Here is a 55343-nt window from a genome sequence, read left to right as displayed (position 1 = left end):
CGCTTGATGATCGTCGTGCCCGTCGCGCTCGTGCTGATCTTCTCGTTGCTCTACATGACTTATGGCAATATCGTCGACACGGTTCGCGTCTTCACCGGCATCCCGTTCGCGTGGATCGGCGGCATCATCGCGCTGTGGCTGCGAGACATGCCGTTTTCGATCTCGGCGGCCATCGGGTTCGTCGCGTTGTCGGGCGTCGCGGTGCTGGATGACATGTTGTTGGTGTCGACGATACGTGCCCTGCGACAGCGTGGACTCGGTTTGGAAAAAGCGGTCGAGGAAGCGGCACTCACTCGATTGCGGCCTGTGTTGATGACGACGCTGGTCGCCGCTCTGGGATTCGTCCCGATGGCGTTCAGCACCGGCATGGGCGCGGAAGTGCAACGTCCGCTGGCCACAGTGGTGATCGGCGGCGTGATCAGCGCGATGGTGATGTCCTTGCTTGTCCTGCGAGTGCTTTACATGGTTTTTCAATCGCCGATCTCCAATGACAAAACGTCTGTTGACGGCACCAAGACACATCAAAGCAATGGGCGTGTTTACGAACCACGCGGCGCTGATGGCGTCGCAACCGACCCCGAACGTTTCGGGGCCGGAGCGAAATGAGAAGTCTCTTCACAAAGGAAATGAAATGCGTTTGATCTATGGAATGTCGTTTGCGGTTGCTGCCTTGTTGTTCGTCGGCGTAACGGGCTGCGGCGGCAACGAAGCCCCGGCGACGGAAGAGCCGGTTGCCGAAGTGTCGATGGGCGATCACAGCGGTTGGTGGTGCGTCGAGCACGGCGTCCCCGAAGAGGAGTGTCCTTTGTGCGACACGAGCTTGGTCGGCGACTTTAAAGAGAAAGGCGATTGGTGTGACGAACACAATCGCCCCGACTCGCAATGCTTCACCTGTAATCCCGACAACTTCACCCAGTTCGCCGCTCGCTACGAAGCTAAGTTCGGTGAGCAGCCACCTCAACCGACGGAATAGACATGGCCGATTGCGGATGCGAATTGGAAGCCGAGAACGACGCACAGCGAAGTACGCTGCGCGTCGTTCTGGTCATCAACGCGGCGATGTTCTTAACGGAGATCGTGGTCGGGATCGTTGCCGGTTCGACGGGCCTGATTGCGGACTCGCTAGACATGTTGGCGGACGCCAGCGTGTACGCGATCAGTCTTTACGCCGTTGGACGAGCGGCCCGCATCCGACGTGGTGCGGCAACCGCCAGCGGAGTGTTGCAACTAATTTTGGGCATCGGTGTTCTTGCCGAGGCTGGCCGACGATTCGTTAGCGGCGGCGAACCTGTTGGTCTCTTGATGATGGGAATGGGTGTGGTCGCCCTGACCGCCAATTCGTATTGCCTACGTCTGATCGCCAAGCACAAAGGCGGCGACGTCAACTTCCGCGCCTCCTACATCTTCTCCGCCAACGATGTGATCGCCAACATCGGCGTCATCATCTCCGGCCTGATCGTCAAGCTTAGCGGCTCACAAATCCCCGACCTGATCATCGGCATCCTAATTGCGGCCGTCGTGGTTCGCGGGGGAGTGAAAATTTTGACAGACGTCCGGCAGGAAACGTAATGCCGTTACCACAGTTTGATGGCGACTGGCCTGACACCGTAATCCCTACAGCCGGAACTTCGACTCGCGTTTCACGTTTGGTCGTGAGGTTTGTGCCTGATGTTTCGGTGTTGATGAACCGATGGAACAAGTGGGCTGGTCTGTATTTTCATGGAGGGAGACGCGGTGATCGCGAACGATAGGACCAGTACGCGCCGACGGCGGGCGAAACGCTTGTTGTTGTTGGCAGCTTTGGGTTTCACGAGTGGCTGTCAGTCGGTTGGGCAGAATGTTGCTCAGTCGACGCCGAATGAACGCTTCTCGACAACGAATCAAACGCGGGCTGATGATCGGACCGTTGCGGTTCAGACAGTCGCGTTCACCGAAGACGGTGATGCTGACGACTTGCGGGCTGAAGATCTCGACGAATTGGACGAACTTGACGTTGAGCTTGAAGATGTCGATTCGGAAGATGCTGAGTCCGCCAATGATCCCGCGTCTCTACGCGACGCGATGGCTTTGGACGCGGCGAACGAGACGGCCGAAACCGATCCGGTCATTCAGGACCAGTATTCCTATGGTTTTGAGCAACCTATAGGGCTGACGCTTGAGTCCATTGAGTCGATGGCGTTGGGTTCGCATCCGGCCATCGCGGAAGCTCGTGCTCGTGTCGAATCAACGCGCGGGCAGTATGTCCAAGCCGGTTTGCCGTTCAATCCGGTGCTGCAATATCAGTCGGATGAGATCGGCAACGAAGACTCCACCGGTCTGCATTCGGTGCAGATGTCTCAGCAGTTCGTCACCGCCAACAAGCTGGGGATTGCTCAACAGGTTCAGGCCCGCGAGATCCAAAAACAACAAGCCGCTCTACGAATTGCGGAGCTTCGCGTTTTGACTCGCATTCGTGCTGCGTTTGCGACAGCCATCGTATCGCAGCGAAGGGCCGAGATTGCTAACCAGATTGTCGAGCTGGCTGAGAAGTCGATCGAGTCAGTGAATGCCCTATTGGAAGCCGAAGAGGTCTCCAAAATCGCTTTGTTGCAGGCTCGTGTCGAAGCCGAGCAAGCGCGGATTACGGCGGAGAACGCTCGAACGCAGTTGCAAGCCAACCTGCGGACACTTGCAGCGGCTGCCGGGATGCAAACACTGCCGCCCGGACCGCTCGGCGGCAACGTGGGTGACGATCTGACCGCCGCGCCGTGGGAATCATTGCTCGCCGATATCTCGACCAACAGTCCCGAACTATCGCGGGCCGGATCGGAGCTTGAGCGAGCCAAGTGGTCGTTGCAACTCGCCTGTGCGCAAGTGACTCCGAACGTGACGGGAACTGTCGGCGTTGGTGTCGATGCCGCTACGGACGATACGTTCGCGGTCATTGGCGTCAGCGTTCCGCTTCCCATTCGCAACCGCAATCAGGGCAACATACGCAGTGCCCGAGCCGACATCGCCGCGGCGTCAGCGGCGATCCAGAACACGCAACTCAGCCTAGAAGCCCGGCTTGCCGAAGCCGTCGGCCGCTACCAAGTTGCGTTGGAACGCTATACACGATTGCAGGAATCTGTCGTGCCGACCTCGGAGGAAACGTACAAGCTATCGCTGGAAGCGTTTGATGCTGGCGAAACCGATTTCCTACAACTGTTAACAGCACAACGAACGCTCTTCACGACGCAATTGAACGTCTTGGATGCCGCCGGACAAGCCAAACAAGCTGCTGCCGAGATCGAGGGTCTGCTGGTGACTTTGAGCCTGTGAAGACACCGCAACTCGGATAGCTAAGGTGGGGAGTCTGACGAAACATTGATAATTCGGTTGAACTGGTCTGGTCGTTTCCACCGTATCAACCGATAATACCGGTGTACCGTACCCGAAGGATGTTTTTGTGTCTGTCGTTTGTCGTCTCACCACCGTCGCCGCATTGCTGCTGCACCTGATTTTCGGGTGTTCGCTGCATCATGCTGACGCGTGTGGGCACCACGACCATGACGGATGCCAGCACACCTGTTTAGCGGCTGATTCACCAAGTGTCCCAGACGATCACGTGTGTGGCCACGACCACGAGCATGATTGCTCGGGTGAAGACGAGACGGTCGAGTCGATCGACAATGCGGGCGACTTAACGGCTCCGTGTTGTGCCTGCGAATCGCAACCCTGTGATGGGAACCATCCGGGGTGCCATGGCGTCGTCGAATGCAGTTTTGTGCCTTCAAGTGATGTCGTGTTCATCATTGATGCTCCGTTGGTCGCGTTCGTGACTTATGAGCACGATCCGATGATGAGCTTCATTGGTTCGCTATCGACTCGTCATTTGAATCAGCGGTCGCCGCAGGTTGCGACGGACTCTCTTTCTCACTGTGCTTCTCTCTGCACGTGGATCATTTGATTGAAGATTGTTGATTGAAGATTGACGATTTGGAGGGGCGTTCGCGCGTCGCCAGATTGTTGAATCCTTCAATCCTCTTTTGAAATCTACATTCTTCAATCTCAAATCATCAATGGTTCTGCATGTCCACGCTAAAAGCTTGGCTGGTGCGCCTGCGCGGCCCCGTTTTGACCGTCCTGGCGATGGCCATCGCTATCGTCATCGGCGCGTTCGCCTTCACCGACTATCCACAACAACTTGGTCTTGTCACCGCGTCGGTCGATAAGTCCGATCCGCACGCGGGTCACGATCACGGTCCCGGCGAACACGATGACCATGATGAAGATGGCCATGACGAAGACGACCACGCCGGACATGATCACGAGGGTCACGATGCGGCCCAGTCGATCGAATTGAGCCAACAGGCTCGTGCGAACTTGCGGCTGAAGACGGAGGCCGTCACGGTCGGTCCGTACACGAGCTACATCGAAGTCCCCGGCATGGTGACGCGATGGCCCGGTGAGACGCATGTTTCGATCACGTCGCCACTGACGGGCGTCATTAACGCGATCAATATCTCTCGTGGCGAGATGATTAAGAGCGGCGAGCCGTTGTTCACGCTTCGACTGACGCATCAAGACCTCGTCAATACTCAAGAAGACTTCCTTTCGCAGCTTGGGCAATTGGATGTCGAGGAGCGGGAGATTCAGCGGCTGACTTCCGCATCCCGTTCGGGCGCGATCGCTGGGAAAACGCGAATCACTCGCGAGTACGAACGCGACAAATTGCAGGCGAAGGTCCGTGCGGCGAAGCAGTCGATGTTGCTGCACGGTTTGAGTGAAGACCAAATCGCAAGCATCGAACGCACTCGCACATTGGTTCGCGAAGTGGTGGTTACCGCACCGCTGATTCACGAAGACGACTCGCTCCATCACGACGCTTTGGAAGAAGCCGCTAACCGAGTCGCGGGCAACCCGACGGCTCGATTGGCCGCAATGCAACCGCCGCCGATGTCGCTGCCTTCGCACAATCACATTGACGCGGAGTTCTTGGTCACAGAACTGAATGTGCGACGTGGCGAATCCGTTGACGCCGGTCAGCAGATGGCTCAGTTGTCGAACTACAGCCGCTTGCTGATCGAAGGCCAAGCGTACCAGCGTGATGCAAGTCTGTTGCGAAAGGCCGCCGATTCGGGTGCCGAATTGCAAGCCACGATGACCGGTGCGGGCGACGAAGTCGAAACGATCACGGGATTGAACGTGGTCTACATCGGCAACGAAGTCGGCACCGAATCTCGATCGCTGCCGTTCTATGTCGGACTGACCAATGAGATCGAACGCAGCGAACAGCGTGGTGACAAACGCTACGTCAGTTGGCGATACAAGCCCGGCCAACGACTGACCGTTCGGCTTCCGCAGTCGCAAGTCGATGACGCCATCGTTGTTCCCAAGGACGCAGTTGCCGAAGAAGGCCCCGAGCGATTCCTATTCGTTGAGAACGGCGACCATTTTGACCGTGTGCCGGTGGAAGTCATTGCGTCGGACAGCGTCAACGTCGCGATCAAGAACGACGGGCAAGTTTGGCCCGGCCAGATGATCGCCGTTAGCGGTGCTCATCAATTGCAGATGGCGATGAAGAACCAAGCGGGCGGAGCCATTGATCCCCACGCAGGGCACAACCACTGAGTTGTTCGCTTTGCCAAACCAAATCATTGAGGGATCAAGATGCTAGATAAAATCATTCACTTCTCGTTGAACAACCGGCTAATCGTCTTGGCGGTTGCCGCGATCATGCTGGGCGTCGGTGCGTGGCAATCATTGCAATTGCCGATCGACGTGTTTCCAAACTTAAACCGGCCGCGCGTGGTGGTCATCACCGAAGCGCCAGGGATGGCACCTGAAGAAGTTGAGACGCTGATCACGTTTCCGTTGGAGACTACGTTCAATGGTGCCAGCGGCGTCGAGGCAGTCCGCAGCAGCAGCGGCATTGGTCTGTCAGTGATCTACGTCGAATTCGAGTGGGACACGGACATCTACAACGACCGGCAAGTCGTCAATGAACGTTTGCAACTCGCCGCTGAGCAATTGCCCGACGGCGTGAAACCAACGCTCGCACCGATCTCGTCGATCATGGGACAGATTCTCATGTACGGCATGTGGAGCGAAGGCGGCGAAACCGAACCGATGGAGGTTCGCACGCTGGCCGATTGGGTCGTCCGTCAACGATTACTGACCATCCCCGGCGTGTCGCAAGTCTTCTCAATGGGCGGCGGCCGGATGCAGTACCAAGTGCTGGTCAATCCAGACGCGCTGCGGGAATTCGGCCTGACCATGGACGATGTCCACACCGCAGTCAGTGAATCGAACCTGAACGCGACCGGTGGTTACCTGGATCAGCGTGGCGCGAACGAATTGCTGGTTCGTGGACTCGGGCGGATCACCAGCCTTGCCGACCTGAAAGAGATTGCGATCACACTGCGGGACGGTCGCCCGATCACTTTGGGCGATGTTGCCAAAGTCGTCGAAGGCCCGCAAGTCATGCGTGGCGATTCGTCCGCATATCTACGCACTGATGATGGAACGGTCGAAGGCGGCCCCGCAGTGGTTTTGACGATCAACAAACAGCCGGGCAGCGACACTCGCGCCGTCGATCAGGCGATTGCTGAAGCGTTAGAAGAATTGAAGGTGTCCCTGCCCGATGACATCCGAATCGCAAACGTCTACTCGCAGCGTTCGTTCATCGACCGAGCCATCGACAACGTCGTCGAAGCTCTTGCCGATGGCGGTGTGCTGGTCCTGGTGATCCTGTTCCTCTTCTTGCTGAACTTTCGCACGACGTTTATCACGCTCACCGCGATTCCGCTTTCCATCATCGCGACCGCGTGCGTGTTCGCTGCTTTCGGCCTGTCGATTAACACGATGACGCTCGGTGGGCTTGCCGTCGCGATCGGCGAGCTTGTTGACGATGCGATCGTTGACGTGGAAAACATCTTTCGGCGTCTGAAAGAGAACCGCCTATCGGAAGCACCACGACCGACACTCGCCGTGGTTTACGACGCCAGCATCGAGGTGCGGAGCAGCGTGGTTTACGGGACGGCGATTGTCGTTTTGGTATTCATCCCGCTGTTTGCTCTCGAAGGCATGGAAGGCAAGCTCTTTGTGCCGTTGGCGATGGGGTACGTTGTCTCGCTGATCGCGTCGCTGGGCGTCTCGCTGACCGTCACGCCGGTACTGGCATCGTTACTGTTGGTCGGCAAACGAGTCTGGCAAGTCGTGGTGCCGATTCTAGCTTTCGGCATCGCTGCCCTAACGATGTACTGGGTCGTTCCGCGTGCAATTCACATTCTGCATTTGCCGTTTGAATTGCCCGGCAATCCGCTGTGGTGGTCGCTCGTCCTGACGCCCGTGGTTTGGGTTCTGATTCAAGTGACCGAACGACTGCTCGGTGGTCCCGAAGCCGAGGAAGGCCGGTTGCTGGAGGGACTCAAAGGCATTGCCGGTTTGGCGATCAACTTCAGCACCAAATTCGCCGGTCCCGTGTTGGGCGTTGCGGCCGTCATGGTGGCGTTCGCATTGTTCGCGGTTTCGCAACTCGAACGTGACTTCTTGCCGCCGTTCAACGAGGGAGCCGTTCAGGTCAACGCGTTGCTGGCACCGGGCACGTCGCTGGCGACCAGCAACCAGATCGGGCAAAGCGTGCAAGAGGAGTTGTTGAAGATCGAATCGGTCAAGTCGGTCGCACGTCGAACGGGCCGAGCGGAGCTGGACGAACATGCCGAAGGCGTCAACGTCACGGAGTTGTTCTTGGAAATCGCTGACGACGCGGATCGTGAAGGCACGATCCAGCAAATTCGCGAAACGATGGAGGACATTCCGGGCGTGGTGTCGAGCACCGAGCAACCGCTGGCCCACCTGATCAGTCACATGATCTCGGGCGTCAAGGCGCAGATCGGCATCAAGCTTTTTGGTGACGATCTAGACGTGTTGCGAAACAAGGCGGAAGAGATGAAACGACGCATCGCGGACGTGCCAGGCTTGGCCGACGTGATGATCGAACAGCAGACCAACATTCCGCAGCTTCGCATCGAGCTGAATCGCAAAGCGCTGACGCAAAACGGACTGCGACCGGCCAACGTCATGGAGCTGGTCGAGACGGCGATGAACGGGCAAGTCATCAGCCAAGTTCTGCTCGGCCAACGCACGTTTGACCTGATGCTACGAATGGATGAATCGTACCGCGAGGACGTCACCAAACTCAAACGGCTTGCCGTTCCACTTCCCGGCGGCGGCACTCTGCCGCTGGAAGCGGTGGCGAACATCTACGAAAGCGGCGGGCCGAACATGATCAAGCGTGAACAAGTACGTCGTCGAATCGTGTTGCAAGCCAACGTATCCGAGCGGGGCGTTGTGGATGTTGTCAGCGACATCAAAACGCGATTGGCCGATTTGGAATTGGAGCCGGGCTACTTCATCGAATACGGCGGCCAATTTGAAAGCCAGCAATCGGCAACGCGTCGATTGATGATTCTTTCGGGCGTCGCGCTGTTGGGCATGTTCCTGGTGCTCTACACGCTTTTCGGCAACGTGAACTTCTCGATGCAGGTGTTGGTTGCTTTGCCAACCGCGTTCATCGGAGCCGTCGCGGCACTCGTCATCACGGATCAAAACCTGACGGTCGCAGCGATGGTCGGTTTCATCTCGTTGTGCGGCATCGCCAGTCGCAACGGCATCCTGCTACTGAATCACTACATCCACTTAGTCGAACACGAAGGCGAATCTTGGACTCGCGAAATGGTGCGTCGCGCAGGCCAAGAACGGATGGCTCCGGTGCTGATGACGGCACTGACGTCCGGCATCGGTTTGCTGCCGCTCGCACTCGCCGCGGGTGAACCCGGTAAAGAGATTTTGTACCCGATCGCCACCGTGATCGTCGGCGGTTTGCTGACCAGCACGCTGGCGGAGTTCTTCGTTCGTCCGGCGTTGTTTTGGACGATCGGTGTCGGCGCGGGCAAGCAGATTGTTCGCGATCAGGCGGGAGGCATGGGAAATGAGGATTTAGGAACGGGAAAAAATACTCTCAGTCCTGAACCTGAATTGGTCACAAGTTAGTTGTTCGTTCCGGTGCGTTGCCGGAGCGATGTTTTTTGGTTTGAAAAGGTTTCCACGGAGGATTTGAAATGTTGAATTTACGGATGATTGCAGTCGCAGCTTTGGTCGCATCGGTTTCGTTGGGAGGCATGTTGGCAAAGGCCGCTGAGCCAAACACGGCTGCCAAAGAACTGGTGTCGTATCGCTTGGAAAAGTGGAAAACCACGCACAGCGAAGGCGAGAAGGCGGACAAGTTGGTCGGCACGCTGAAGAAACTTCGCTGCGAAGTCAAAGTCGGCTCACACGGCGGACACATGGACGTCAACTACCGCTGTCCAAAGTGGCAGCAGATGGCTTTGAAGAGCCACGAAGAAGCTCACCAGTGGGAAGCATGGTTGAAGAAGCTCGGCTTCGAGACCCAGCACGCCCACTGACCGTTGAAGATTTGAGATTGGCGATTGCCGATTTGCAGTCGCCGGTCTCGCCTTCTCTTTCAATCTCCAATCTTCAATCGAAAATCTGAAATGAAATATCTATTCGCCCTGACCCTCTCTTGCTTCACTCTCCTCGGATGTTCCGAGAACGACGTGCAGGTCTCCGAAGCACCGCAAGCATCCGGCCCGGTCGAGATAGACGAAATGCCGCCGATGATTGAGATGGATGGGCATCCCGAGCACGGACCCCACGGCGGCGAGCTGGTCGAACTTGGCAAAGAAGCGTTCCACATCGAAGTGATGCACGGCACCGGAGCGGTCGCCATGTATGTGCTCGACGGTTCGGCAACGCAGCCGGTCCCGATCGAAGCCGACAAGCTAACCGTCAGCCTAAAGCACGATGGCAAAGTGAAGTCATTCGAGCTTCCCGCCGACCCGCAAGCCGAAGACGCATCGGGCAAGTCATCACGATTCACTTCAACCAATGCCGAGATGGACCAGTGGCTCGAAGCCGAGGCCGAGGGTGCGGTCATCGTGCAAATCGAAGGCAAATCCTACACCGGCAAGCTTTCGCATGCTCACGATCATGACCACTAAGAACGAGAAAGCCACGATTGATGATTGCCCCATCAAGCGGGAATACGATTTGCTCCAGTCGTTTGCGGTGTGTCACCGTAGACGGCAAGGCTCCCGACCCATCATACGACTAGCCCTCGTTGGGTCGGGAGCCGCTTTTATTGATAGACAAAAGACGACGAAACCATGATAGACAACAAGAGCCGTTTTCAGGTCAATGCAATCCTGCCTGGCGTTCACGACCAAGATGATCGGTGCATGGGCCGCTTCATCGACTTGATATCGGCGAAGCGTGGCGTCGACAAGGTTCACGTCATCGAAAACGAAGCCGAGTCGTCTGGCAACACCAAACCAGCCAGCTTTTGCATTCACTTTAATCCCGATGCCATATCGGTTTCCGAAGTTCGCCAGTTCGCTCATCAAGTCGGTGCAGAACTTGATCAACGGTACGGGCATTGGCATCAGCGAATCGAGCCGATGCACGCACGCCGAGCGTCCGCCATCGAGTCGCGGATAGCTCGCATCGAAGGTGTCATCGAGTCGGTTGTCTCCCCGGACGGTGCCGTTCGGGTTGAATTCGACCGTCAAACAACCGACGCCTCGTCGATCAAAAGGGCGCTGGATGAATGGTCATCGTCTGACCTGAAAGAACACGATGAGCATGAGGGCCATCGGCACGATGAAGAAGGTCACAAAGACGACCACAATCATTCTGGACACAACCATGCCCACGGCGGCATCTTCGGGCCGAAGTCGGAGTTGATCTTCGCGGTCCTTTGCGGTGTGTTTTTACTGGTCGGCTGGCTAATCGGAACCTTCGCGGAACTGAACCAGTGGATTCCGCTGGGTTGCTACATCGCCGCCTACTTCTTCGGGGGCTACTACACCGTCAGCGAAGCAATCGAAAAGATTCGGGCAGGGAAGTTCGAGATCGACTTCTTGATGATCGTGGCCGCCGCCGGTGCGGCTTCGCTGGGAGCATGGGCCGAAGGTGCGTTGCTGTTGTTCCTGTTCAGCATCGGACATGCCTTGGAAGGCTACGCGATGGGGCGAGCCAAACGTGCTATTGAAGCCTTGTCCGATCTAGCCCCCAAAACCGCACGAGTTCGACGCGACGGCAACGAATCAGAAGTTCCGGTCGAGGAATTAATCGTTGGCGACATCGTCATCATCAAACCCGACGAGCGAGTCCCGGCAGATGGTTTCGTGATCGCGGGCGAGTCCAGCGTCAACCAAGCACCGATCACGGGCGAAAGCGTGCCGGTCGACAAACGCCCCGTCGAGGACGTTGCCACTGCCGCATCCGATCCCGAGTCGCTTCCGCCAGAACATCGCGCCTTCGCTGGAACGATCAACCAATCGGGGTCGCTCGAAATTCAAGTCACCAAGCTCGCATCCGAAAACACGCTGGCTCGCGTCGTCACGATGGTCAGCGAAGCGGAAACGCGAGTATCGCCGACACAGAAGTTCACCAAGAAGTTCGAGCGATACTTTGTGCCGTCCGTCATAGCCGGTGTCATATTGTTGCTGTTCGCACCGCTGGTCATCGACGAAACCTTCAGCGAATCGTTCTACCGAGCTATGGCGGTTCTGGTCGCCGCAAGCCCCTGTGCGTTGGCGATCGCAACACCCAGTGCGGTGCTCAGCGGCGTCGCCCGAGCGGCACGCGGCGGCATCCTCGTCAAAGGTGGCGGGCCACTGGAAAGCCTCGGCAGTCTGGACGCGATCGCGTTCGATAAAACTGGAACGCTCACAGAAGGCGAACCTAAAGTCACCGATGTTCGCACCGCTGAAGGTGTCGATGAAACCGAATTGTTGCGCACCGCGATCGCGGTGGAAGACCTCAGCAAACATCCACTTGCCAAGGCAGTTGTCCGCGATGGAAAGAAGCGATTGAGCGAAGGGCAGTCAGTTCCGGTTGCCACGGAATTAAAAAGCATCACGGGACGCGGCATCCAAGCGACGGTCGAAGGCGACATCGTTCACATCGGCAATGACGATCTGTTCGCCGAAGTCGCCGGGCCGCCGCTGCCAGAAAGCATTCGCGAGGTTGTCGAGTCGCTCGAAGAAAACGGACGCACAACGATGATCGTCCGGCGCGGTGATCGTTACCTCGGCGTCATCGGTTTGATGGATACACCCCGCGAAGCCTCAAAGCGAACCATCTCGCGGCTTCGCGAACTCGGCATCAAGCGAATGATCATGATCTCAGGCGACAACCAGAAGGTCGCTGACGCGGTCGCCAAGGAAGTCGGCCTCGATGAAGCAAGAGGCGACCTGATGCCCGACGATAAGGTCAACGAAATCAAGAAGCTGCAAAGCGAAGGCGGCGTCGCCATGGTCGGCGACGGAGTCAACGACGCACCGGCGATGGCATCCGCCTCCGTCGGCATCGCAATGGGAGCCGCCGGTAGCGATGTCGCCCTCGAAACCGCCGACGTCGCTTTAATGGCCGACAACCTCGACCACTTGCCGCTGGCCATCGGACTCAGCCGCGCAACCCGCCGCATCATCCGTCAAAACCTCTGGATGAGTCTCGGCATGGTCGCGTTCCTCGTGCCGGCCACGATCCTCGGCCTTAACATCGGCCCCGCGGTTGCATTGCACGAAGGCAGCACGCTCGTCGTCGTCTTCAATGCACTGCGTTTGCTGGCGTACAAACCTCGAGGTGAGTGACCACTATCGAGAAGCCATCGCGGTTGTCGCTTCACCCTCCAAGTCCGCAATCAATTGTTTCATCTCAGCGATTTCTCGTCGTTGAGCTTCGATGATCTCGTCGGCGAGTTCGCGGACTCGGGGGTCGCTGATTTCGGCTCGTTCGCTGGTCAGGATCGCGATCGAGTGGTGGGGGATCATGGCTTTCATCCATGACACGTCTTGGACGGTTTCCTGGCTGCGGACCAACCACAGTGTTCCAAGAAAAACCACCGTGCTAGTTGCAAAGATACCGATATTGGCCTTCTTGTTTTTGTACATGCCCAGCATGAATCCGAGCATGATCATCGCCATCGCCGCCCCCATCAGCAGAGCCATGTAGAAACGCGTTTCGCTCCAGAAGACGTGATCGAAGGCGTAGGTGTTCAGATACATCAATCCGTACATGACCGTGGTCGATGTGGCGATCATGCCGGCGAATAGTTTGTAGGACATGGGGAGTTCTCCATCGGGACCGCGGCCGAATTTCCATGGTCAAACCGATTGTAGAGCGATGGTGGAAATATGACCCCGTAGGATAGGCAAGTGACGTGCCGAACAACTAACAATCAAATGACTGAAAGTGAAGCACGAAACAAAACACGAAAAAACGGCTGCATTGGATTGTCCAATGCAGCCGTGGCGTGATGTCAGTTGTTTGTGGCGACTACTCTTCGTCGTCTTCGTAGGTTGGCGGCCAGTCGTCGAGGATGCCGGGGTAGCTGGGCCAGTCTTCGCCCCAGTCGCCGGGGTGGACGACGGGGTAGTCGGGCATGGCGGGGTAGGCTTCGCCTGGATGGCCGGGCGGCAGATGGTCGGGGGCGGAGTAGCCTTCGGGGACGTGGTAGGGATGGTCGGGTGGTAGTCGCGGCCACGTGTGGATCGGTGGGTAGCACTCGATCACGGTAGGGGTCTCGGGACGCGGCGGCCAGTCGTAGTCGTCGGGCCACCAGTCGGGACGTGGGCCGGGATCGGGCGTGCCGGGCGGGTAATCGTCAGGCCAGACTGGCGGCGGTGGGTCCGGCGGGATCGGTAGCGGGATGCCAATGACCGGTGGCTCCGGTGCATACGGTGGTTCGCTATCGGGCGGATCGAATGGCGGGACGAACGGGTAAGGCGGCATGGGTGGTCGGTACGGGCCTGGCGTGCTCATTGCGGTGAACTCCGTTTCAAAGGATCAGGGTGGACGAACGCGGTGCGTTTGCTGGGGCAAAGGCCGCACTGCGGGATGGACTTGGTGGCGAGGAACGTTTGCAGTTCTTCGTCGGTGCAGTCGGGCCGGCAGGCTTGGTAGTCGCGGAATAGTTGCCACTGCGGGACGTCTTGCAGTCGCAGCTTGGCTTGGAGCTTGGCGAAGTAGGCCAACGCGGGACATTTTGCGAGACAACCATCAATGAGCTGCGTGCAGGTCTTCTGCATGCAGACTTTGAATGCGGCGTCCGGCTTGGAATCGAACGGCATCGGCTTGCCGTTCTCGACGCTGTATTGCCGCATCCAACCGCGGTGCGATTGGCGAATCTTGATTTGGATGCCCGCGTGTTTGTCACGCCATCGCCAGACGAGTTGTTTCACTTCCAGAAAGCGTCGATCGTATTCGTCGTGCGTTCCGTGCTGGCTGACTTCGAGCCGGCAGTTCGTGTCAACAAGCACCGCTGGCAACTCGGGGAACCGATGCAGGAAGAATCCATTGGTGACGAGCATCAGGTTGCTGTCGGACCAATGCTGTCTCGCGAGTTGGATGTGCTGGACGACTTGCGGATTCAACAACGGCTCGCCGCCGAGTAATGCGAACCTTCGTGGCTTCAGGCGATGCGACCAGTTGGAATAGTCCGCGTCGGCTTGTTCGACGGTTGGCAGCGAACCGGCGAGGTGATGGTCGCTGTAATGGCTGCACTGTTGGCATGAGAGGTTGCAACCGTGCGCGACGTGGTACTCAAGTGCCGGCAGGTTGAAGCGTCGATCCATCGGCATCCTCCGTGATGCGTAGTCGGAAGCGGCGAGCGTTCACGCCTAGGCGGAGCAAGAAACGGGTCAACACGAGATGCGACGATGCGGTTTCGGCATGGGAAAGTAATCGCGGGTCGAGACGAAACGATTCATGCGACCAATCGCCAGTCACGATCAGGTCTGGATAAACAGCCAGCAGGTTGGCGGCGTGGCGGGGAGTGAAGATCGGACCGATGTCATGTTCGCCCGGCGGTTGCTTGCCCCAGTCGCGGATCAAGGCTTTCGCTTTGGCGTCGCCGGGGAACGGTAACTCCGGCGGGTCGAAGCGTCGCCATCGGCACGCCTTCATGTACGGCTTGCTCTTGCCAATAAAGTGGTAGATGTACGACTGCATCACCGGATTGGCAGCCCACTCGGGATTCTGCTGGACGCTGATGTTGAAATCGCCGGGTAGGAAATTGATGTAGCCGGCGTGATCGTTGAACAATTGATTACTGATCAACGATTCGTCGGTCGCCTGGTCGCTCGCGCCCCAAGACGGAATCAGATGCCGAATGATGCGATCGAACATTGGCTCGTACATCGCGGTTTCGTACAGGTACAAACCACCGTTGGGATGCAACCAAGTAAACGCGGGCTGCAGACCACATCGCGTTGCCCAAATCTCGTGGGCTCGTCGTTGCCAGCCGCCGTCGTCGATTCGGTTCAACGCACACTGACGCTCCGCCACCAAACCGAATTGCTTGGGTCCGACCAACTCGAACGGCGACGGGCAATCGGATCGGATCAGCATGTCGTTATCGAGCTGCAGCACATGGGCGTCACCAAACATCCGCCGCACATGCTTGCAGACAAACATCTTCTGCCAGAACGGATGAACCGGATGCAAGTTGCGGTCGATCCACAACAGTTCTGCACCCCAACGTTCTGCCGCGGCTTCGTAGCTCGCTCGGACATTCTTCGGTGCCCGCCGTGGCGGCAAATCGAGGACCGCGATGACTTTGGTTGGCGTGTTCATTTCCATACGACTCTTTCCAATCCGTGTTTGCGAAGGCTGGCTTTGAGGAACTCCGGCCGCCGGCGCACGTAGCCCGGCGGATCAACGTGTTCATGCTTGAAGGAGTGGTCGATGTCGCATGCGACATTCACACCGGCGAGTTTGCATCGCCAAAAGAAGTCCCAATGTTCTTCGACCTTGAGCGACTCGTCCCAGCCGATCGCTTGAAGGATGTCGCGGTAGGCGACGAAGCAATTGCCGACGTAGTGGCACCATCGAATCGAGCCGCGTCGTTTGTAGTTGCCGTGCGGGATGCGAAGCGTCTTGTTCGCGACGCTCATCATCTTGGGACGTTCTTGTTGGTTGCTCAGTGCCGCCAGCAAGTCGACGTCGTGATGCCGATTTAGCTTGCGGACCAGTTCCGGCAACCGTGTTTCCACCGTCACCAAATGATCGTCGTCGGTGAACACCACGATTGGCGTATCGCCGGCGTCTAGCAATTGGTTTCGGCCAGCCGACAGGCCAATGTCGTAGTCGGTCTCGATCAGCCGATCGACCATCGCCGCTTCACCAGGACAGTTCGTCGAGAACCGCAATTCGGGCTTTCCATCGTCGAGCACGTGGATCAACGGTCGATCCTCGCCATAGCGCCGATGGATGCTGCGGACCAATGCTGCGCAACACTGCGGTCGATGGATCGTCTTGATGCAGAAGGTGACTTGATCACGCACGAACGATACCTCCGCCGGGATAGCGCATTGAATGGAAGCCGTGTTTGCGAAGCCCCATCGAACGGTATTTGGCTCGTTTGCGGAGCCGCCGGTAGTCTTCGGATTCGACGTGGGCGTGTTTGACAAAGCAATCGCCGGCGACGGCGACTTTCAATTCATCGAGCTTGGCACGATAGAAGAACTCCCAGTGCTCAAACGTTTTGATTTCTTCGTCCCACCGCAAGGTTTGGATCGTTTCGGTGCGAGCGAGGAACGCATTGGATGACATGTCGCACCAAGCGACGTAACCGTTGCGTCGGGTCTCGCCGCGATGAATCCAAATCCTTTGACCATTCATCAGCCTGGACAACATCGTCGGCCGGCCACCACTACCTTGGCGGACGCCGAGGATGTCGGTTTCATTTGGATTGAAGCGATCGCAAAGTCGATCAAGGTTAAAATTCTCGGTGATGACGTGGTCATCGTCCAGCAAGAACATGTGCTCGGTTCTCACCGCGTCCACGGCGATGTTTCGTCCAACTCCAACGCCAACATCGACGCGGGCCAACTGGATGACTTGGCACTTTGCGGCGGTCTCCGGGTACGCGGGCAGAAAGCGACGATCGGGATGCCCGTCGTCGACCACGATGATCTTGGGATCGGCGATGTGTTTGCACAGTGACTCGACCAGCCGGTGGCATGACCACGGACGATGGATCGTCTTGATGCAAAATGTGATTTCGGAGAGTTGGACCACAGCTTCACCAAATGTTGAGGATTTGCCGACCGACCCGCATGACGTGTCGGTAGTCTTTCGGTCGGCCCGCGTGCAGCTTGCTTCGCAGCAACACTTTTACCGGTGGCAAGCGTCCGTAACGGGACTGTGTCGAGAGCCAATAAAGCGGTTCAAAGTCCGCGTCGGTGTGCCCGCTCGGCCGGCTGATGATGTCCATGTGCGGCGTGCAATGAATCCGAGCGGACTGGCAGGGCGGATCGGCTTCGGGATGATCGCGGAACAAAATCTCGTGCGGGCCGGCAATCTCGCGCACCGTGTCTTTCCAACCCTCGTTACCCAAGGACGGATCGAGCCATAGATCCGTGTCCGGACTACCGAAGCTGAAGCCATGGACTTGGAGCGCGAACGTTCCAAACAACAGGTATCGTGCTCGAATGCGACCAAGCACTCCGCGAACGTCGGAACTGATCATCGAACAACATCTCCATGATTTTCGGCGACGCCGGTTTCCCACCAACGTTTGAGTAACTCATCCGGCACCGATCCATCGGGCTGGACCAACCGCAGAACCTGGCGATGGTGCGTGATGCGAATGGTTGAGTAGTGGCGGACCTGGGAACGATCCCGACAGTTCCATTCGGCTGGCAAAACAAAAGATGGCACAGCGTGGTGAAGCAATGCTTTGGTCAGCAAGATTTCATCGTTGCCGCCTTGGTAGTACCGCCGCCAATGAGCGAGAGCATCGAGAACACGCCGGCACTTCTTCAGCATCACGACGCCGGAGTTCATGGACGGCACGCCGCAGATGCGGACTTTGTCACAGCGACGTGAAACGCCATGAACGTAGATTGCCTCGTAGCCGAACCGGTCGGTCAACAAGCCAGCGGGCTCGATCGCAGATGGGCTGAGCACCACGGTGTCGGCGTCGAGATAGACGGTTCGATCAAACGGCAGCCAAGGAATGAACCGTGGCTTGACGTGATAGCCGCCAGTGGCTGACACCTCGAAACGGTACTCGACCATCGGGCAGGCTTCGGCCGGTTGGTTAGTGAACAACGCGACTGGGACGTTGGGGCAATGGTGGCGAAGAGATGCAATCGAGCGGCGAAGTTGCCACAGAGACTTGCCGCCGATTGCGATGTACATCACGCCGAGGTCTTCGGTTGGCCTTGGGTGCTCGTTCATCCGTGCTTGCGTAGTTCCGGATTAACGTGGTCGATGGCGGACGCGATCTCTTCTTCGGTTGGTTCGATGCCGAGGAACTCGATCAGGTTTTTGATAACTTCTTCGGGGTACGTCACCAACTCGGCGAACTCGATTCGGAAGACGGGAACGTCGGGGTGTGACTTGATGAAGTCGTCGCGATGCTGGAGAAGACTTCGCTGCAGCGTTTCGCACTGTTCGTCTGTCGCAGCGAACCATTGCCCACGGTGCTTTTCGCTGCGTGATTGCAAGCTACGGATCGAGGCTTCGATGTCTCGTTCGACGCTGACGATTCGCAGGGAGTCACCGAGGCCAGCGTGCAAATGCTCAACGAAGCGACACAGGTGCGGGTACTTGGCTCCGGCGACGGTTTTGTCTCGGTTGGCTTCGGCTTTGCGGGTGACGATCCAAGACTTGAGTTGCTGGGTGAGTTGAGCATCGGACATCGTGGGATCGACGGCGGGGAAACGCATCGCTTTCTCGCAGAGTTGAGCGAGTCCGACGGCTTCGCCTCCGCCGGTCGTTTCGTAGCCACCGAGCTGGTTGCCCATGTGGGCACCGAGATGGTGCATCACCATCGCGACGCAGGACGTACCGGCGCGGTGTGGTCCAAGGACCGCGAAGAACGGAGCGTCGGAGTGATCGGCGTTCTTGGCGTCGTTAAAGAACCGCGTTTGACTCCACTTGCGACCGCAGATGTTCGATTTTGTTGGTAGTTGGCCGACGAGCCAGCGGTCGGGTGTGTAAACGGCGATGGATTCTTTGTCGACGTTCTTGCCTTGCACCAACGCTTGGTAGCGACGTTGGGCCAGGCGACCGAGGTGGTGGTCGATGTGGTGTTTGGTGTGCCAATCATTCCAGTGAAGGTGACGGTACAACGCTTTCATGTTGTCGCGCCCGCGAACCATGAACGCGTGCGTCCGGTTCACGTTGTACGGTCGATAGACTCGCTCGCTGACTTTGTGCGGCGGATGCTTGCCGGCGTAAAGATGCTGGCCACCGAGATAGGCGAGTCCCCAGTCGGCGGGAAGTTCGTTGACGTACTCTTGCAGACGATCTTGGAAATCTTCAGCGAAGCCAGCGTCGTCCTCGAACACGACGTACGAGTCGATGCCCTCGAGCAAACACTTTTCCAGAATGAGGCAATGCGAACGGTAGCAGCCCCACGCGCCGTTGCCTGCTCGCCATTGCGGAGGCGTTGCGATGTGACGACCGTCGACGGCGGCGAAGCGTTCGGGTTGCGGGAATGGCCAAGGCTGCGGCAGTTGCTTCATCCAATCTCGCAAGCGATCGCAGCGACGATCCAGGTTCATCAGGAAGCAACGTTCGACGATCTTACTGTCGGTAGCGATCATCGTCGTCATCCGGCTCGGGTGCTCCGTCGGGGAACTTGCGTTGGAACTTTCGGATCGCTGTGTTGACAAGTGATTTCGCGATGACGCGGGTGAACCTTCCATGGGGCATGCCTCTTAGCTGGGCTTCTTCGAGTAACCATTCCGTGATTGTGTCGACGTTGCGAAGGCACCCTTCGACGCCCCAATCATTCATCGTGTCGACGCGAGTTTCACAGTTGCACGTTTCGCTCGGCTTGGCGAACCACGCCAGCATCTTTTTGAGTTCGTTTCCGGGGCCAGGCCGATAGTCCGCGATCTTCAGCGTCGCCGGCAACTCGTCGCGGTCGGGCATGTAGTTGGCGAGCATCGCAGACAGTTCGCCGACGTCGCCTTTACGCCTTCGCTTGTTGACCAGTGCCATGCCGATTGTGACGACGTTGATCGCTCGTGGATTTGTTTCGTTTTGGCAAGCGTTGCAGGCGGCGGGCGATGTCCGAACCTTGCATCCCGCCATCCCGGCGGAAACTTCGCATTGGTTGTCGGGAGTGAGATGCGGGCAGTGGATCATGACAACACGGATTCCGAAGAACGGATACACTCACAACCGTACGAGCAACAAGCACCAAGATGATTGACTATGAAGACTCTGAGACCATTCGTTGGCTGCGCTGACTTCGCAGTGTCAAAATCCTTCTATTCGGCCATGGGATTTGAGGAGGTTGTCATCTCACCGGACATATCGTTGTTCCAGATACCAGGCGGGTTGGCTTTCTACTTGCAGGATGCTTACGTGAAAGATTGGGTCGACAACACGATGTTATTCCTGGAAGTCGATGACTTGGACAAACATCACGCGGACACAATGGGTTTGAACCTTCCTTCTCAATTCAAAGGTGTTCGCGTCAGCGGGATCCGGACAGAAGATTGGGGCCGCGAGTATTTCATTCACGATCCGTCCGGCGTACTTTGGCATGTCGGCACGTTTGTCTAGTGCCGGGTGCAATCAGGGCTAGGCAGAAACGGTGACCACTTCGCCGTCATAGGAACCGCTGCTGGACGGAGGATCGCCGGCGTCCTCACAGTCGCTGCCTTGCAATTCCCAGCCGCACGACCAGATCCAGGTGCTTTCGCAAGCGTCGCTGGACCCGTCACTACTCTCTTCGCCATCGGATTCATCACCGCCCGAGTCTTCGCCTTCAGAGTCGTCCCCGCCTGAATCATCGTCGCCCGAATCACCTCCGGAGTCTTCGCCTCCCGAGTCATCGACGCTTTCGTCGGTTGACTCGTTATTGCTGCCCGAGCCGCTTCCACCACCAGATTCACCGTCAGACGTGTCGCCAGAATCATCTTCGGAATCGTCGTCGGACGCGTTGCTGACTTCGGACGCGGAGTCTTCAGATTCGTCGCTGCCGCTGTCGCCGGATGAATCGCTGTCGCCACCGCCGGAATCTTCGTCCGACTCTTCGCTGGTGTCCGATCCTGAATCGTTGGAAGCTTCGCTGACGGATGCGTCCGACCCTGAGCCGTCTGATGCCGAACCATTTGACCCCGAATCATCACTGTCGGACTCTGATCCATCTGAAACGCTCGCGGATGTTGAAGCGCTCGCGTGCGAACCTGAACCACTTTCGGATCCGCTCTCCCAAGGCGGCGATCCGCTTTGATTGCTTCTCGAGTCGGAACTGTCATCGACCGATGTCTCGCTATCGGACTCGCTATCGGACTCGCTAGCCGATTCACTGATGGATTCAGATGTCGACGTTGATTCGGAGCCAGACTCGGATTCCGATACAGACGTTGATGAAACAGAGTCGGGCGATCCGGAGTCGCTGTTGTCACTTGTCGACAGCGAGTCATCGGACGCTGTCGAATGTGAATTGCTGTCGCTTTCGCTCTCGGATGCACTTTGAGAATCACTTTCGGATTCGCTTGAATCCGAAACGGAATCAGATGAATCGCTGGCCGACCTACTCGATGCCGACTCCGACACTGATTGCGACGACTCCGAACTGCCGCCGGACGAGTCGCTCGCGGACGATGAACTACTGGAGTTTGTGACGACCGAGTGCGACACATACGACGATCCTGAATGGTCGCTGGTTGATTCGGAATCGCTGGAGGCGGAACCCGATGTTGATTCTGAAGCTGACGAGGAACCCGAATCGCTGCCACTGGACGATGGTGTGCTGGATGAATCCGCGCTGGTGCTGGAGGATTCGCTTTCGCTTGATGAACCGCTATCGCTGGATGAACTGCTGCTCGATGAATCCGTGACCGTTGAATAGGAACTGGAACTTGGTGGCGCAGACGAGGATGATTCGGACGGCGTGCTGCTGGATGAATCCGAGACGCTGGAGGATTTGCTGGATGAAGAATCCGAAACGCTTGATGACTTGCTCGACGATGAATCGCTGACCGAGGATGAACTCGGTGATGATGACTGGCTGCTAGAAGACGACGAGGGCGAAGTAGACGAGCTGCTCGAGGATGGGATGGAAGACGAGCTTGGGTGCGAGCTGCTCGAGGGTGACGAAGAACTGGGCGACGATGAGCTTGAGCTTGGTGATGATGACGATGAACTCGAGGGCGTGCTGCTGGAACTGGACGACGAGAGGCTCGAACTCGAACTGCTGATCGACGAGATGCTCGATGAACTGTTGCTCGGTGATGAGCTGCTGCTACTCGATGACGGGCTGCTCGAGGACGATGAAGATGGTTTGCTCGATGAGGAAGACGATGAGCTTGATGAAGACGAGACGCTCGAATGCGAACTGCTTGACGAAGATGATGAGCTGGATGAGCTGCTGCCGTCGCAACACCGGCATCCAATCGTCACATAGCTGCCGGTGTCCTCGTGGAAGTGGCAGATGATTTGTTGCGACGCCAGCAGCGCGTAGTCGCAGACGTTGTAAACCGAGACGCGGACGCCGAGCGGTCGCCAACGTGCTCCGTCGAAACGCAACTCACGCGCGGTGCCCCATGATTTAGCCTTGAGCCGTTTGGTTGGTTTGCAAAGAAGCGTTTGCTTGGGCGGGTCGATGACCCAAGACCGGTGACCATCAAAGTTGACGACGAGATATTGGTCTTCGCCGCTGCCTTCGATCGGACCGCGGATTCGCTGAGCCGAATGATTGCGAGCGGTGATGCGGACCACGCCACCGGCGGGATCGTCTACGGGCTTAATCTCGCCGTCTCTGTCCAACTCGAACAGGTCGCAATCGGCGCTGCCGGTTCGCATCCCAAGCCGAGCCGCGATTCCGCCGGACGGGACTTTGACGAGGTAAACCGGATCGGCAGGCCGGCCGACACGAACGACGGCCCATTGCCGGCCAATCTTTGACGGATCTTTACGCCACAGGACTTGGGCTGATCCGTCGGGCTTCGACTGCAATATGTCGCCACCGGATTCCGCGACGTCGGCGAAGCGATGCCACGTTTTGGTGACATCGACTTGGGCCGCGACGACTCCGTCAAAGACGACTCGGCCGACTTCACCATCGCGGATTGGTTCAATCGCGACGCCGATTCGGCCCGTGTGTTCGTCTTCGGTTGGGCGAACCGTTTCGATGGTCGCGTCACGGACGAAGCGGGCTAGTTCAACTGGGCCGGCTTCGGGATCCGTGATGGGCGAATCGAAACCAGCGATGCCGCCGATCGGAACGACGGCACCCGACGTGTTGTGAACGCGAACCGTCGATGCGTTTCGCAGGTGCGTTCGCGGACCACCGCCGCCGGGCAGACGGTTGCGATGTGACGCCTCGGCCGCCGCCAGCAGCCGGTTGTATTCGACCGCGGTGATGTTGAGACTGTCGCCGGGTCGAACACGTCTTGCCACCTACGAAAGTCCTAGAGCTGCGAAATTTCCATCGGGATAAACCTGTTCGACATAGGCCGCCGCCGGCGTTTGTAAGACTCGGTCGCCGACGACCTCTTCATCATGCTTCACCCACAAGTAATCCCACCCTCGTTTGCTGACGCTGCCAATGTTGCCGAGTTGCAATGCGGGCTGATTGGGGCGAGCGGCGAAGTGGTAGGTGATGTCGACCCAGTTGTTGTCGTCCTCGCCTCCTTCGCCACCGAGGAACAACGCTTCGCCCGGACCGAAGATCGACCATGCTGCGAAGTTTGTTCGGCCTGTCATGGAGACGACGGCCAATAGATACGAGGTCGAAACGAACTCAAACTTTCTGCGGACCGAGAACTCGAACGCCGGCACCGTGACGTCGACGCCGGAGACACCCGAATCACTCACGCCGATCGCGCCGCGGTAGTCCGGGGCGGACTTACCGGGCGCGGCGTAGATACCTCGCGTCAGCAAACTCTGGTTGATGTGTGTGGTCGCTCCGGTGGTGTTGAAGGAGACCGGATCGAGCTTGGTTTCGTTGAGCGTGACGCTAACCAACGCGTGCTTGGCGTTGATGAATTCCGAATCGACTTGCAGGAACGGAATCAGGTCGGGGAAGTTGTCTTCGTAGTACGAGCGGGCGGCACTCGCGGCGGCCGGCGGACTGACGTTTCCACCGTTGGTTGCGACGTAGGCGGTGAAGTCAGAGTTCGTTTTGCCACGTGACGCTTTCTCCGACAACGCAGCAACGTCGAAGTTGTAGCCTCCGTATGAAAAGCTCATCAGCTGAACACCAGCCCGCCGCCGGTGGATCGTTCGGCGAGCTTGCGAGTGTTGTTGGCGGTCTCGACGATCGCTCGTTGAACGTCTTCGCTAAGGCCCAGGCCAGATCGTTCGCCGGATTCGCTAAGGTTGCCGGATCCACCAGCGAGGAGTTCGTTGGACTTCATCAAGTGTTGACCGATGGCGACGAGGCGATCGTTGATTTGCTGCAGGCCTGAGTCAGCGATGGCTTCAGCACCAGGTTTTTGCTGAGCAATCGCATCGTCGGGTTGATCGTCGATGGCCAGCTTCGGTGCGACGATGACTTCAGGTTCTTCGTCGAGCGGTTCAGGTTTCAACTTCTCAGCGGGAGCATCAAGACCGATCGGTTCCAGCTTGCGGGCACCGCTGCCGATGTTCAGTCCGCGTGAATCGAACTTGCCAGTGACGGATTCGCTGGATTGTTCGCCAACATCGGTGCCTGCAAAATTGTCGATCGAGGCTTGGGCGTCGCGATCGAGTTCCAACGCGACTGAATCGTCATCGAGTTCTGCGGGCGGCAGTTTGAGTTTGCCTTCGTTGCCAGCTTGATCGGTGATCGCGGTGGCCTTGGCTTCCATCGCCGCGATGCCGGCCTTGAGTTTGTCGAGACGCTCATTGCCGGCGGCATCTTCACCAGTTAGTGCCGCGTCGGTCTGAGCGGCTTCGAGTGACGCTTTGGCTTCGGCGATGGCCGCGGCCAGGTCGTCGGAGATCTTTGGCGATGTGGTTTCGGTGTCTGTCGCTTGCTCGTCACCTTCAGGTTTCAGTGCGTTGGCTTTGTCGACGGCAGCTTGGAAGTCTGCTTCGGCCTCGGCAACTTTGGTTTGACGATCGGCTTCCGCGAGCGACCGTTCCGCTCGTTTGGCGGCAGCGTCGGCTTTCGCTTGACGTCGCATTTCGTCGAGTGTGTCGCGGACGCCGGCCGTGAACTCCTCGGTGTCAGCGGTGCGTTGCTCGTTGGCTTTCGCGTTGGCATCGAACTGACGATCGCGCTCGGCGTCGACAGCGTTGTTTTGCTGGTCGGTTTCAGCGTCGATCGCGGCGAGGTCGGCGTCGAGGTCTTGGCCTTCGCGGGACTTCTTGCGTTGGTCGAGTTGACGTTGCAGGTCTTCCTGCATCGCCTTGCGGTTGGCTTCGATCTCGGACTTGCGTTTGCGGCGACGTTCGGCGCGGCCGGCGATCGCGGTTTGGCGTTTGCGTTGTTCTTCCGCGTTGTTGGCGTTGGTTTCGTTGTCGATTCGCCGCACTTCGGCTTCGACGTTGATGTCGTCGTCGAAGAGTGATTTCAACTTCACCCAGGCCTTGCGGAGGAACCCGACCGTGCTGTTCCACATCTTGCGGACTTCGCCGACGAACACCGCCCAGGAATCCGCGAGGTAGTCGATCGTTTCCACCCAGGCTCCTTCGACGCCGGCCAGAGCGTTGACCAGCACGCCGCCGATTTGGATCGCAACGTCGCCGGCGATGTCGACCAGTTCGTGAAGTTTCAGGAAACCTTTCTTCAGAAACCCGACTGTGTTGTTCCAACCTTTCTGGACGGCGGACGTGAGGATTGTCCAACCGTCGGCGAGATAGGCGACCGTGCTGTTCCAGATCGCTCGCAAGCCGCCGAAACCTTGCATGAGTTGATCGGCCAGTTTGTAGACTGCGTCGCCCCAAGCGTCGGACAGGTAAGCGGTGAAGCGTGACCACATGCCCGACAGCCAGGTCGTGCCCTTGGTCCATTGCAGTTTGATGTAGGACCACAGCACATCAACGGCCGCGTTGATGTCGCCGGCTCGCAGGGCGTTGGCGATTGCACCGAATGCGGCCAGCGTGTGGGCCTTCAGGTTTTGGAACGCTCCTTTGAGGAAGTCGATCGAACTGCCGATGGCTCCCGACGTGTAAAGGAAGTAGGCACCGAGAGCGACGACGCCGGCGACAACCAAACCCAGTGGCGAGAACAACAAAGCCATCGCACCGGCCGCGGCACTGATCGCGCCGGTCAGCAAGCCGAACGCACCTGACAGACCGGCGGTGACCGCGGCATAGACACCGGCAAGTGCGATGTTGATCTTCTTGACCGCGGCCAAACCGATGAAAACCGCTTTGATGCCTGTGCCAACGGCTTTCAACACTGCCCAAGTTGCCGCGAGCGTTTTCGAGGCGACGGACAATCCGATCGTGATGCCTTTGAGTGCGAGCATCGCGGCACCGACACCGGTGGCAGCGACCTTCATCGCGGCGAAACCGGCGACGGCGGTTAGGATCGCGGTGCGGTTTTCGCTCGCCCACGCCAATGTGCTGCGAAGCAAGCTGCCGACCGCCGACAATAATCCGCCGGCGAAACCATCGAGGCTCGATGACAGTTGATCCCAAGCGTCAGCGAGCGCCGCGACGCCTTGTTTCCATAAGCCACGCAGGTAGGCCCACATGACTTTGGCCGCGCCGGTGATGTCACCCGATGCAAGCGATGCCGCGATGGCTTTGAAGGCGGCTTGCGAATCGACCGCGATTTGAGCGAATGCGGTTTTGAAGAACGCGGACACTCGGGCGAGCAGGCCAGATGTCTTGGCAAGATAGATGCCAAGTCCCGCGACACCGGCGACGACTAAGCCGATGGGGGATAGCAGTGCGGCGACGGCTGTTCCCGCCATGCCAATCACATTGCCAATCGCGGAGAAGATGCCGAGCAACCCGCCAACGGCAACGGATGCCGCTGCGGCGGCCGACCCGATCGTCAGCAACGCGGCACCGGCGGCGACGACGCTCGCTGCGACCAACGCGGCGACTTGGACGGCACGTTTGTTTTCGCCGATCCAATCGGTGATCGCGGATGCAGCGAACGAGAGGTTTTCCGTCAAACGTTGGATTGGCTTTTCGAGGGCTTCTCCGATCGCGATGCGAACCGCTTCAAAGGAACTGGCGAGAACTCGGAACGCTCCGCCGAGACCGGATTCCATTTTGTCGGCTGTCTTCTTCGCGATGCCGCCGGCACCTTCCAGTTCACCGAGCAACTCGCGAGTGTCCGTGACCGTTTTACCGATTGCGGATGCTGCGGTGATGCCGAGCATCCCGAAGACTTCGTTGAACTTGGCGGCGCGGTCGGATGATCCTAGGTCTTTGGTAGCCTGAGCGACTTCGCCCAACACAACGACCAGCGGTCGAGCGTTGCCGGCCGCGTCTTTGGTCGCGACACCGAATACCTTTTGAAACTTCTCGGACTCGGCGGCCGACAATGTCAGCAATCGTTTCAGTGCGTTACCGGCCGATGAGCCTTGGATGCCGACGTTACCGAGCGTCCCAAGGATCGCGAGCGTTTCTTCGAGGCTCATGTTGGCGTCGGCTGCGACTGGCCCAGCGTATTTCAACGCTTCGCCGAGCGACTCAACGCTATTGAAGCTCTTGTTGGCCGCGGCGGTCAGTCCGTCGGCGACTCGCGAGGCATCACCGGCTTCCATGTTGAATTGACGAATTGCGGCTGCGAAGATGCCCGATGCGAGCGTTGCATCGGTGCCGGTCGCGCGGGCCAGGTTCATGACGCTGCCGGTCATGTCCTCAATCTGTTTGGAGTCGAAACCGGCACGCCCAAGTTCGGTCATCAGGTTGGCGACTTCGACGGCGGAGAAACTGGTGGTCGCTCCGAGTTGCTTGGCTTTGGCGTTCAAACGATCGAACGCGGCACCGGTCGCTCCGGTGATTGCACCGACTTGGCGGATCGCATCGTCGTACTCAGCGAACTTGCGAATGCCATCGCCGAGCGGCGCGGCCATCGCAACACCCAGGCCGGTCAGCTTTGCACCCATCATCGACGTCGATGATGCGAACGAGGACAATTGTTTCTGTGCCGAACGCAGGCCCTTAACCAACGCTGAGTTCTTCAGCGTCAATTCGACGAAAGCGGCTCCGGCACGGACTTGGGACATGGGGAAGCGGTTAGCCTTTAGCTGTTAGCGATTAGCTTTGGTGAACTTGGCACCGAGAAGCGAGGCGACTTGTTCGACACTCGCCTTTGCGGGCACGGTCCGTGTCGTGACGCAGGGATTGAAATCGTCGGGTTTGAATGGTTTGCGGCGGCGTTTGCGATCGCGATTGACTTCGGCGGTGATCCACACGAGCGTGCTGGCGAGTTGCCAATCGTGTTTACGCTTGGCGTCGATCATCCAGACCATCTGCCGCAGCGTTAACGGTCCGGGGTCGACGCCGAGGATGCCGGCGAGGTGACAGATTTCGCGTTCAAGCCGGGCACCTCCAGGTTCGCTTCCAGTTCCGCCACCATCTTGTCCGCCAGGGTCGGATCGTCCAGCTTGCGATGCAGCATCTCCATCCCGCGTGCCGTCACCTCGCGTTGATGCGTCACCGCTTTGCTCAGCAGACGGCGTTGGTCCTCCGGGAGGAAATCCAACAACGCTTCGACGAGTGCGTTGCGAGCTTCGGTCAGGCAATTGCCCGACAATCCAGACTCGAACACTTCTTGATCGACGGTGTCCTTGTCGGCTTGCGGCTTGCAGACTGCGAACAGGACTTCACCGAGCAACAGGAAGTCCTGCGTCATCTGTGGGATCAAATCACCATCGACCGCGTCAAGCAAGCGAACACCGGTGAGGGTTTTGACTCGGCGAAGCGTGGTGTTGTCGATGTCAACGATCCAAACGCGACCGTGGCGGTCAACGAACTTTTGCATGGGACTTATGTTCTTTGATTACGGTGAAGGGTTCTGAGTTAAAATGACGGAGCTGAGTACACTCGTCGTAGCTGCTGGATTACGTTGAAACGCTTTCGGAACAATAAACATGGAGCCGCTGTCAGATGAGCTTCGGTATCAGTACACGCTCTTGCTCGAGCAGGCGATCATCGTCCTAAGAATGCGGATACGTTACGCAGACTCAGTCACAATGGCTGAGGTACACGATTACCTTGATTCGCTTCACAATATTGGAGCAATGCTTCGTGGGGCTGGCTCTTGGAAAATCCCCGAGAACATCGACGCGGACCTACAGCGATATGATGACAAATGGCTTGGAGCCGAAGATGGTGCAACGAACCGACAAGGCTTGTTCACACTCTTACAACGCATTCGCGATGGTGAATTCGATGGCGACGCGTCTGCTTGATAAAATGGTGTTTGTCTCCCAGCACATTCATCAAGGTCCGCCACCGCCGACATTCATCCCACCACCAGACGATGATTGCGTTGGCTTGAGCGTGACATCAGCCGAGACGACTTCTTCGAGGTTCTGATTGACGTTGAAGTTCATCACTTCGCACGTCAGCGTCAGCGATCCGCCGGCGTCGGAGATACCAACGTCGGTTGGCGTGCCGGATGCCCACAAGCCTTGCAGCATTCCGAACGAGGTGTCGCCGTTCTTGTTGAGAACCGTGAACTCGATGGACGCGTCTTTGAGCGTGCCGACGGTGGCTCGCCAGCCGTTGTTGTCGCGGGTGGATGCGTCGGCTTCGGCCTTTTCGAGACTAACCGTCAGGTCTTTGACGTTTTTGATCTCGGCACCGTCGATGGTCAGGACGGCGTCAAGACCGAGTTTAACTTCAGCGGACATAGGGTTTCGTTTCCATCCGTGGACTGGGATCTACTTGAAGGCAGGGGTTTACTTGACGGAGTCCCGCCAGAATTTCGGGAGTTGGGCTCGGTGCGTGTCGAGGGCCGGCTTCATGAACGGGCGTTTGGGGTATCGCCTTGGTTTGCTCCCACCCCGTCGTTCGTTCTCTTCTTCAATCAATCGGCGTGCTCGATTAGCCTGGGCGGCGGTTCGCAGTTCGATGCGAGCGAACTTGCCGGGCCGGATCAGTCGTATTGGGCCGTGCTGGCCGACTCGGAAGCGATGCCGCTTGAGCTTGCGACGTTTGTTGGCAACGCCACCGAACTCGTGGAGGTTCCAGAGTTGGCCAGCGATCTCGTTGACGGGGCCGATGACGACGCCGGGAGTGCTTCGATCGACTTCGTAGCGGAACGATCGTCGCAGTCGGCCGGTGGGCGAACTGGGGGCGGTGCCGGGCCGCGACGGATTCTTGCGTTTGCGGATCGAGCGGTACGCGGTCTTGCGAATCGCACCACCGGCGTGACCGAGCGAATTGAAGGACGCTTGGTCAGCCTTCTTCTTGACGCGGTTGGCGTTGAAGCGAACCCGCGTCCGAATGTGGATCATTTGGCGAGTTCAAACGTGAGCGTCAGCAGACTCGTGAACTGATTGAACTGCGTCCAATGCTCTGTGGAGTATAGGACTGCGTTTTCGACCTTGATGCAGCGGGCCGCGACGTAGGAGTTGAGTCGTTTGAGCCGGAAGTAGTCGGCGATCTCTTCGACGAAGAACACCAGCGGGTCGATCTCTTTGGCGTCGCCCTTGCTGAACTTCTTTTGCACCGCGACGTCGATGGTCGCGTGGTACTTGTTGGTGGCTCGATCGAGCGGGAGGTATTCGACCTCGCGGGGCACCACGGTGACTCGCAGTTCCTTCATGTCCTCGAGGTCGAAGTCGGGGACGTACAAGCGAGCCGCGTTGATGTTCTTCTTCGATAGGTCGGCGGCGTTGATCTCGGCCACGACGCTGTCGGCGATTTGGATGACGGTGGCGGGCGTGGCGGCGGTGGCAGTCATGTGATGGTTTCGACCAGTTTGGTATGGATGCGGAGTTTGACTCGAAAGGGATCGCTGTATCGCCACGGCGGTTCGTTGCCGATCGACATCAACTCGTAGACGAACGTGGTTTCGCCGTCGGTTTCGAGGATGCGATCGCCACGGCGGGGCCAGGTTCCGATGACGCTGCCGAGCAGGTCATTGGTGTTGATCAGGAAGTCGCGGACTTGGGCGCGGGTGATGACGCCTTCGCCGTCGTCTTGTTCGTATTCGGACTTGCCGATCGTGGCGGGCAAGTCGACGGAAACTTCATCGCGTTGGTAGGTGACCATCCGCGAGGCGAACCGGGTCAGCTTGGCGGCGAGCCAAGACTGACCCTTGTGCAGCATGTCGCTCATTTGGCGGCGGTGCGTTTGCGGGTCCGTGTTGCCGCTGGTTTGGCTCGCGGCTTTGGTGCCGGCGGTTCGTCTTCGACGTCGGTGTTCGCGAGGTTCGTGGCCAGATCACCGATGAAGCGTTTGAGCCTTGCTTTGAAGAACTGACCGATGAAGTAGATGACGAAGAAACCGATGATGGACCAGAGCACGATTTCTTTCACAGAGGGAAGCGGCCAGAGTTCTCGCAAGCGTTCGCCGGGGCGTGGAAGCAAGCGGTTGTTCAGATCACCTTGTTCGCGATTGCGTGGCAGACTGGGGAATAGGCCGCCACCGCCTTGGTCTTGGCCGTATTGCTGAGGTTGCTGTTGCTGGCGTTGCGGCAACGGGCATTGGCCGTTGGGACAATTTCCGGCGGTCGTGAGATAGCAGCCGCAGTTTTGGCAACAGCTTCCTTGGTACGCGAGCGCGGGTGGGCTGGATTGTGGCCCTTCGGTGACAGAGTCCTGGTAAAGCAACATGATGTCGCGATCGGAACCGGTGGCTGGGATGCCGCTTGGCAAGCGTTGGGCTCGGATGGATTCGACGTCGCGTTCAATCGCGAAGGGGTCGGAGTATTTGAGGATGACCTCGTCGGATTCGCCTTGGTTCTCTTCGCCGTCGACGACTTCGGGTTTGGTATCTTGCTTTGCATCGGGTTCAGGTTCGACCTTGGTTCCGAGTGGCACTGCGTTTGGTGGCGGGACGAGCAAGACCGACGATGTGGTTTGCTTGCCACTCAAGCCTGCCCAGACTTCTTGATGCGTCATCGCGATGCCATAACCGTGCGTCTCACCACGGCCATCGAGACCGTGACCGCCACTGTCAGTGCTTCGCCAAGCGATCAAGCCGATGATTTGTGCTTCGCCACTATTGACGTCGAAGATCGCACTGCCCGATCGTCCACCGGCTGGCATCGGCACGAAGTGAATCGTGTCGCCTCCGTTGGCTTGTCGACGGAGGGCGAAACCTTCAAAGGCGGTTGGCCATCGTCCGCTGGGGCAACCGACCGAGAAGATGTTCTGGTAGTTGAACGAGTCTTGCGATCCGGCAAGCGGGATCACCGGCGGGCGGTAGTTGCCGAGTGCTCGGCGGTCGATGCGGACGACTGCGATGTCGCGGTACGCTCGCGGGATGTAGGCAACCGCGACCGTTTCGGCTTCGATCGGTCGCGATTGGTGACCTGCTTTCCAGAACTCAACCTCGACACGATTGCCGAGGCCTGTCCCAGCGACGTGGGCATTGGTGAGAATATAAAGATGCTCTTCGCTTTCGCGGAACAGCGTGCCACTGCCCATCGAGTTGCCGTTGCGGATTCGCACGGTGGCTTCGCGGCAGGTGTCGTGTAAGTCGCCGGCGATCGCGAAGCCTGGTGCGGCAACAGCAAGCGTCAACGCAAGCAAGATTGCCTTCGTCGATCGGATCGAATCACCGATGATCCAGGCGGCAAGGAGAAGTGTGACCAATAGTTTGACCTCGAACGGCAGCAAAAACACGAGAACAACACCACCGGCTGCCACCCAGAAGCGTCGCGATTGAAAGAGCGATTGCAGTTTTTCGTCCATGACGGGATGCGTCCTTATTGTTTGAGTCGCACCATCACTCGCAGCGTGCTCGGCGGTGCGTCTTCGACGGCGATGCCGATCATCGAGTGTTGGTAGGCGTTCTTGATGACGTGGTGACTGATCTTGGACCAGTAAAGAATGGTGCCGGCGGGGATGTTGGTCGTAGGGTCTTTGACGAGGTTGAAGACGCCTGCGACCGTGATGCTGCCGCGTGAGTTCGGACAGATGCCATACTTGGCAACGCCGACCAGTTTGCCGAGCACGACAACGTTGCCAGCGGGAATTTCAGCTTCGGTAACAATCGGGATCGCCACGCCCTCGTGGACGAACGTCGCCCCGATGGGTGCGATGATGGGATTGCTCACGGCGGTTCATCACTGGCTCAGGCGAACGCGGACGACGTTGTCGGTTGGCTCGGCATCGTCGACGACCTTGCCGAGGAACACCGATCCGTCGGGGACTTCGGTGACGATGCCGTCATTGGTCGCGTAGACCTTCTGTCCGGCGGTGTAGGTTTCTGCGTCGGCGGGATCTTTGGGCATGTCGAACACGCCCTCGACTGCGATCGAACCGAGCGTGTCGGCTTTGAGATCGCGTTTGGTAATGCCGACCAGGTCGCCTTGAATGACGAGTGATCCGACGGGCACGTCAACGTCGGGTGTGAAGTCGACTTGTTTGCCGTCGTGGATGTATTGAGCTTGCATGGGTCTCGGTGTTTACGGTTGAGGAAGAAGGTCAAAGGTCAGCCCGCGATCACTCGCCGGCGACTTTCACGGCGGCGCGGTGGTCTTGGCTGTTCACACCGAAGTCGATGTAAGACCGGAAGCCCATGCCGAGCGTGTTCGGCGGCATCTCGACCCGTTCGATGATCGGCGTGCGACGGCCGTTGAGGAACACAATCTCGAATGCCGGCAGCACGTTCGGATTGGCGAACAGGTACCAAGCAGCGGCGCTCGCGCCGGGGTAGTAAGAATCCGACAGGTGCGGCGTCGAAATGATGCGGTACTTGTTGCGGTGCGGGTTATCGACGGGGATCTTGGTGGGCGATCCCTGAGCGTCGATCATCAACTGCGAACTGCCCATGAGCAGTTCGGCTTCGGTTTCTAGTTCCACCGGCACGACCAAGTACTCGGGCCGAATGTTGATCGGCTTTTGGTCCTTGGGTTTGCCGCCAGGGCCAGCCTTCTGTTTACGGAAGGTGGTCTTAGCGACGGTCAGCGCGTCGGGGCCGAACTTGGTGTCGGCACCTTGCAGCAAGTTGGCGTTCGACGATGAGAAGAAACCGGCGTTCTTGAGCAACAGAGTGAAGAACAGATCGTCGATCGACTCCGCACCGGATCGTCCCATCTGACGTGGGATGTCCATGAACGCGGACAAATCATCATTGATGATGTCGTGACGGGTCAGCGTCAGGATCTGACCGTAAGTGTCGGCTTTGTTGCTGTATTTCTGTTCCGACAGTTTTCCGTGCTTCAATTCGCCGTCGGGTGCGACTTGCTCAAAGCCGCCGGTACCCAGCAAGCGGTAGCGGGCCACTTCTTTGAAGTCGGTGACGGTGCCAACGCTGCACAGATCGAACGCGGCGATCGGTGTGTTCTGGTAAGCCGCTAGCAATGTCTTGTTCATGACGTTTTCCATGATGCTGGGCAAACTCATGGAACTGAAACCGGCGCGGATCGTTGCCGTTCCGTCGCCGAACACTCGCGGAACGTCGATGCCTTCGCTGCGGGCACATTCGGCGACGAGTTCTCGCAAGCCGATGTGGCGGAATGGGTCGGCGGCGTTAAGTGTCTTCTCGCCGTAGCTGGCCAGAAGAACCTTTTCTTCGATGCCGACCGAGAGACACGCGGCGGCTTCGAGAACTTCACGCGAGTGACGCGGTTGGTTTTGAGTTTGCTCGGGAGCCTTGGGGCGTTCGCTTCGCAGCACGGCGAGTTCCGTCTTGGTGGTGGACCAGCCTTGCTCGATCGCGTCGGCTTCGATGTCGGGATGGTTTTCGGCACACAGCTTGCGAATGCCGGCGATGCGTCGGGATTCGGCCGCGGCTTGAGCACGCATTTCCTCAACCGGCGACTTCTCGGCGGGTTTCGTTTCGGTTTTGGGTTTCGTGCTCATGTTCAAACTTGCGTTGACGGGTTCGAGGTCGTCGGTGGTTTCAGGTTCGGTGTCGTCGGTTTCGTCGCCGGGGTCTTCGACGTCGGCGTAGTTGCCGGCGGCCACTCGGGCTTCCGTGTTGTCGTCGGCACCAAGAGCGACGAAGGAGACTTCGCCGAGTGTTGACTTGCGGGCGATGTAGACCGGGCCTTTTTGTTCGCGACCGTTGGCTTGTGCGGTCTTGCCTTCGGGGATAAAGACGACCTTGTCGGCACTGGCACCGAGCGACGCTTGCCACGGGAATCCGTTCTCGCTGGTGGCGATGACTTCTTGAGCGGTTGTTCCGACGCCCGAGATGACACCGGCGACAACGAGTGACTTGTCGTTGATCGTGATATCGTCGGTGTGCCCGACGATGCTGCCGCGATCGTGGTCTTTGAGGATCGGGCGTGACTTGCGAGTCACCCGCATGCCGGCGAGGTCAACGACGACTGGGTAAGGCCAACCTCCCAATCGCATCGCGCCGCCGGTGTAGGCGGTCATGCTGAATTTGCGAAGCGCGGGTTTGTCTTCGCCTTCGATCGGAACTTCGGCGGCGGCCAATTGGATCGTCGCGGCGTCATCGCAGACGATACGCAGCGAACTGGGGACCGATTCGGCTTCGGCTTCAATTGGGCTGTTGGCTTTGAGACTCTTCGGCATTGTCTTCCGTGACCTCGGTTTCGGGTTGTGAATCAGATTCGTCGGACTCGATCGTCAGACCGAGGTCACGCATCAGTGCGAGTTCTTTCGCACGTTGTTTAAGTTCCGTCTCCCAGTCACGCCCCTGCCGCGCGAATTCGATGGCCAGAGTTGTCGTATGACTGGCGAGACGGATCTTTTGGGCGTTGGCTTCTTTGGCGGGATCGACATGTTCATGCCCGTCCCAGAACCATTGATGCTCGAAGGTGCTGTCGAGCGTGCGAAGCGAATTGGGCAGATAGCCCTCGATGAGAATGGCTTCGCGGAGCCAAGCGGTCAGGATTCGATCCAGGACAACGCGAGCAAGTTGAGTTTGCTCAACGCGGATCGACTTGAAGTAGGTTTGATGGTCTAAACGGCCACTGGCATAGTTGTATCCCGACGAATTGCCAGCGGCGACATTGAAGGGCATGTTCAAACAACGAGCGATTTCGTTGAGGATTTCTTTCTTGAACTCGGCGTAAGTGGTTGCCGGTTGCTCGCTCTTCATCTGAGCCATCTTCCAGCCACCGGGCATGGTGAGAAGCATTCGCTTTTCGAGTTCGATTGGCTCGAACGGTTCGGCAGAGTCGGCTTCGCCATTTGCCGGCGCGTCCGTGTAAAGGATGCCAGCGAACTCGGCGGCGGTTTCAGCGGCGGCAAGGACTGCGAGCGTGAACCGGCGAAGTTGTGCGAACAACGGCAACGCCGGCGTGATGTCCGGGATGCCGCGGGTCTGTCCTGGTCGATCGCAGCGGAAGTAGTGCAGCACCGCGGCGGCCGGCACGGTGTTGTATTCTTCCTCGTACGCGAAGAAGTCATCGCCAGGGTGATGGCGAAGCACGTCATAGCTGATCGGGTTGCCGTCGGCGTCGAAGCGGATACCGTCGATGTAGCGTGCGGAATCGTTCGCAAGCGTCGGTGACGCGACTTGGTCGGCTTCGATCAAACGTAGATCGAGATTGACCGGCGTATCGAGTCGCTCGTTGCTAGTCAGCAAACCGAACGATTCACCATCGGAAACGCGTGCAAGCCGCATCGTTCGCAGCTTTTCCGCTAAACCGATCGCTTCGCACCAAGCGAAAAATTCCGCTTCGACAAAACGGTTCGCGGCGTCATCCGCAGTCAGCATTTGCAAACGCGGACCGGTTCCGACCACGTCGTTCGCCAGCGTCAGCGTGATGCCGCGTGCGTAACTGTTGTTGGCGACTTCGTAACGCGATCGGTTGCGAAGCGTTCGACGAACCTCGGGACTGTTCGCGGACGAGGCCGAAAGCCCATCGGCTCGCGACCAGTGCTTCATGTTGTCGAGCGTCGTGTTCGCCGCGTCGTACTTCGCTCGCAAACGTGAGAAAAAGGGCTGCCGGGGCGAGCGTCCAGAGGCGTTCGGAGGAAGGTGACTCCGCCCGCGCAATTGCTCGATTATCCCTGACAAACGTTTCAGCATCCGTGCTGTTCCTGTTGCCGTCCCCGGCAGCCCTGTGGTCGTGATATTGATTTGAAAGAAAGATCAGCCAGCCGACGGCGGCACGATCTTGTTGAAGCGAAGTCCGCGATGCGGTTTGGCAACGGCCTTCTTGCCGGCGAGATGTTTGTCAGCCGCGATTTGATCGGTCAGCTTGTGCTGCTCAACCGAACCGGCATCGCCGGACGCCTTGGCTGGGCCAGATGCGTTCTCGCGAATTTCGTCTTCGAGGTTGTCTGGCATCAGTAACTCGCGAAATAAATATGTCCTTCTCAGGTTACCTATGCCGCGTTTTGGAAAACGTGTCCGATAAAATGCAAAAACTCTCGTTATCGCTGCCTTTGTTGCTGAAGTTCTTTGAAGCTGACTCGCTTCCGCGACGGCGCACGTTCGATGTCGGTTCCAAACAACAACGCTCCCTGCATCGACGCACCGACGGCACATCCAACGAGGCAATCGAGCCAATGGTTGTCAGGCTGTTCTGGTCGGGCTTTCCATTCGTCCACGGTTCGGCCGCGACCCTCGGTTTTGATGAAGTACTCGGCCGTGACTTGTTCGGCGAACATGCGATGTTGCTCGGCGCGGTCACCGAAGATTGAAAGGCAACCGCGATCACCCATCGCAACGGCGAGCCTCGCGTGCGTGAAGGACTTCCACCAATTCGTGTCGTAGATCACGTGACGGATCGCTCGTTTGCCATTGATCGACGGCACTCGCCAATTCAAGCCGACGCGATCGCCCGGCCGGCGTTTGTATTCGCTGAACGGATTCGATGACGCCCCGACGAAGCGGCCGTGCGACGGAAGCAAGATCGACGCGTGCGGGCTTTGCCGGCAAAATTGGTAAACGACGTTGGTTGAGTGGCCCCAGTTCGCGTCGATCAGACAACGCCCAATCTTCATCGCTGCGCCGTCGTCTCGCTGCCACTCGCGGCCGAGCAAATCCTGCGTCAACGCATCAAGGCCGGCGTAGATGCTGCCTTCGAGTCCCGTGCCTTCACTGGCGGTGGCAAGCGTATGGCGAGCATCACGCAGCGTGAAGTGCGTTCGTTGTTGATCGGGATACGTTCCATAGTCGACGACGTAGCCAGTGAAATCGTCCTCCCACGCGGCAACGACGTAGAACAGAAGCTTTCCTTGGACGTCAATGAACGCGGTCAGATGGTTGCCGGCAATCGGGATGGTTCGCCGCGGCATGTTGTTGACTTTCTCGGCGACCTGGTCAGCGTTTAACTGATCGGTGTCGACGGTTTCGGTCGGCAGCGGATCGTTTTGGTATTCGGCGAAGAATGCGGCCTCGTCTTGCAACTTCAGATTCATCGCATGTTGAATTGCCGACAGTTCGTCTTCGTTGAACCGCTCCTTCCACGAGACAGCCGCGCCGGCATCCATCTCGTCTTGGTTCCGACGGTAGAACTCGGTGCCGGCCGCGCCGCCATCGCCCGCACGGAATCCCTCGCTGCGAATCTCGGCGTAGCGTTCCCACAACGTTTCGTTGGTCGGGAACGAATCGACCATTCGAGTGCGTTCGCCATTCCATTCGGGATGTTTGTCGCGATCCAGAATGCTATCGGCCATGTCGCCGGGGCGAATTACCGTGCATGGCATGATGCCGGAGATCTTTTTACCAGGGCCGGCGAGTCCCAGCACCGCACCGGCGAGAATTGCTTCGCGGTTCGCACATTGCGATAGCGAACGAGCAGACTCGTCGGTTTGCGGGTCGTCAAGCACAACCAACGAAGGCCGAACAGTTTTGCCATCCGGCCGCTTGAACTTCATTCCGCGGATGCGGCCCGTCAGACCGGCAACCTTGATGATGGCACCGCTGGCTTTGCTGCCGGCAATGGATGGCAAAACGACCTCTTTGGCCGTCCATCCGATCTGCGTTCGCTTCCCTTTATAAAGTTGGCCGTTCGCTCGGTTCGAGATTCCGTCCAACGCTTGAATAGGAAAGCAGACCTCCGGGTAGTCGGCCAGCAGTTTTTCGTTCGCGTCGAGTTCCGTCTTGATCGAATCGAGCATGTCGCAGGCGTGGCCTTCATCGCTTCCGATCAAACAGACGAAATCGCGATAGCCATTGAGCACTGCCCAAATGCAGGCGACCTCGGCCAGAGAGCTTTTGCCGCTTCCGCGTGCCATCGCGAGCGAGAACAAGCCGCCGCGAACGACCGCCTCTTCGATCTTTCGCATCACTTTCAAATGGTCCGGTGACCACGAAAGATGAAACGTCAGTTTGAAATACGCTTCACAAAAGAATTGAAAACTGCCGGCAGCCCTGGCTTTGCGCTGCGGATCTTCGACGACTGGTAGATCGCCAATGTCGCGGCCGGCCAGAGCGACCGCGGCGTTTCGGGCACGGGCCGACTCTTTGACCTTCGCATAAGGATCGGCGTCGGCTGGGGGTTTCGGAGCGTGACGCTTGTCGATTAGCCAAGCGGTGAACCGAAGAAGATCGACATGCGTGCCATCGCCGATCAACACACCGGCTTCGGTTCGGTAGCGATACAGCTGCCGATCCGTCAGCACCGTTCCCAAAGGCGTGCTATTGAGCGTCCGGCAGCATTCGCTCGGCCGCATTTTCAAGGGATCAATCGCCACGGTGTTTCTCCTGCAAGAGCCAAGCGGCGTACGCGACGACGCTGAGGGTGCCGTCGGCATTCGTCGGTGCGCCGGCTTCGATGTCGGCCTGGATGTGTTCGAGTTCGACGCGTTTCTTTCGGCGGTTCGATAGCAACGTCGCGAGATCTTCCGGCGTCAACCGATTTGGGTTTGCGGACTTCGGTTTGTCTTCCATGACGGGCTCATTGGGAGGAATCGCGACACGCCGCACACGTTGGCAACGGTCGCGAGAAGTTGCATGTTTGGCATGGTCGGCCGCAGGTTTCGGCCAACCACGTTGGGCCAACACCGGCCGCATATGGGGATCAAAAGAAAGCTGCGAATTACTGAAACATTACTGCCGAGCTTCGCTTGAGGTGTCTCAAAACGCATGGCTTCATGTGCATTCAACAAACGAATTCACACGCCTTTCGGAGAGACAAAGATGAACGCCAACGACATCGCTTTCGGCATCGAACTCGAAACCACCATGCCCGCCACCGACACCACGCCGATCGGCGGATACCACAACGGATTGCCGGTCGCCTGGCTGCCGGCGGGTTGGAAAGCCGAACGGGATTCGAGCATCCAGACGCTCGCCGCGAACCGCAAAGGATGCGAATTTGTTTCACCGGTCCTTCGCGGCTACGAAGGGCTGCAAAGCGTCTTGACCGCTGTCGACGCGATCACGGCCCGCGGCGGGAAAGTAAATTTCAGCACGGGAATCCACGTCACTGTTGGGTTTGATAACGACGCCGCGGCCCTTTCGCGACTCATCTCGCTGATCGGCAACCACGAACGAGCCATCTACGCTTCTACCGGCACGCGACGCCGCGAACAAAACCGTTGGACGAAGCGGATCAAAGACTACGGCAACAAAGACGCCGCGAAACGCCAATGCGAATCGGATCGCTACCACTTGCTCAACCTGACCCACCTTGCCCGCGGCAAAAACCGCATCGAGATTCGGGCCTTCGCCGGCAGCCTCAACAAAGACAAAATCGCCGGCTACCTGCAACTCGTACTCGGCTTGGTAGAACTCGCCTTGAATAGCAAACGGTGCAGCGGTTGGGACTACGCCAAAAAGCCCGGCACCAAATCTTGCTGGGACCGACCGGGTGCCGGCGAAGGCGAAACGGAACTCAACCGGCTCTTCTACCGGCTCGGTTGGACGAAGGGTTGGTACAAGGGCGACCTTCGCAACAAACGGTTCGGCGAACTGACCGCCGGCGACCAAACCTGTGAATGGAAACCGGTCAAAAAGAAGCTTCTCGAAATGGCTCGCAAGTACGACCGGGCGGTTTAACGGCCGGCGGCTTGCCGCATCACCAACGCCGCGGTTTGCCCCGCGGCGTTTCTTCGGTTTGTCGGCCGAAGGCGGGCAACCTGTCGGCGAAACGGCATAGGTAACAGGTAGGGGCCGACTGTTTCGGCCGGCCCGACACGCGGCGTTTGTCGGCCCCGTCGGCGACATCTCAAAACATGGAAAAACCCTGCAAATTGCTGCCGGGAGCGGCTTGCTGCGTCTCGAAATGCATGGCTCATGTGTGTCATCGCAAGACGGTTTTTCATTCACCCAAACGGAGAGACAAACATGACGGTTTCCGAACTGATGACGCTTTTGGAAGAGTACCGCGAAACGCACGGCGACGACTGCGAAGTGCGGTTGATGACGCAGCAAAACTGGCCCTTTGAAAACCGCATCGCCGGCCTGACCAGCGGCGCGGAGATGAACGAAGCGAGCGAAGAAGACGCCAGCGAATTCTTCGACGACCAAGACGTCGCCGACGACGCGATGGTCTACATCGTCGAAGGCGGCCAGATCTGCTACGGCAGCAAACGGGCGTGGGAGACCTGCCGCGATTGCTAGCCGCGGCCGGCGAAAAGAAGTTCGGAAAACATCTCGAATGTTTTCCGAACTTCGCTTGCTGGGATCAAAACCGCATGGCTCATGTGTGTCAACGCACGACGGTTTTTCATTCCCGCAAACGGAGACAACGCGATGACGCAACGCAGAGCCCACGAGATCAAACCCGGCGACCGAATTAACGGCGTTGAGGTCTTCGATACCGCTCGACCAACCTTCGGCGGCTTCTACATACCGCTGGCCGACGGAACACGAATCGAGGTCGCCACGCTCGAAACGCCAATCGCCACAGACTGAACGAAACCAAACCTTCCCTTCCAACACGGAGAACCAACCATGGCCAGCGCCACCAACCACCAACGCATCGAAGCCGAATACACCGCCGCCCACGTTCGGGCTTTGACGCTTCTCGAAAACTTGCACCAACGCATCGAAGACACGCCGGCACCATCGGACGACGGGCCGGCGATCGGATGGGACGACGTCGGCTCGCTTCGGCATCTTTGTGCTCGCCTCGAGGAGTTGATGGAGGGCGGCGAAAACGATTGACCGCCGGCGAGTTCGCCGCTCCGCCACACGCCGCGACGTTCGCCCAACGCCGCGGCGTTTTTCCGTTTCCGCATGGTTCGCCGGCGAGTTTTGACGACGCCACACGCGGCGTTTATCGGCCGCGTCGGCGGCATCGCAAAACATTCAAAAACCCTGCGAATTGCTGCCGAACTTCGCTTGAGCTCTTTAGAAACCCATGGCTCATGTGTGTCACCGCAAGACGGTTTTCAAACCCTTTCTCAACGGAGACAAACATGTCCAACGCAGCCCCAACCACCAACCCAAACGACGTCACCATCCGCCGAATCTTCAACCACCTCGATCGACGGGCACCGAGCGAAGCCCGCAATATTCGATCGGCGTTCGACGACCTTTGGGACAACCTGTACTACTTGTCCGAATATCTTGAAGACGCCGCACACCGCTTTGACCGCGAAGAACGCGACTTGTTGATGGCCGAATACAACCGCGTGCAAAGCGCGATCGCGGTTATGGGCCAAAGTTCGCTGCCGGTCATCATGCCCGACGGATCGGAAGACGAAACGCCCGCCCAACCGGCCACGGTTGCAACGCCCGCCACGACGCCAGCAACCGTCGAACCGCAACGGCAACGAACCGCAGCGACGACGCCAGCCGCTCGCACTACGGTCGCAACGTCGCGAGCAATCACGACGCCGGCGACCAATACAAACGGACAACCCAGCGAACGCCCGCCCCAATACAAATCGCTTGGCGAAACCGTGTTCGCAACGCTTCACATCTTGGGGCAACTGACGTCCGACGTTGGTGACTTGGAAGACATCGAACCGGGCGACCTCGAAACCGAAGCGATCTGCAAACTCGCGGCCGACGAATTGCACCACGCGATTTGGAAAGCGGCGAAACAATTTGACCGGCATCTTCGATAGCACGCCGGCATCCCTAACACGCCGCGACGTTGCCCCAACGCCGCGGCGTTTTCTTGTTCGGGCATTGTTTGCCGGTGAGATTTGACGACGCGACACGCGGCGTTTATCGGGCACGTTCGCGACATCTGAAAACATTCAAAAACCCTGCGAATTGCTGCCGAACTTCGCTTGAGCTGTTTGGAAACCCATGGCTCATGTGTGTCACCGAAACGGTTTTTCATTCCTTTCCCAAACGGAGACACACCCATGCGAACCGCAACCCAAATCAACGGCCGCCGCCCTCGCCCCAACCGCCTCGAAGTTTTGCAAAGACGCTACGCGGCGCGGCAACGCCAAGCGGCGGATTGCTGCTTGAAGGCGGCAACGCTCGAAATGCTTTCGGAGTTGACCGACTACGTCGACAACTTTGACCCCGAAGGCATCTACGCCCCCGAAGACGGCCAGCACGTCTACCCGGCGCTGCAACGGTTCTACGACGGGCTGATGGAGTTGAACGCGACGCTTCACGACGACATTGGCCGATAGCCGACCGCGGCGAACGCCGGCGGTCGCGGTCATTTGAAAAACTTTTTGAATGATTGCCGACCGCCGGCAGATTCCGCTTGATGCGTTCGCAAACGCATAGCTCATGTGTGTCACCGAAACGGTTCTTTCCAACCCTTCCAAACGGAGACACACCCATGGCAACCGCCACCCAAAATCGACCTTCGACCGCCGACGTTCTCTACGCCCAAACGTCGGGGTTGCTTTTGATCGAACAACTACGCGACGCGGTCGCCAACATACCGCTGGCCGACGCGGTTTCGCGACGCGGGTTGACCGAAACATTCGGTGAATTGGACGACCTGCACGACGAAGTCGACGGGTTGTTGGCGAAGTTCCAAAAGAATTTCAAAGACTGAATTCGCCCGTGTGTCGCGAGTTATCGCCGCTTTCCAGAAACATGGAAAAAGGCTGCGAAAAGCTGCCCGAACTCGCTTGAGGTGTTTTCAAAGTCATGGCTCATGTGTGTTAACGCCGAACGGCAAAACGCTTTTTCAAAACCCTTTCCGAGAGAGACCAAACCATGGCTTTGAACGAAACCCAAAAGACCGCGATCGCCAACCTTCGCACCGAGATGCAAAAGCTGGACCCGGACGCGTACCAACGTATCCGCGAAGACTTCTACCGGATCGCGGACAACCTCAAACCGCTCGCGGACGCCCTTGAAATGGCCGACGCCGACCTGGGGGCGAAGGCCGGCCCGCTTTTGGACGAACACTACATCTTCGCCCAAATGTACGACCTGCTTCGCCAAAGCAACCTGGGCGGGGTGGTTTAGACCGCCGGCCGCACGGACGCGGCACCGGCGGCCACGGCCCGCCGGTGTCGCCCGCTTGCCGGCATGTTCGGCAAACCATGCCCACGCGCAAGTGCCGGCCACACGCGGCAACGTCGCCGGCCAAGCAATACATCGAGAAACATTCCAGAAACCTGTCGGACTTCGCTTGAGCTGTTTGAAAAACCATGGCTCATGTGTGTCACCGCAACGCAGCGGAAAATAACCAACCCCCGCACCGGAGAACGAAACCATGGACTTTTCTTTTGAAGTTGAAAGCTACGCCGGCACCGTCTGGGTCAACGGACGCGACGAGGGCTACTTCGTCACCTTCCACGGCCGCGAATGGGAATTGATCACCGAGGAGAAATACGCCGAACACGGTGACCCGAACCGACACGTCACGTACGACTCGATCGGCATCAAACGGTCGGATTGCAGCGAAGCGTTTGACCGCTGGTACGACATGTTTCGCCGGCCAGTCCGCCGACGGGTGCCCCCGATCATGCGTTGGGTTTGAAAAGCCGAAACGCCGGCTCACCCGCAAAGGGCCGGCGTCGTCGCGGATGGTTTCCGCGGCCTGACGATGGCAGCCAACCACGAACGATTCCAAACGGAGAGACAAAGATGAAAAAGGCAGACGTAAAAATCGGTGGTGAGTACTTCGCGAAGGTCACCAACAAAAAGGTCACGATCCGGATCGACGCGGAGAATTCGTCGGGCGGCTGGGACGCGACCAACTTGGCGACCAACAAAAAGGTCCGCATCAAAACCGCCGCCCGGCTTCAAGGGCCGGCCCGCGCAACCACGCCAGCCAGCGAAACGAAACGCGTGTTGAAGAAGAAAGCGAAAACCGAAACGGCAGCCGGCGGCGAGAAAAAGCTTTCGTGCGTCAAAGCGGCCTTGCAGGTTTTGGAAACCGCCGGCGAACCGATGAACTCGCAAGAAATGATTTCCGCCATGGTGGAACAAAACCTCTGGGAAAGCCCCGGCGGCAAAACTCCGCACGCGACGCTGTACTCGGCGATCCTTCGCGACCTCAAACGCGGCGACGAAAGCCGGTTTGTCAAAACCGAACGCGGCCGGTTCACGGTTCGAGTTTGAAGGGGAGGCGACGCCATGAAAACGATTGGTGACATACGCGAGATCGAGGATTTGGTTGACGGCGAAACCGCCAAGCCGGAAGCCGACATGGGTTACGAGCTGCGGACGATCGCCGGCCGGTTTGAACGCGGGACCGTGGTCGGGATCACCCGCCGCGGCAACCGCATCCTCGCCACGACAACCAACGGACGCGAGTTCGCGGTAACCGGACCGAACGCTCACGTCTTGGTTCCACTTTCCTTCTAGCCGGCGAACGTTTCGCCACTCACGCCCGACGTTGGCCACGGTCGGGCGTTCTCTCGTTGTGCGGCCAACCATGCCACGCACCGGAGTCGGCCGACACGCGGCGTTTGTCGTGGTCGTTGGCCGGCAATGAAAAACATTCAACATTCTTCGGACTGTTCGCCGGCCTTCGCTTGCTGCGTTGAAAAAAGTCATGGCTCCATGTGTCACACGCCAACGGGGCGTACAGAAAAACTTCTTTCAACGGAGACAAAACATGGACACTAAATTCTACATCAGCGACATCGGCTGCTTTTCGCACCTCGCAGAAGGCGAGAAGATTTATCCCGAACCGGGTTGCCGCTACGAATGCTGGCGACCGGGAACCGCCGACCGCGAACCCGGCGATGTGAAATGGGTCACGCGACGCGACCACGAGCTGTACGCCGAGATGACAACCGGTAACCAATTCCGAATTACCGGCGACAACCCGCATTCGGTCATCCCTTTCTAGCCGGAGAACGCGGCTTCGCGAGACACGCCCAACGCCCGCGGCTGCCGGGCGTTTTTTCGTTGTGCGGCAAACCATCCCGCGCACCGGAACCGGCCGACACGCGGCGTTTGTTGCGGTTGTTCGCCGGCGTTGAAAAACATTCGAGTTCTTTTGGAATGTTTGCCGGACTTCGCTTGCTGCCGGCGAAACGTCATGGCTCCATGTGTCACACGCAAACCGCGAAACGATTCCTTTCCCAAACGGAGAAACGACATGAAGAACGCCAACATTCAAACCCTCGCCCCGCGGCCGATCGAACCGGCCGCGGCGTACGACAACGCCCACCAAATTTCACGCGACCTGCTGCAACACATCGAATTGCAACTCGATCGCATGTTGAAACCCGACAACAAGGCGTTGCGATGGACGCACGTCCGGGCTTTGAACTTGATCAACGCCCAGCTTTCCGAAGTCGCCGCCCTGGTCGACGAAACCAACAACGCTCGCAACTGAGAACGTAACCATGCAAACCAAACTCAAGGCGGGCGACCGCGTCCGCCTGGTTTCGATGACCGACGACCCCGACCCAATTCCCGCCGGCACCACCGGAACGGTCGCCGGCGTGTATCCACAACGAGGTTGGACGCAAGTCGATGTCGATTGGGACAACGACCGGTCATTGATGCTTTCCATTCCACCGGATGTCGTCGAGCGGGTTTCGCCGCCGGCGGCCGACACGCAATAAGGATTTGAAACCATGTCCACCCGAGCCACGATCGCAGTCCGCCGGCCAAGCGGCGACTACCTTGCGACCTACCTGCACTTCGACGGCTATCCCGAGCACGCCGGTCGGTTGCTCGAAGAGCATTTTTTGAACGCCGAGCAAGTCGAAGCGTTGGTTGATCGAGGCGACATTCGTTTTCTGCATTCCGAGATCGGTGATCCGGAGTATTACGACAACGGCGATTCGCCGGCCAAGTTGCCGACGCGAGACGCACTGGTCGACTACGCCAAGAACCTTGGGGCGCGGTACCTGTATGTCTTTGACGACGCAACTTGGTCCTGTTTGGAACTCTAACCATTACCGCATGTTCTCCTCGCGGGCACCGACCGGGATCGGTGACTCGCCGGTGCGTTCGAGGACCGCTTTATTGCCGGTGAAGCGTTGGTACCGATCGACAATCACGTCGCAATACGGCGGATCGAGTTCCATCAAGAACGCCTTGCGACCGGTTTGTTCGGCTCCGATCAAGGTCGAACCGCTGCCGCCGAACAGGTCGAGTACGTTTTCGCCGCGGCGGGACGAGTACTGCATCGCCAAGACCGCCAGTTCGGCCGGCTTGCCGGTGAGGTGTTCGAGTTTCTGCGGCGCGATCTTCTTGACGTGCCAAAGGTCGGTGGCGTTGTTCGGTCCGAAATACTTGTGGCCGGCACCTTCCTTCCAACCGTAGAACGCCCACTCGTGAGCACCCATGAAATCCTTGCGCGTCATCACTGGGTGTTGCTTGTCCCAGATGATCGCTTGCGAGAAATACAAACCGGCCGCGGCGAGGACCGGCGGATAGTTGGCAATGTTTGAGAACCCGCCCCAAATGTAAAACGACCGACCGGGTTCGAGCACGCGGGTGATGTTACTGAACCAGGCTTTGAGCAGCCGGTCAAACTCCTCGTCGGACACGAAGTCGTTTTCAAGCGGACGATCCTTGGCCCGCATCTTCTTTGGCCCTTCCTTCGTCTTGCCCTTGCCAGCCTCGAAGGAACTGTTGCCGGCGGCGATCGCGTTCTTGCTGCGGGGCTCAACCCGCACATTATACGGCGGATCTGTGTTGCAGAGTTGAATCTTCGCGCCGGCCAAGAGTTTGTCGAGGTCTTCAACGCTGGTCGAGTCACCGCACATCAAACGGTGGTCGCCGAGGATCCAAATGTCGCCGCGCTGCGTGATCGCTTCGTCTGGCGGTTCGGGAACGTCGTCGGGATCGGTCAAACCCTGGCCGACGCCGGGTTCCAGCAATGCGGCCAACTCGTCGGAATCGAAACCGAGCAGTTCGCAATCAAAACCCGAGTCTTGCAACGCTCCGACTTCCAGCGGCAACAGATCGTAGTCCCACTCCGCGTTCTCGCCGGTCCGATTGTCTGCAATCCGGTAGGCCCGGACCGCTTCGGGTTCCATGTCTTTGGCAACGTGAACCGGCACTTCCGCCAGCGCGAGTTGCTTCGCGGCCTTGAACCGCGTGTGGCCGACGATGATGACGCCGGCGGTGTCGACCACAATCGGTTGGCGGAAACCGAATTCGTTGATGCTTTGCACCACATCGGCGACCGCGTCGTCGTTGATGCGAGGATTATTTTCGTAAGGCTTGATTCGATCAAGCGTCCACATTTCGACCTGCATGGCAGAGTCCTTCCCAAAGAGTGAAAACGGGTGGAAGGGCTAGATAGGTAGATAGGTCGTTCGGTAGGTAATTTAGGTAGTTAGGTAATGATCCGATGCGTTCGGACGGACGTGGGTTGCTACATCGCGAAGGCGGCGACTTCGCGGCACATTTGAATGAAGTCCGCGTTCGACAGAATCGACTTTGCGCGGTTGATGTCGCGGTGCAGAACCTGCGTGTTTTCGATGACGTGCTCGCCACCGTCTCGGACCGGCACGATGTGATCGAGCGACGCAATTTCAGGCGTCAAGACGCGGCCGGTCAAAGCACATTGGTAGCCTTGGTGTTCCAAAAGCTGCATCACGTTCTTCACGTTGATTTTGCCGGTTGGTTTTCCGACGTCCGTTTCCTGGTCGGAACGTACCGGCGGTTGAATTGCGGTAGGTGGTTGGCCCAGTAGTTCCACGTCGTCTTGTCGAGCAGTCGTGATTGCCGGCGACTGTGGATTCGGTTTCTCATTCGTTCCGCTGATTGCTTCCATGTGGTTACCTTTGTTTTCTTTTCGAGGTCGGGGTTGAGTCTTCCTTGGCTGGCGAGGATGCGCCAACTCTGGACGATGATGTAGGCTCGATAGCTCCAGGGATCGTTGAGAAGGAGGTGATTTCGATGGTCCGCGTTGAGTCGGCTGCAGAGATTGCCGGCCTTGCGTTGCCAGAGATTTTTCATGTGTTTTGCTGTCTCAAATTTGTTCGGACACTCAAACGTAACTGTGCCTAATAAGGCCGCTGTTCCCGTAGCCCTTACCAGAGAACACATCGGCCGGGAGTACCTATTTGGTCGCGGGGAGACCGCACACGGCCGCGTCGGTGGCGTCCTGGTGCGATGCGGTGTCGAGTGCGGCGTTGGCTTGGTCAACACGACGTTGGCCGCCAAACGCGGCTCGCGGGGCGAACTGGCCGCACCAATCGTTGGCCTCTACGGTCGGGAACGACGCTTGATATTGGTGGTCGCGCTCGTCGGGTTGGCGAGACGCAACGGGCGGGCTGCGACGACATTCGCCGAAGCGAACATTGACGGGCAGGTAAGGCCGCTGCCACGACTGGAGCGGTTGATAGAACTTGCATTCGGTACAGGTCATGGTGATCCTCAAAACGAGATTGCGAAACGGAAACGGTTGATTGGCTGGTTGGGTCGTTTTGACTTCTTTCCCTCTTTCACCCCCGGCTTATACACACACGCAAAAACGGGCATTTTCGTGTGTGCATGGGGGTAGGGGTGAAACGGGGAAAGAAGGTAATAGGTGTGTGTTTTTGTTGTGTTTTATTAAAAACTTCTTTCTCTCTTCTTTCACCTTTCTTCACCCTCTTTCACCCTCGCGGTGTCGACTTCTTTCACCTTTCACGGCTTCGTTCACCCCTTGTTTCACCCCGGTCGATCGGCGGCGGCTTGGTCGGTCATTTTGTAAAGCCGCACGGGCCGACCGGCGGTTCCCGAGCTATCCATTTCGACGTCGCCTTGTTGCATCAGCGTGTCAATCAATTGCACGAAGGTCTTCGAGTCGGTCTTCATCCGTTTGAGCAACACGCTGTGCGGTAGCATCCGGTCCGGCGCACCACGCAGCTTTTCGAGCAGCTTCAAGCACTCGGCATGGAACGGGTTCTCGGCGACATGCGACGCCGCCATGAACAACATGCGTCGCGTTTGGTGCTCGACCACCTCGATGGCCCAACGAGCGGACTCGGCGTCGATCACGGGATCGCGACAACGACGACTGATCGCGTGCAACAACGCCAGTTTGCGAGTCTGTTCGCTCACGCGGCCCCAAACCGTCGTGCCGACGGAATCGTTCGCCTCCTCGGCCTGGTCGTACTCCGCCTCTGCGTTTCGCCGTGCATCGACGAGCAATCCAGCAGCGGCTCTATCATGCGGCACGATCGCTGGCGTCGGATTCCAATCGACGAGGTTGCCGCGGCCCGGCCGATAGTTTTCCCACCACGCCGCAGTTTCTACGACCGATGTCGGAACGGGCCGGATTTTCGGTTCTTGGCCTTTGCCACGCTTACCACATTCAAAAATGATCATTCGAGCGAACAACCCGTTCGTCAGCATTCTTTCGGACAACGCCGCGTAGTAGTGGTTCGGAATGGCGGTGCCGAAGATGACGAGGTTCGGTTGATTGATGACGCCGGCGACTTCTTTGCCCGCCTTGCGACGCATCGGGTAGACACTGTTGGCCGACGAATACATTGTCAGCAGCGTCGACATGATTTGCTCGAATCGAGCGTCGCGTGATTTGTTGATGGATTGCAGCAGCCCGTCGATCTCGTCGGTTTGAAACAACATCGACTCGGTCATGTGCAACGAGTCTTGAATTCCCTCGCCCGACGCGAACCGCTCGCCAACGCAATCCGCCATTCCGACTTCTTGTAAGATTCGCATGTTGAGTTTGCGAGGCCAGTCCTTACCGGCTGCCGAATGGGCGAGGCCGAGCAGGTACAAGTTCGTTCGATTGTCGCCTGGATCGGATACACGCCGGCCGGCAAGAACTGCCTGCAGCGACAACGCACCACAGAACGCCATCACGGGATTGGGATAGGGTGCGGTCGCCAGGCAATGATCCATGACCTCGGAAATGAAGCCGGGACAGCGGAGCAAACGCTCGGGCAAAACGCCGGGATCTTCTGGGATTGGTTTCGATGGTTCCGGATCGACGATGACGACTTTGGTTGTTGACTTTGGCTTTGCCATGAATGCGGACAAATCGACGTCGTTCGCCGGTTCAAGCGGTCCGTCATCGCTGAGCCAACCGAACGCTCGATCGTGGGACTTGGTTGCCGCTTGGTTGATTTTGTGTTGCAGTTCGCGATCGGACCACGGCGGAACGCATCGTGGGTTGTATTCGGTTTGCAGGATCGCGAGAGCGCGATCAGGCTCGATACCGAAACCGTGAACGAGAGCGGTTGCGGCGGCGAACGTTTGCGAGTGCCCCGCACTGCCAGCGATCGCTGGCGGCATTGCGTTGAGGTATGCGACCGCTCGGGTTTCAAAATCACCATCGACCGCTGGCTGTGATGGAGCGATCGGCTTTGGTTTGGAAACGGGCACGCCGCGTTTGACGATCACGGCGTCGGCCAGAGCTTTCACGCAAGCGGCCAGCATAGGAGCGGGAACGGTCGAGGGTTCGGCGTCGAGAACATCGTATGGTTCGCCATCTGGATGAATGCTGGGGCCAACGACCGTTTGCGTTCCGGTCGACCGCAGTTCAACGATCATCGAACCGTCGCTCGGGTCTTGGTGTTTTTCAGTCGTTGCGTTGGTCGCGATGTACCAACGATGCGATCGCAGCGCCGACGGCCGGCCGGTTATCGCCAGCGTCGGCGGTAGGTAGCTGTCGGCCAGTTCGATCGCTTCGGGGCAATCAAGATCAACGTCGATGAGCCAGCCGGACGGCTCGCCGAGGATGATGCCGATGTTCGCGTTGTCGGGGATCGCTTCCGGGTTCAATCGCAGTTTCGTCCAGTCGCGGCGTGACGGCGACTTGGATCTGGGGCGCAGCGGCACGCAGTACCAGCCTCGTTGTCGATAAATCGCGACTTGCGATCGAACGTCGATGGGGCTGGATGATGACATGGCGACTGCACAAAACGATGAACCGGACGGAAACGACGACGATCAAGCACAATCAATCGGGAACGGTCATGACCGGGATGTCCGTGACCTGCGTTTGGCAATCTTCAAGCTGGTCCACGACCGAATTGCATCCGTATTGCCGGGCGGTTTCGCGGACGTTTTCAAGCGATCGGAACAACGTGTAACGCCAATGGTTCCAACGCTCGCGGTCCGGTCCCGTCATCATCTCGTTGACCCGCGACCACAAATCCGTCGTGACCGGCGAATCGAACGATTGGCTGGCTCCATGGAAGAACGCGTGCTGGATCTCGTTTTCCTTCTTCGCGGTCCAGCTATCGAACCGATCGTAACGATGCGTTTCGAGGTTCAGCTCGTCGACCGTCAATTCGTTGTCATCGCAGTCGTGCGCCGCATCGTCGTCGTCGTCATCGTCGTCCTCATCTAAATCAGCACGGGCCGCGAGGTCGTCATCGTCGAAGTCAATGTCTTCTGGGCTAAGCTGTTTTCGTTTTGGCTCCGGCACGGCGACTTCGATATTGATCGCGGTGATGAATCCGATCAGCTTGTGATCGCCAACCACTTCGATGTCATCGAGCGGTCCGTCGTTCAAGTAAATGCGTTGTTTCAAAACTGGCACCCTTTCGTGGCGTGGGAAGGAATCGAGGTTGGGTTTGGCGGCGTGTAGAATCCGTGGGCGAGTGACGAACGATCCAGAGCGAACGCGGCGGCGTCATGGATCTCGCTCGGGACGATCCGGTTGGACCAAGCCCACTCGGCGACAAACCGGAAAGCTTCGAGCTGTTGTGGGGTTGGGGCTTTCGGCAGGTCGTCGGTTTGCATGTCAGAAGGGGGCTTCTTCGAGGGCTTCGTGCGGTTGCTCACCCAGCGTTTGCTTGATGATCTGGTCGTACCGCTGGCCAGAGATGCTGCGAACGGTGATGGACGTCGGACCGGCTAGCAGACCAGACACGGCGATGTCCATCGCCTCCTCGGCGGTTGTCGGGCACGGATCGAGGCATCGTTCGTTCCACCACGTTTCGGCCTTGCGGCGGGCGTAGCCAGAGTGCTCGATGCAGATGAACTCGCTTTGCCACTTTTCCAGGCCGATCATGTAATCGACCCGCAAACATCGCGGTGCGTCTTCGTCGGCACCACGCTTTTGATGAATGCGATAGATGGTGTCTTGGACTTCGTAGTCGGTGTCGGTGACCTCGCCAGACAACACGCCGGCTTCGCTTGCCTTGGCGTCGTGCGCTTCACGTTCCGGTGGCGGGAACGGGTGACCGCACTCTGGGCAGTTTGCATAGCCGCACGCGACCAGCGTGTGGCACTTCTCGCATTCTTTGGCCGGCGGTTCTTGATCGGGTCGCGATGCCTTTTCTTTGGGTTTTATCTGGTCGATCGGCCCGTGGCGTTCGATGTTGCCGCCGAAGTCGAGGACCAGGCAGTTCTGTTTGTCGGGATGCAAACGGAATCCACGGCCGACGCACTGGTAGAGCAATCCGGGTGACATCGTTGGTCGCAGCATTACGACGCAATCGACACGGGGTGCATCGAAGCCGGTCGTCAGAACGTTGACGTTACACAGAAAACCCAGCGGTTCGGTTTCGAGCAACGATGTTGGGGCGTCGCCTCTGAAGCGGGCCAGCAGTTCGTCGCGTTCATCGGCCGGCGTTTCACCCGTCACGAAACCACAGTCGATGCCGTGTTGCGAACGCAACGTTTCGACGACTTGCCGCCCGTGTGCCACCGACGACGCAAAGATCAAGACCGCCCGACGATCGGCCGTCAGTTCCACCATCTCGGCACACGCGGCCGACACGAGCGCCTCGTCGCCGGCGAGTTGCTCGACTTCGCTGGCGATGAACTCACCGGCGCGGACGTGAACGCCTGAAAAGTCGGCTCGGTTGATGCCGGCTTTGGAAACCAGCGGGCTGAGGTAGCCATCGCCGATCAGTTCCTTGATACCGATTTCGTAACAGATGCTGTTGAGAAAATGATCCGGAGAGCAGATCATGCCGGAGTCCAACCGAAACGGCGTCGCGGTCAGACCGATCACTCGAACATTCGGATTGATGACCTTGCAATCGGCCAAGAACTGCCGATACATGCCATCACCCTTCTTTGAAATCAGATGGGCTTCGTCAACGATGATCAGATCAAACGGATCGAGGTCACACGCTCGTCGATAGATGCTCTGGATGCCGGCCACCAACACGGGCGTGTTCGTATCACGCTTCTTCAGCCCAGCCGAATACAATCCGACATTGATGTCGGGGCACAACCGGCGAACCTTGTCGGCGTTCTGTTCTAGCAACTCCTTGACGTGAGCCAAGATCAGCACGCGGCCGTTCCATTGCCCCACAGCATCGGATGCGATCTTTGCCAGCACGAGTGACTTGCCGGCACCGGTTGGCAGCACGGCGACCGGATTGTCGTCGCGGTTGCGGAGGTGAGCGTAGACCGCATCCACGGCGGCTTGTTGGTATTCACGCAGCTTCATTGCATCGGCTCCCCGTTGTGGAACTTCTGTCCGCGTTCGATTGGCATCGCATCGGGAAGCAACGCGTTCAAGAACGTGCAACTCTCACAAATTCGGTTGCCCGGTCCCGTCGACACAAATGCTTCGTCGCAACGAAGGCACGATCGAAAGCCTTGCTTACCCATCGGAGCCGGAATGTTTTGCACGACGACTTCGGCACGCGGATCCGCTGGTTCGGGTTGGTGCTTCTCGATCGTCAAACGCACGATCTGACTGTCGTCCAGATAGACGCCGCCAAATTGCATCGCATCCAATAACGCCTTCATTGAGTTGTCCACGTCGCGCCGGCGGCGATCGGGCGGGATCAAACGAACGTCAACGATCAAATCGCCCTCGAGCGTCTTCAACTTCTTGCGATGCAACATCGAACTGACCGTCGCCTGGTATTGCCGGCCCTTCTTGCTGACCAGCACGCGGTTGCCGACGTGCCGCCAGTACGTGTTGACCGACGGCGGAAAGGGAAGTTTGAGTTTGAACATGATGCGGACTCTTGGGATGATTCAATGAAAACAGCCGGCCGGCATCCGTGCCGGCCGGCTGTCGGGCTTGAAAACGCTAGCGTCGGGCAACCGCTAACGCTTCCAAGGGGCGTCGGTGCCATTGACCTGCGTCGCCGGTTTGGGCTCCGCGGTCGCGTTCA

Annotated in this window: 66 protein-coding genes and 1 other RNA gene (2 of these 67 running past the window's edge); 32 read left to right on the top strand and 35 right to left on the bottom strand. The window is 58.3% G+C overall.

Translation table 11 applies throughout. The annotated features are described in order from the left end of the window. From SV7mr_RS14935 to SV7mr_RS14890, 10 genes are all read left to right on the top strand, one after another. Positions 1-606, top strand: partial view of an efflux RND transporter permease subunit gene (locus SV7mr_RS14935; protein ID WP_145273706.1) — the final stretch only. It extends 2616 nt beyond the left edge of the window; 606 of the gene's 3222 nt are visible here — the last part of the coding sequence; the start codon falls outside the window, past its left edge; the stop codon is at positions 604-606. 25 nt (positions 607-631) lie between these two features. Beyond that, the gene (locus SV7mr_RS14930; protein WP_145273703.1) at positions 632-973 is read left to right on the top strand and encodes an RND transporter; all 342 of its coding nucleotides are present in this window, start codon (positions 632-634) and stop codon (positions 971-973) included. Between the two features lie 2 nt (positions 974-975). After that, positions 976-1569: a cation efflux transmembrane domain-containing protein gene (locus tag SV7mr_RS14925; protein WP_145273700.1), complete on the top strand. Its 594-nt coding sequence runs from the start codon at positions 976-978 to the stop codon at positions 1567-1569. Positions 1570-1734: 165 nt separating this feature from the next. Further along, a complete protein-coding gene (locus SV7mr_RS14920) occupies positions 1735-3300 on the top strand; it encodes a TolC family protein (protein ID WP_419187416.1) in 1566 nt (521 codons plus the stop codon). A gap of 127 nt (positions 3301-3427) precedes the next feature. After that, complete coding sequence (locus tag SV7mr_RS25445) at positions 3428-3928, top strand: hypothetical protein (RefSeq protein ID WP_419187415.1); 501 nt, start codon at positions 3428-3430, stop codon at positions 3926-3928. A gap of 122 nt (positions 3929-4050) precedes the next feature. Continuing rightward, entirely contained in the window at positions 4051-5592 is a 1542-nt protein-coding gene (locus tag SV7mr_RS14910) for an efflux RND transporter periplasmic adaptor subunit (RefSeq protein ID WP_145273694.1), read from the top strand. Between the two features lie 39 nt (positions 5593-5631). Beyond that, a complete protein-coding gene (locus SV7mr_RS14905; protein WP_145273689.1) occupies positions 5632-9015 on the top strand; it encodes an efflux RND transporter permease subunit in 3384 nt (1127 codons plus the stop codon). A gap of 68 nt (positions 9016-9083) precedes the next feature. Next, positions 9084-9428 carry a hypothetical protein gene (locus SV7mr_RS14900; RefSeq protein WP_044303124.1) on the top strand — a complete coding sequence of 115 codons (345 nt, stop codon included), beginning with the start codon at positions 9084-9086 and terminating at the stop codon, positions 9426-9428. 90 nt (positions 9429-9518) lie between these two features. Next, entirely contained in the window at positions 9519-10025 is a 507-nt protein-coding gene (locus SV7mr_RS14895; protein ID WP_145273685.1) for a hypothetical protein, read from the top strand. A 165-nt stretch (positions 10026-10190) separates the two neighbouring features. Next, complete coding sequence (locus tag SV7mr_RS14890) at positions 10191-12680, top strand: heavy metal translocating P-type ATPase (protein ID WP_145273682.1); 2490 nt, start codon at positions 10191-10193, stop codon at positions 12678-12680. 3 nt (positions 12681-12683) lie between these two features. Here the strand turns inward: SV7mr_RS14890 and SV7mr_RS14885 are convergent, their stop codons facing one another. From SV7mr_RS14885 to SV7mr_RS14840, 10 genes are all read right to left on the bottom strand, one after another. Next, positions 12684-13154: a DUF305 domain-containing protein gene (locus tag SV7mr_RS14885; protein WP_145273679.1), complete on the bottom strand. Its 471-nt coding sequence runs from the start codon at positions 13152-13154 to the stop codon at positions 12684-12686. 211 nt (positions 13155-13365) lie between these two features. Next, positions 13366-13851 carry a hypothetical protein gene (locus SV7mr_RS14880; protein WP_145273676.1) on the bottom strand — a complete coding sequence of 162 codons (486 nt, stop codon included), beginning with the start codon at positions 13849-13851 and terminating at the stop codon, positions 13366-13368. Beyond that, entirely contained in the window at positions 13848-14663 is an 816-nt protein-coding gene (locus tag SV7mr_RS14875) for a radical SAM family protein (RefSeq protein WP_419187414.1), read from the bottom strand. Before SV7mr_RS14875 ends, SV7mr_RS14880 begins: the two co-directional genes overlap by 4 nt. Further along, complete coding sequence (locus SV7mr_RS14870; protein ID WP_419187413.1) at positions 14632-15663, bottom strand: hypothetical protein; 1032 nt, start codon at positions 15661-15663, stop codon at positions 14632-14634. The genes SV7mr_RS14875 and SV7mr_RS14870 overlap by 32 nt, the downstream gene beginning before the upstream one ends. After that, complete coding sequence (locus tag SV7mr_RS14865; protein WP_145273668.1) at positions 15660-16373, bottom strand: glycosyltransferase family 2 protein; 714 nt, start codon at positions 16371-16373, stop codon at positions 15660-15662. The genes SV7mr_RS14870 and SV7mr_RS14865 overlap by 4 nt, the downstream gene beginning before the upstream one ends. Further along, entirely contained in the window at positions 16366-17109 is a 744-nt protein-coding gene (locus SV7mr_RS14860; protein ID WP_145273665.1) for a glycosyltransferase family 2 protein, read from the bottom strand. Before SV7mr_RS14860 ends, SV7mr_RS14865 begins: the two co-directional genes overlap by 8 nt. Before the next feature lie 4 nt (positions 17110-17113). Beyond that, positions 17114-17560: a hypothetical protein gene (locus tag SV7mr_RS14855; RefSeq protein WP_145273663.1), complete on the bottom strand. Its 447-nt coding sequence runs from the start codon at positions 17558-17560 to the stop codon at positions 17114-17116. Continuing rightward, entirely contained in the window at positions 17557-18273 is a 717-nt protein-coding gene (locus tag SV7mr_RS14850) for a hypothetical protein (RefSeq protein WP_145273660.1), read from the bottom strand. Before SV7mr_RS14850 ends, SV7mr_RS14855 begins: the two co-directional genes overlap by 4 nt. Then, positions 18270-19646: a glycosyltransferase family 25 protein gene (locus SV7mr_RS14845; protein WP_419187412.1), complete on the bottom strand. Its 1377-nt coding sequence runs from the start codon at positions 19644-19646 to the stop codon at positions 18270-18272. The genes SV7mr_RS14850 and SV7mr_RS14845 overlap by 4 nt, the downstream gene beginning before the upstream one ends. Next, positions 19627-20193: a hypothetical protein gene (locus SV7mr_RS14840; protein ID WP_145273658.1), complete on the bottom strand. Its 567-nt coding sequence runs from the start codon at positions 20191-20193 to the stop codon at positions 19627-19629. The genes SV7mr_RS14845 and SV7mr_RS14840 overlap by 20 nt, the downstream gene beginning before the upstream one ends. A gap of 69 nt (positions 20194-20262) precedes the next feature. Between SV7mr_RS14840 and SV7mr_RS14835 the strand changes: the two genes are divergently transcribed. Next, positions 20263-20616 carry a VOC family protein gene (locus tag SV7mr_RS14835; protein WP_145273655.1) on the top strand — a complete coding sequence of 118 codons (354 nt, stop codon included), beginning with the start codon at positions 20263-20265 and terminating at the stop codon, positions 20614-20616. A gap of 18 nt (positions 20617-20634) precedes the next feature. Here SV7mr_RS14835 and SV7mr_RS14830 read toward each other — a convergent pair whose 3' ends face one another. After that, on the bottom strand, positions 20635-21615 hold the full coding sequence (locus SV7mr_RS14830; protein WP_145273652.1) for a hypothetical protein: 981 nt from the start codon (positions 21613-21615) through the stop codon (positions 20635-20637). A 64-nt stretch (positions 21616-21679) separates the two neighbouring features. Between SV7mr_RS14830 and SV7mr_RS14825 the strand changes: the two genes are divergently transcribed. The 4 genes from SV7mr_RS14825 (at position 21680) to SV7mr_RS25440 (ending at position 23220) form a co-directional block, all read left to right on the top strand. Continuing rightward, positions 21680-21910 carry a hypothetical protein gene (locus SV7mr_RS14825; RefSeq protein ID WP_145273649.1) on the top strand — a complete coding sequence of 77 codons (231 nt, stop codon included), beginning with the start codon at positions 21680-21682 and terminating at the stop codon, positions 21908-21910. A 42-nt stretch (positions 21911-21952) separates the two neighbouring features. Then, a complete protein-coding gene (locus SV7mr_RS14820; RefSeq protein ID WP_145273647.1) occupies positions 21953-22465 on the top strand; it encodes a hypothetical protein in 513 nt (170 codons plus the stop codon). Between the two features lie 212 nt (positions 22466-22677). Continuing rightward, complete coding sequence (locus SV7mr_RS14815; protein WP_145273645.1) at positions 22678-22965, top strand: hypothetical protein; 288 nt, start codon at positions 22678-22680, stop codon at positions 22963-22965. An 87-nt stretch (positions 22966-23052) separates the two neighbouring features. Continuing rightward, a complete protein-coding gene (locus tag SV7mr_RS25440; protein WP_419187411.1) occupies positions 23053-23220 on the top strand; it encodes a hypothetical protein in 168 nt (55 codons plus the stop codon). A 240-nt stretch (positions 23221-23460) separates the two neighbouring features. Here SV7mr_RS25440 and SV7mr_RS14810 read toward each other — a convergent pair whose 3' ends face one another. From SV7mr_RS14810 to SV7mr_RS14795, 4 genes are read right to left on the bottom strand one after another with little or no spacing between them, the layout of a single operon-like run. Beyond that, entirely contained in the window at positions 23461-24252 is a 792-nt protein-coding gene (locus SV7mr_RS14810) for a hypothetical protein (RefSeq protein WP_145273642.1), read from the bottom strand. After that, positions 24252-28178 carry a phage tail tape measure protein gene (locus tag SV7mr_RS14805; protein WP_145273640.1) on the bottom strand — a complete coding sequence of 1309 codons (3927 nt, stop codon included), beginning with the start codon at positions 28176-28178 and terminating at the stop codon, positions 24252-24254. The genes SV7mr_RS14810 and SV7mr_RS14805 overlap by 1 nt, the downstream gene beginning before the upstream one ends. 24 nt (positions 28179-28202) lie before the next feature. Continuing rightward, positions 28203-28415, bottom strand: a complete 213-nt coding sequence (locus tag SV7mr_RS14800) for a hypothetical protein (protein WP_145273638.1) — start codon at positions 28413-28415, stop codon at positions 28203-28205. 20 nt (positions 28416-28435) lie between these two features. Continuing rightward, positions 28436-28936, bottom strand: coding sequence for a hypothetical protein (locus tag SV7mr_RS14795; protein WP_145273635.1), 501 nt, complete (start codon positions 28934-28936; stop codon positions 28436-28438). A gap of 109 nt (positions 28937-29045) precedes the next feature. Between SV7mr_RS14795 and SV7mr_RS14790 the strand changes: the two genes are divergently transcribed. Next, positions 29046-29366 (top strand): hypothetical protein, encoded by a 321-nt coding sequence (locus SV7mr_RS14790; protein WP_145273632.1) that lies wholly within the window; start codon positions 29046-29048, stop codon positions 29364-29366. Positions 29367-29396: 30 nt separating this feature from the next. Here SV7mr_RS14790 and SV7mr_RS14785 read toward each other — a convergent pair whose 3' ends face one another. From SV7mr_RS14785 to SV7mr_RS14730, 12 genes are all read right to left on the bottom strand, one after another. Beyond that, entirely contained in the window at positions 29397-29810 is a 414-nt protein-coding gene (locus SV7mr_RS14785; RefSeq protein WP_145273630.1) for a hypothetical protein, read from the bottom strand. A 48-nt stretch (positions 29811-29858) separates the two neighbouring features. Next, entirely contained in the window at positions 29859-30416 is a 558-nt protein-coding gene (locus SV7mr_RS14780; protein WP_145273627.1) for a hypothetical protein, read from the bottom strand. Beyond that, positions 30413-30865, bottom strand: a complete 453-nt coding sequence (locus tag SV7mr_RS14775; RefSeq protein ID WP_145273624.1) for a hypothetical protein — start codon at positions 30863-30865, stop codon at positions 30413-30415. Before SV7mr_RS14775 ends, SV7mr_RS14780 begins: the two co-directional genes overlap by 4 nt. Then, positions 30862-31242 (bottom strand): hypothetical protein, encoded by a 381-nt coding sequence (locus tag SV7mr_RS14770; RefSeq protein ID WP_145273622.1) that lies wholly within the window; start codon positions 31240-31242, stop codon positions 30862-30864. The genes SV7mr_RS14775 and SV7mr_RS14770 overlap by 4 nt, the downstream gene beginning before the upstream one ends. Beyond that, positions 31239-32822, bottom strand: coding sequence for a trypsin-like serine peptidase (locus SV7mr_RS14765; protein ID WP_145273619.1), 1584 nt, complete (start codon positions 32820-32822; stop codon positions 31239-31241). The genes SV7mr_RS14770 and SV7mr_RS14765 overlap by 4 nt, the downstream gene beginning before the upstream one ends. A 14-nt stretch (positions 32823-32836) precedes the next feature. Further along, a complete protein-coding gene (locus SV7mr_RS14760; protein ID WP_145273616.1) occupies positions 32837-33187 on the bottom strand; it encodes a DUF2190 family protein in 351 nt (116 codons plus the stop codon). 9 nt (positions 33188-33196) lie between these two features. Continuing rightward, complete coding sequence (locus SV7mr_RS14755) at positions 33197-33526, bottom strand: DUF2190 family protein (RefSeq protein WP_145273613.1); 330 nt, start codon at positions 33524-33526, stop codon at positions 33197-33199. Positions 33527-33575: 49 nt separating this feature from the next. Then, a complete protein-coding gene (locus SV7mr_RS14750; RefSeq protein WP_145273610.1) occupies positions 33576-35618 on the bottom strand; it encodes a phage major capsid protein in 2043 nt (680 codons plus the stop codon). Further along, entirely contained in the window at positions 35584-37083 is a 1500-nt protein-coding gene (locus SV7mr_RS14745) for a phage portal protein (protein ID WP_145273607.1), read from the bottom strand. Before SV7mr_RS14745 ends, SV7mr_RS14750 begins: the two co-directional genes overlap by 35 nt. 63 nt (positions 37084-37146) lie before the next feature. Next, positions 37147-37344, bottom strand: a complete 198-nt coding sequence (locus SV7mr_RS14740; protein WP_145273604.1) for a hypothetical protein — start codon at positions 37342-37344, stop codon at positions 37147-37149. Between the two features lie 86 nt (positions 37345-37430). Further along, a complete protein-coding gene (locus SV7mr_RS14735; RefSeq protein WP_419187410.1) occupies positions 37431-39698 on the bottom strand; it encodes a terminase gpA endonuclease subunit in 2268 nt (755 codons plus the stop codon). Further along, positions 39688-39894, bottom strand: coding sequence for a hypothetical protein (locus tag SV7mr_RS14730; RefSeq protein WP_145273598.1), 207 nt, complete (start codon positions 39892-39894; stop codon positions 39688-39690). The genes SV7mr_RS14735 and SV7mr_RS14730 overlap by 11 nt, the downstream gene beginning before the upstream one ends. 249 nt (positions 39895-40143) lie before the next feature. Here SV7mr_RS14730 and SV7mr_RS14725 point away from each other — a divergent pair, with 249 nt between their 5' ends. The 16 genes from SV7mr_RS14725 (at position 40144) to SV7mr_RS14655 (ending at position 47237) form a co-directional block, all read left to right on the top strand. Then, the gene (locus tag SV7mr_RS14725; protein ID WP_419187409.1) at positions 40144-41004 is read left to right on the top strand and encodes an amidoligase family protein; all 861 of its coding nucleotides are present in this window, start codon (positions 40144-40146) and stop codon (positions 41002-41004) included. Positions 41005-41292: 288 nt separating this feature from the next. After that, positions 41293-41568 (top strand): hypothetical protein, encoded by a 276-nt coding sequence (locus SV7mr_RS14720; protein WP_145273592.1) that lies wholly within the window; start codon positions 41293-41295, stop codon positions 41566-41568. Between the two features lie 132 nt (positions 41569-41700). Further along, entirely contained in the window at positions 41701-41862 is a 162-nt protein-coding gene (locus tag SV7mr_RS25435) for a hypothetical protein (protein ID WP_419187408.1), read from the top strand. A gap of 39 nt (positions 41863-41901) precedes the next feature. Further along, positions 41902-42114 (top strand): hypothetical protein, encoded by a 213-nt coding sequence (locus SV7mr_RS14715; protein WP_145273590.1) that lies wholly within the window; start codon positions 41902-41904, stop codon positions 42112-42114. A gap of 254 nt (positions 42115-42368) precedes the next feature. Further along, a complete protein-coding gene (locus SV7mr_RS14710) occupies positions 42369-43022 on the top strand; it encodes a hypothetical protein (RefSeq protein ID WP_145273587.1) in 654 nt (217 codons plus the stop codon). A gap of 246 nt (positions 43023-43268) precedes the next feature. Continuing rightward, positions 43269-43547 carry a hypothetical protein gene (locus tag SV7mr_RS14705; protein WP_145273585.1) on the top strand — a complete coding sequence of 93 codons (279 nt, stop codon included), beginning with the start codon at positions 43269-43271 and terminating at the stop codon, positions 43545-43547. Positions 43548-43702: 155 nt separating this feature from the next. Next, entirely contained in the window at positions 43703-43924 is a 222-nt protein-coding gene (locus tag SV7mr_RS14700) for a hypothetical protein (RefSeq protein ID WP_145273581.1), read from the top strand. Positions 43925-44088: 164 nt separating this feature from the next. Then, positions 44089-44343 (top strand): hypothetical protein, encoded by a 255-nt coding sequence (locus tag SV7mr_RS14695; RefSeq protein WP_145273578.1) that lies wholly within the window; start codon positions 44089-44091, stop codon positions 44341-44343. A 250-nt stretch (positions 44344-44593) separates the two neighbouring features. Further along, positions 44594-44860 (top strand): hypothetical protein, encoded by a 267-nt coding sequence (locus tag SV7mr_RS14690; RefSeq protein ID WP_145273575.1) that lies wholly within the window; start codon positions 44594-44596, stop codon positions 44858-44860. A gap of 2 nt (positions 44861-44862) precedes the next feature. Next, positions 44863-44939, top strand: an RNA gene (locus SV7mr_RS14685) — hammerhead ribozyme type II. Between the two features lie 28 nt (positions 44940-44967). After that, positions 44968-45444: a winged helix-turn-helix domain-containing protein gene (locus SV7mr_RS14680; protein ID WP_145273572.1), complete on the top strand. Its 477-nt coding sequence runs from the start codon at positions 44968-44970 to the stop codon at positions 45442-45444. 15 nt (positions 45445-45459) lie between these two features. Next, entirely contained in the window at positions 45460-45690 is a 231-nt protein-coding gene (locus SV7mr_RS14675) for a hypothetical protein (protein ID WP_068258907.1), read from the top strand. A 253-nt stretch (positions 45691-45943) separates the two neighbouring features. Further along, complete coding sequence (locus SV7mr_RS14670; RefSeq protein ID WP_145273569.1) at positions 45944-46180, top strand: hypothetical protein; 237 nt, start codon at positions 45944-45946, stop codon at positions 46178-46180. 252 nt (positions 46181-46432) lie between these two features. Further along, positions 46433-46672: a hypothetical protein gene (locus SV7mr_RS14665; RefSeq protein ID WP_145273566.1), complete on the top strand. Its 240-nt coding sequence runs from the start codon at positions 46433-46435 to the stop codon at positions 46670-46672. A gap of 10 nt (positions 46673-46682) precedes the next feature. Next, positions 46683-46904 carry a DUF4314 domain-containing protein gene (locus SV7mr_RS14660; protein ID WP_145273564.1) on the top strand — a complete coding sequence of 74 codons (222 nt, stop codon included), beginning with the start codon at positions 46683-46685 and terminating at the stop codon, positions 46902-46904. A 12-nt stretch (positions 46905-46916) separates the two neighbouring features. Beyond that, positions 46917-47237, top strand: coding sequence for a hypothetical protein (locus SV7mr_RS14655; RefSeq protein ID WP_145273561.1), 321 nt, complete (start codon positions 46917-46919; stop codon positions 47235-47237). A 3-nt stretch (positions 47238-47240) separates the two neighbouring features. Here SV7mr_RS14655 and SV7mr_RS14650 read toward each other — a convergent pair whose 3' ends face one another. The 8 genes from SV7mr_RS14650 to SV7mr_RS14615 all read right to left on the bottom strand — a co-directional run. Further along, complete coding sequence (locus SV7mr_RS14650; RefSeq protein ID WP_419188477.1) at positions 47241-48539, bottom strand: DNA modification methylase; 1299 nt, start codon at positions 48537-48539, stop codon at positions 47241-47243. Between the two features lie 131 nt (positions 48540-48670). Continuing rightward, positions 48671-49072, bottom strand: a complete 402-nt coding sequence (locus SV7mr_RS14645) for an HNH endonuclease (protein ID WP_145273555.1) — start codon at positions 49070-49072, stop codon at positions 48671-48673. Between the two features lie 288 nt (positions 49073-49360). Further along, complete coding sequence (locus SV7mr_RS14640; protein ID WP_145273552.1) at positions 49361-49669, bottom strand: hypothetical protein; 309 nt, start codon at positions 49667-49669, stop codon at positions 49361-49363. 284 nt (positions 49670-49953) lie between these two features. After that, on the bottom strand, positions 49954-52161 hold the full coding sequence (locus SV7mr_RS14635) for a bifunctional DNA primase/polymerase (RefSeq protein ID WP_145273549.1): 2208 nt from the start codon (positions 52159-52161) through the stop codon (positions 49954-49956). Positions 52162-52213: 52 nt separating this feature from the next. Further along, positions 52214-52798, bottom strand: coding sequence for a hypothetical protein (locus SV7mr_RS14630; RefSeq protein ID WP_419187407.1), 585 nt, complete (start codon positions 52796-52798; stop codon positions 52214-52216). Positions 52799-53002: 204 nt separating this feature from the next. Beyond that, positions 53003-54664, bottom strand: coding sequence for a DEAD/DEAH box helicase (locus tag SV7mr_RS14625; RefSeq protein WP_145273543.1), 1662 nt, complete (start codon positions 54662-54664; stop codon positions 53003-53005). Beyond that, positions 54661-55182 carry a RusA family crossover junction endodeoxyribonuclease gene (locus tag SV7mr_RS14620; protein WP_145273541.1) on the bottom strand — a complete coding sequence of 174 codons (522 nt, stop codon included), beginning with the start codon at positions 55180-55182 and terminating at the stop codon, positions 54661-54663. Before SV7mr_RS14620 ends, SV7mr_RS14625 begins: the two co-directional genes overlap by 4 nt. Before the next feature lie 93 nt (positions 55183-55275). Further along, positions 55276-55343: the 3' end of a DUF669 domain-containing protein gene (locus SV7mr_RS14615; RefSeq protein WP_419187406.1), read on the bottom strand. Its footprint extends 391 nt past the window's final position; the window shows 68 of its 459 coding nt (coding positions 392-459); its start codon lies beyond the right edge, outside the window; its stop codon occupies positions 55276-55278.

It is taken from the genome of Stieleria bergensis (assembly GCA_007745635.1).
Taxonomy (GTDB): domain Bacteria; phylum Planctomycetota; class Planctomycetia; order Pirellulales; family Pirellulaceae; genus Stieleria; species Stieleria bergensis.
Note: the sequence above shows the minus strand (reverse complement) of the source record. Positions and strands in the feature narration are given on the sequence as shown.

What these genes read in the sequence shown, in the direction of transcription:
- SV7mr_RS14690 (WP_145273575.1), top strand. Translation starts at nt 44,594, where the DNA reads ATGGACTTTTCTTTTGAAGTTGAAAGCTACGCCGGCACCGTCTGGGTC.
- SV7mr_RS14650 (WP_419188477.1), bottom strand. Translation starts at nt 48,539, where the DNA reads ATGTGGACGCTTGATCGAATCAAGCCTTACGAAAATAATCCTCGCATC.
- SV7mr_RS14795 (WP_145273635.1), bottom strand. Translation starts at nt 28,936, where the DNA reads ATGCAAAAGTTCGTTGACCGCCACGGTCGCGTTTGGATCGTTGACATC.
- SV7mr_RS14805 (WP_145273640.1), bottom strand. Translation starts at nt 28,178, where the DNA reads ATGTCCCAAGTCCGTGCCGGAGCCGCTTTCGTCGAATTGACGCTGAAG.
- SV7mr_RS14895 (WP_145273685.1), top strand. Translation starts at nt 9,519, where the DNA reads ATGAAATATCTATTCGCCCTGACCCTCTCTTGCTTCACTCTCCTCGGA.
- SV7mr_RS14840 (WP_145273658.1), bottom strand. Translation starts at nt 20,193, where the DNA reads ATGATCCACTGCCCGCATCTCACTCCCGACAACCAATGCGAAGTTTCC.
- SV7mr_RS14910 (WP_145273694.1), top strand. Translation starts at nt 4,051, where the DNA reads ATGTCCACGCTAAAAGCTTGGCTGGTGCGCCTGCGCGGCCCCGTTTTG.
- SV7mr_RS14780 (WP_145273627.1), bottom strand. Translation starts at nt 30,416, where the DNA reads ATGATCCACATTCGGACGCGGGTTCGCTTCAACGCCAACCGCGTCAAG.
- SV7mr_RS14670 (WP_145273569.1), top strand. Translation starts at nt 45,944, where the DNA reads ATGGACACTAAATTCTACATCAGCGACATCGGCTGCTTTTCGCACCTC.
- SV7mr_RS25440 (WP_419187411.1), top strand. Translation starts at nt 23,053, where the DNA reads ATGCCACGTTTTGGTGACATCGACTTGGGCCGCGACGACTCCGTCAAA.
- SV7mr_RS14700 (WP_145273581.1), top strand. Translation starts at nt 43,703, where the DNA reads ATGGCAACCGCCACCCAAAATCGACCTTCGACCGCCGACGTTCTCTAC.
- SV7mr_RS14800 (WP_145273638.1), bottom strand. Translation starts at nt 28,415, where the DNA reads ATGATCGACGCCAAGCGTAAACACGATTGGCAACTCGCCAGCACGCTC.
- SV7mr_RS14640 (WP_145273552.1), bottom strand. Translation starts at nt 49,669, where the DNA reads ATGACCTGTACCGAATGCAAGTTCTATCAACCGCTCCAGTCGTGGCAG.
- SV7mr_RS14635 (WP_145273549.1), bottom strand. Translation starts at nt 52,161, where the DNA reads ATGTCATCATCCAGCCCCATCGACGTTCGATCGCAAGTCGCGATTTAT.
- SV7mr_RS14695 (WP_145273578.1), top strand. Translation starts at nt 44,089, where the DNA reads ATGGCTTTGAACGAAACCCAAAAGACCGCGATCGCCAACCTTCGCACC.
- SV7mr_RS14765 (WP_145273619.1), bottom strand. Translation starts at nt 32,822, where the DNA reads ATGGACGAAAAACTGCAATCGCTCTTTCAATCGCGACGCTTCTGGGTG.
- SV7mr_RS25435 (WP_419187408.1), top strand. Translation starts at nt 41,701, where the DNA reads ATGACGCAACGCAGAGCCCACGAGATCAAACCCGGCGACCGAATTAAC.
- SV7mr_RS14715 (WP_145273590.1), top strand. Translation starts at nt 41,902, where the DNA reads ATGGCCAGCGCCACCAACCACCAACGCATCGAAGCCGAATACACCGCC.
- SV7mr_RS14875 (WP_419187414.1), bottom strand. Translation starts at nt 14,663, where the DNA reads ATGGATCGACGCTTCAACCTGCCGGCACTTGAGTACCACGTCGCGCAC.
- SV7mr_RS14770 (WP_145273622.1), bottom strand. Translation starts at nt 31,242, where the DNA reads ATGAGCGACATGCTGCACAAGGGTCAGTCTTGGCTCGCCGCCAAGCTG.
- SV7mr_RS14785 (WP_145273630.1), bottom strand. Translation starts at nt 29,810, where the DNA reads ATGTCCGCTGAAGTTAAACTCGGTCTTGACGCCGTCCTGACCATCGAC.
- SV7mr_RS14870 (WP_419187413.1), bottom strand. Translation starts at nt 15,663, where the DNA reads ATGAACACGCCAACCAAAGTCATCGCGGTCCTCGATTTGCCGCCACGG.
- SV7mr_RS14890 (WP_145273682.1), top strand. Translation starts at nt 10,191, where the DNA reads ATGATAGACAACAAGAGCCGTTTTCAGGTCAATGCAATCCTGCCTGGC.
- SV7mr_RS14850 (WP_145273660.1), bottom strand. Translation starts at nt 18,273, where the DNA reads ATGAACGAGCACCCAAGGCCAACCGAAGACCTCGGCGTGATGTACATC.
- SV7mr_RS14755 (WP_145273613.1), bottom strand. Translation starts at nt 33,526, where the DNA reads ATGCAAGCTCAATACATCCACGACGGCAAACAAGTCGACTTCACACCC.
- SV7mr_RS14855 (WP_145273663.1), bottom strand. Translation starts at nt 17,560, where the DNA reads ATGATCAGTTCCGACGTTCGCGGAGTGCTTGGTCGCATTCGAGCACGA.
- SV7mr_RS14680 (WP_145273572.1), top strand. Translation starts at nt 44,968, where the DNA reads ATGAAAAAGGCAGACGTAAAAATCGGTGGTGAGTACTTCGCGAAGGTC.
- SV7mr_RS14905 (WP_145273689.1), top strand. Translation starts at nt 5,632, where the DNA reads ATGCTAGATAAAATCATTCACTTCTCGTTGAACAACCGGCTAATCGTC.
- SV7mr_RS14620 (WP_145273541.1), bottom strand. Translation starts at nt 55,182, where the DNA reads ATGTTCAAACTCAAACTTCCCTTTCCGCCGTCGGTCAACACGTACTGG.
- SV7mr_RS14675 (WP_068258907.1), top strand. Translation starts at nt 45,460, where the DNA reads ATGAAAACGATTGGTGACATACGCGAGATCGAGGATTTGGTTGACGGC.
- SV7mr_RS14775 (WP_145273624.1), bottom strand. Translation starts at nt 30,865, where the DNA reads ATGACTGCCACCGCCGCCACGCCCGCCACCGTCATCCAAATCGCCGAC.
- SV7mr_RS14810 (WP_145273642.1), bottom strand. Translation starts at nt 24,252, where the DNA reads ATGAGCTTTTCATACGGAGGCTACAACTTCGACGTTGCTGCGTTGTCG.
- SV7mr_RS14625 (WP_145273543.1), bottom strand. Translation starts at nt 54,664, where the DNA reads ATGAAGCTGCGTGAATACCAACAAGCCGCCGTGGATGCGGTCTACGCT.
- SV7mr_RS14930 (WP_145273703.1), top strand. Translation starts at nt 632, where the DNA reads ATGCGTTTGATCTATGGAATGTCGTTTGCGGTTGCTGCCTTGTTGTTC.
- SV7mr_RS14665 (WP_145273566.1), top strand. Translation starts at nt 46,433, where the DNA reads ATGAAGAACGCCAACATTCAAACCCTCGCCCCGCGGCCGATCGAACCG.
- SV7mr_RS14835 (WP_145273655.1), top strand. Translation starts at nt 20,263, where the DNA reads ATGAAGACTCTGAGACCATTCGTTGGCTGCGCTGACTTCGCAGTGTCA.
- SV7mr_RS14885 (WP_145273679.1), bottom strand. Translation starts at nt 13,154, where the DNA reads ATGTCCTACAAACTATTCGCCGGCATGATCGCCACATCGACCACGGTC.
- SV7mr_RS14725 (WP_419187409.1), top strand. Translation starts at nt 40,144, where the DNA reads ATGAACGCCAACGACATCGCTTTCGGCATCGAACTCGAAACCACCATG.
- SV7mr_RS14880 (WP_145273676.1), bottom strand. Translation starts at nt 13,851, where the DNA reads ATGAGCACGCCAGGCCCGTACCGACCACCCATGCCGCCTTACCCGTTC.
- SV7mr_RS14740 (WP_145273604.1), bottom strand. Translation starts at nt 37,344, where the DNA reads ATGCCAGACAACCTCGAAGACGAAATTCGCGAGAACGCATCTGGCCCA.
- SV7mr_RS14730 (WP_145273598.1), bottom strand. Translation starts at nt 39,894, where the DNA reads ATGGAAGACAAACCGAAGTCCGCAAACCCAAATCGGTTGACGCCGGAA.
- SV7mr_RS14710 (WP_145273587.1), top strand. Translation starts at nt 42,369, where the DNA reads ATGTCCAACGCAGCCCCAACCACCAACCCAAACGACGTCACCATCCGC.
- SV7mr_RS14790 (WP_145273632.1), top strand. Translation starts at nt 29,046, where the DNA reads ATGGAGCCGCTGTCAGATGAGCTTCGGTATCAGTACACGCTCTTGCTC.
- SV7mr_RS14705 (WP_145273585.1), top strand. Translation starts at nt 43,269, where the DNA reads ATGCGAACCGCAACCCAAATCAACGGCCGCCGCCCTCGCCCCAACCGC.
- SV7mr_RS14660 (WP_145273564.1), top strand. Translation starts at nt 46,683, where the DNA reads ATGCAAACCAAACTCAAGGCGGGCGACCGCGTCCGCCTGGTTTCGATG.
- SV7mr_RS14900 (WP_044303124.1), top strand. Translation starts at nt 9,084, where the DNA reads ATGTTGAATTTACGGATGATTGCAGTCGCAGCTTTGGTCGCATCGGTT.
- SV7mr_RS14645 (WP_145273555.1), bottom strand. Translation starts at nt 49,072, where the DNA reads ATGGAAGCAATCAGCGGAACGAATGAGAAACCGAATCCACAGTCGCCG.
- SV7mr_RS14845 (WP_419187412.1), bottom strand. Translation starts at nt 19,646, where the DNA reads ATGATCGCTACCGACAGTAAGATCGTCGAACGTTGCTTCCTGATGAAC.
- SV7mr_RS14750 (WP_145273610.1), bottom strand. Translation starts at nt 35,618, where the DNA reads ATGCCGAAGAGTCTCAAAGCCAACAGCCCAATTGAAGCCGAAGCCGAA.
- SV7mr_RS14655 (WP_145273561.1), top strand. Translation starts at nt 46,917, where the DNA reads ATGTCCACCCGAGCCACGATCGCAGTCCGCCGGCCAAGCGGCGACTAC.
- SV7mr_RS14720 (WP_145273592.1), top strand. Translation starts at nt 41,293, where the DNA reads ATGACGGTTTCCGAACTGATGACGCTTTTGGAAGAGTACCGCGAAACG.
- SV7mr_RS14745 (WP_145273607.1), bottom strand. Translation starts at nt 37,083, where the DNA reads ATGCTGAAACGTTTGTCAGGGATAATCGAGCAATTGCGCGGGCGGAGT.
- SV7mr_RS14925 (WP_145273700.1), top strand. Translation starts at nt 976, where the DNA reads ATGGCCGATTGCGGATGCGAATTGGAAGCCGAGAACGACGCACAGCGA.